This is a genomic window from Azospirillum sp. Marseille-Q6669, assembly GCF_965111635.1.
Genome location: NZ_CBCOOP010000001.1, coordinates 2,297,898 through 2,354,540, shown reverse-complemented (window position 1 = coordinate 2,354,540; position 56,643 = coordinate 2,297,898). Strand labels below are relative to the sequence as shown.

At 68.7% G+C, this 56,643-nt stretch carries 49 protein-coding genes and 2 tRNA genes (1 of these 51 cut by a window edge); 25 read left to right on the top strand and 26 right to left on the bottom strand.

Annotation, left to right across the window (positions count from 1 at the left end):
• Positions 1–533, top strand: the final stretch of a protein-coding gene (locus ACWPXE_RS10480; protein ID WP_454017769.1) for a hypothetical protein. It extends 739 nt beyond the left edge of the window; 533 of the gene's 1,272 nt are visible here — the last part of the coding sequence; its start codon lies beyond the left edge, outside the window; its stop codon occupies positions 531–533.
• A 165-nt stretch (positions 534–698) separates the two neighbouring features.
• Here ACWPXE_RS10480 and ACWPXE_RS10475 read toward each other — a convergent pair whose 3' ends face one another.
• Genes ACWPXE_RS10475 through ACWPXE_RS10465 form a run of 3 tightly spaced genes read right to left on the bottom strand, consistent with a single transcriptional unit; the run spans position 699 to position 3,597 of the window.
• The gene (locus tag ACWPXE_RS10475) at positions 699–1,712 is read right to left on the bottom strand and encodes a TRAP transporter substrate-binding protein (protein WP_145672624.1); all 1,014 of its coding nucleotides are present in this window, start codon (positions 1,710–1,712) and stop codon (positions 699–701) included.
• A gap of 30 nt (positions 1,713–1,742) precedes the next feature.
• Positions 1,743–3,023 carry a TRAP transporter large permease gene (locus tag ACWPXE_RS10470; RefSeq protein ID WP_145623786.1) on the bottom strand — a complete coding sequence of 427 codons (1,281 nt, stop codon included), beginning with the start codon at positions 3,021–3,023 and terminating at the stop codon, positions 1,743–1,745.
• A gap of 34 nt (positions 3,024–3,057) precedes the next feature.
• Positions 3,058–3,597, bottom strand: a complete 540-nt coding sequence (locus tag ACWPXE_RS10465; protein WP_454017768.1) for a TRAP transporter small permease — start codon at positions 3,595–3,597, stop codon at positions 3,058–3,060.
• 459 nt (positions 3,598–4,056) lie between these two features.
• Here ACWPXE_RS10465 and hexR point away from each other — a divergent pair, with 459 nt between their 5' ends.
• Both hexR and dusA read left to right on the top strand, forming a co-directional pair.
• Positions 4,057–4,941: a transcriptional regulator HexR gene (gene hexR / locus ACWPXE_RS10460; RefSeq protein WP_454017767.1), complete on the top strand. Its 885-nt coding sequence runs from the start codon at positions 4,057–4,059 to the stop codon at positions 4,939–4,941.
• 289 nt (positions 4,942–5,230) lie between these two features.
• Entirely contained in the window at positions 5,231–6,220 is a 990-nt protein-coding gene (gene dusA, locus ACWPXE_RS10455) for a tRNA dihydrouridine(20/20a) synthase DusA (protein ID WP_454017766.1), read from the top strand.
• Here dusA and ACWPXE_RS10450 read toward each other — a convergent pair.
• Positions 6,201–6,659, bottom strand: coding sequence for a DUF3429 domain-containing protein (locus ACWPXE_RS10450; RefSeq protein ID WP_454017765.1), 459 nt, complete (start codon positions 6,657–6,659; stop codon positions 6,201–6,203). The two genes, dusA and ACWPXE_RS10450, sit on opposite strands and share 20 nt — an antisense overlap.
• Before the next feature lie 4 nt (positions 6,660–6,663).
• Positions 6,664–7,278 (bottom strand): glutathione peroxidase, encoded by a 615-nt coding sequence (locus ACWPXE_RS10445; RefSeq protein ID WP_454017764.1) that lies wholly within the window; start codon positions 7,276–7,278, stop codon positions 6,664–6,666.
• Positions 7,279–7,456: 178 nt separating this feature from the next.
• On the opposite strand from ACWPXE_RS10445, the gene ACWPXE_RS10440 reads away from it, so the two are divergent.
• Positions 7,457–8,608 (top strand): MFS transporter, encoded by a 1,152-nt coding sequence (locus ACWPXE_RS10440; protein ID WP_454017763.1) that lies wholly within the window; start codon positions 7,457–7,459, stop codon positions 8,606–8,608.
• Between the two features lie 362 nt (positions 8,609–8,970).
• Entirely contained in the window at positions 8,971–9,204 is a 234-nt protein-coding gene (locus tag ACWPXE_RS10435) for a hypothetical protein (RefSeq protein ID WP_237905945.1), read from the top strand.
• Between the two features lies 1 nt (position 9,205).
• Here ACWPXE_RS10435 and ACWPXE_RS10430 read toward each other — a convergent pair whose 3' ends face one another.
• Entirely contained in the window at positions 9,206–11,851 is a 2,646-nt protein-coding gene (locus ACWPXE_RS10430) for a DUF3772 domain-containing protein (protein WP_454017762.1), read from the bottom strand.
• A gap of 277 nt (positions 11,852–12,128) precedes the next feature.
• Here ACWPXE_RS10430 and ACWPXE_RS10425 point away from each other — a divergent pair, with 277 nt between their 5' ends.
• The gene (locus ACWPXE_RS10425) at positions 12,129–12,311 is read left to right on the top strand and encodes a hypothetical protein (RefSeq protein ID WP_237905943.1); all 183 of its coding nucleotides are present in this window, start codon (positions 12,129–12,131) and stop codon (positions 12,309–12,311) included.
• A gap of 428 nt (positions 12,312–12,739) precedes the next feature.
• Here ACWPXE_RS10425 and ACWPXE_RS10420 read toward each other — a convergent pair whose 3' ends face one another.
• On the bottom strand, positions 12,740–12,931 hold the full coding sequence (locus ACWPXE_RS10420; RefSeq protein WP_454017761.1) for a hypothetical protein: 192 nt from the start codon (positions 12,929–12,931) through the stop codon (positions 12,740–12,742).
• A 212-nt stretch (positions 12,932–13,143) separates the two neighbouring features.
• Between ACWPXE_RS10420 and ACWPXE_RS10415 the strand changes: the two genes are divergently transcribed.
• The 4 genes from ACWPXE_RS10415 to ACWPXE_RS10400 all read left to right on the top strand — a co-directional run bounded on the left by ACWPXE_RS10415 (position 13,144) and on the right by ACWPXE_RS10400 (position 15,898).
• Positions 13,144–13,350: a hypothetical protein gene (locus tag ACWPXE_RS10415; RefSeq protein ID WP_454017760.1), complete on the top strand. Its 207-nt coding sequence runs from the start codon at positions 13,144–13,146 to the stop codon at positions 13,348–13,350.
• On the top strand, positions 13,347–13,658 hold the full coding sequence (locus ACWPXE_RS10410) for a hypothetical protein (RefSeq protein ID WP_454017759.1): 312 nt from the start codon (positions 13,347–13,349) through the stop codon (positions 13,656–13,658). Before ACWPXE_RS10415 ends, ACWPXE_RS10410 begins: the two co-directional genes overlap by 4 nt.
• Before the next feature lie 66 nt (positions 13,659–13,724).
• Complete coding sequence (locus ACWPXE_RS10405; RefSeq protein ID WP_454017758.1) at positions 13,725–14,630, top strand: hypothetical protein; 906 nt, start codon at positions 13,725–13,727, stop codon at positions 14,628–14,630.
• Positions 14,519–15,898: a peptidoglycan-binding domain-containing protein gene (locus tag ACWPXE_RS10400; RefSeq protein WP_454017757.1), complete on the top strand. Its 1,380-nt coding sequence runs from the start codon at positions 14,519–14,521 to the stop codon at positions 15,896–15,898. Before ACWPXE_RS10405 ends, ACWPXE_RS10400 begins: the two co-directional genes overlap by 112 nt.
• 116 nt (positions 15,899–16,014) lie before the next feature.
• On the opposite strand, the gene ACWPXE_RS10395 is transcribed toward ACWPXE_RS10400, so the two are convergent.
• The 3 genes from ACWPXE_RS10395 to ACWPXE_RS10385 all read right to left on the bottom strand — a co-directional run bounded on the left by ACWPXE_RS10395 (position 16,015) and on the right by ACWPXE_RS10385 (position 18,954).
• Positions 16,015–16,101 (bottom strand) — tRNA-Leu (locus tag ACWPXE_RS10395).
• A gap of 257 nt (positions 16,102–16,358) precedes the next feature.
• Entirely contained in the window at positions 16,359–17,351 is a 993-nt protein-coding gene (locus tag ACWPXE_RS10390) for an alpha/beta hydrolase (protein WP_454017756.1), read from the bottom strand.
• A gap of 178 nt (positions 17,352–17,529) precedes the next feature.
• A complete protein-coding gene (locus tag ACWPXE_RS10385; protein WP_454017755.1) occupies positions 17,530–18,954 on the bottom strand; it encodes an FAD/NAD(P)-binding protein in 1,425 nt (474 codons plus the stop codon).
• Between the two features lie 188 nt (positions 18,955–19,142).
• On the opposite strand from ACWPXE_RS10385, the gene ACWPXE_RS10380 reads away from it, so the two are divergent.
• Positions 19,143–20,153, top strand: coding sequence for a C-terminal binding protein (locus tag ACWPXE_RS10380; protein WP_454017754.1), 1,011 nt, complete (start codon positions 19,143–19,145; stop codon positions 20,151–20,153).
• A gap of 10 nt (positions 20,154–20,163) precedes the next feature.
• Here ACWPXE_RS10380 and ACWPXE_RS10375 read toward each other — a convergent pair whose 3' ends face one another.
• The 10 genes from ACWPXE_RS10375 to ACWPXE_RS10330 all read right to left on the bottom strand — a co-directional run bounded on the left by ACWPXE_RS10375 (position 20,164) and on the right by ACWPXE_RS10330 (position 31,131).
• Complete coding sequence (locus ACWPXE_RS10375; RefSeq protein ID WP_454017753.1) at positions 20,164–21,234, bottom strand: malate/lactate/ureidoglycolate dehydrogenase; 1,071 nt, start codon at positions 21,232–21,234, stop codon at positions 20,164–20,166.
• Between the two features lie 2 nt (positions 21,235–21,236).
• Positions 21,237–22,478 (bottom strand): threonine synthase, encoded by a 1,242-nt coding sequence (locus ACWPXE_RS10370; RefSeq protein WP_454017752.1) that lies wholly within the window; start codon positions 22,476–22,478, stop codon positions 21,237–21,239.
• Positions 22,479–22,536: 58 nt separating this feature from the next.
• A complete protein-coding gene (locus tag ACWPXE_RS10365; protein ID WP_454017751.1) occupies positions 22,537–23,433 on the bottom strand; it encodes an ABC transporter permease in 897 nt (298 codons plus the stop codon).
• A complete protein-coding gene (locus tag ACWPXE_RS10360) occupies positions 23,430–24,278 on the bottom strand; it encodes an ABC transporter ATP-binding protein (protein WP_454017750.1) in 849 nt (282 codons plus the stop codon). Before ACWPXE_RS10360 ends, ACWPXE_RS10365 begins: the two co-directional genes overlap by 4 nt.
• 4 nt (positions 24,279–24,282) lie before the next feature.
• Entirely contained in the window at positions 24,283–25,305 is a 1,023-nt protein-coding gene (locus ACWPXE_RS10355) for an ABC transporter substrate-binding protein (protein WP_454017749.1), read from the bottom strand.
• Positions 25,306–25,518: 213 nt separating this feature from the next.
• The gene (locus ACWPXE_RS10350) at positions 25,519–26,421 is read right to left on the bottom strand and encodes a TauD/TfdA dioxygenase family protein (protein WP_454017748.1); all 903 of its coding nucleotides are present in this window, start codon (positions 26,419–26,421) and stop codon (positions 25,519–25,521) included.
• Between the two features lie 90 nt (positions 26,422–26,511).
• Complete coding sequence (locus ACWPXE_RS10345) at positions 26,512–27,477, bottom strand: ABC transporter substrate-binding protein (RefSeq protein ID WP_454017747.1); 966 nt, start codon at positions 27,475–27,477, stop codon at positions 26,512–26,514.
• Positions 27,478–27,843: 366 nt separating this feature from the next.
• Positions 27,844–29,394 carry a glutamine-hydrolyzing GMP synthase gene (guaA, locus tag ACWPXE_RS10340; RefSeq protein ID WP_454017746.1) on the bottom strand — a complete coding sequence of 517 codons (1,551 nt, stop codon included), beginning with the start codon at positions 29,392–29,394 and terminating at the stop codon, positions 27,844–27,846.
• A 35-nt stretch (positions 29,395–29,429) separates the two neighbouring features.
• Positions 29,430–29,987: an N-acetyltransferase family protein gene (locus ACWPXE_RS10335; protein WP_454017745.1), complete on the bottom strand. Its 558-nt coding sequence runs from the start codon at positions 29,985–29,987 to the stop codon at positions 29,430–29,432.
• 124 nt (positions 29,988–30,111) lie between these two features.
• On the bottom strand, positions 30,112–31,131 hold the full coding sequence (locus ACWPXE_RS10330) for a purine-nucleoside phosphorylase (protein WP_454017744.1): 1,020 nt from the start codon (positions 31,129–31,131) through the stop codon (positions 30,112–30,114).
• A 539-nt stretch (positions 31,132–31,670) separates the two neighbouring features.
• Between ACWPXE_RS10330 and ACWPXE_RS10325 the strand changes: the two genes are divergently transcribed.
• Positions 31,671–32,177: a hypothetical protein gene (locus ACWPXE_RS10325; RefSeq protein WP_454017743.1), complete on the top strand. Its 507-nt coding sequence runs from the start codon at positions 31,671–31,673 to the stop codon at positions 32,175–32,177.
• Between the two features lie 48 nt (positions 32,178–32,225).
• Here ACWPXE_RS10325 and ACWPXE_RS10320 read toward each other — a convergent pair whose 3' ends face one another.
• Positions 32,226–33,587, bottom strand: coding sequence for an RsmB/NOP family class I SAM-dependent RNA methyltransferase (locus tag ACWPXE_RS10320; RefSeq protein ID WP_454017742.1), 1,362 nt, complete (start codon positions 33,585–33,587; stop codon positions 32,226–32,228).
• Between the two features lie 277 nt (positions 33,588–33,864).
• Between ACWPXE_RS10320 and mltA the strand changes: the two genes are divergently transcribed.
• Complete coding sequence (mltA, locus tag ACWPXE_RS10315) at positions 33,865–35,031, top strand: murein transglycosylase A (RefSeq protein WP_454017741.1); 1,167 nt, start codon at positions 33,865–33,867, stop codon at positions 35,029–35,031.
• Between the two features lie 13 nt (positions 35,032–35,044).
• Positions 35,045–35,563 (top strand): N-acetyltransferase family protein, encoded by a 519-nt coding sequence (locus tag ACWPXE_RS10310; protein ID WP_454017740.1) that lies wholly within the window; start codon positions 35,045–35,047, stop codon positions 35,561–35,563.
• 7 nt (positions 35,564–35,570) lie between these two features.
• Here ACWPXE_RS10310 and ACWPXE_RS10305 read toward each other — a convergent pair whose 3' ends face one another.
• Complete coding sequence (locus tag ACWPXE_RS10305) at positions 35,571–35,828, bottom strand: DUF1272 domain-containing protein (RefSeq protein WP_454017739.1); 258 nt, start codon at positions 35,826–35,828, stop codon at positions 35,571–35,573.
• Between the two features lie 141 nt (positions 35,829–35,969).
• Here ACWPXE_RS10305 and ACWPXE_RS10300 point away from each other — a divergent pair, with 141 nt between their 5' ends.
• Positions 35,970–36,731, top strand: a complete 762-nt coding sequence (locus ACWPXE_RS10300) for a TrmH family RNA methyltransferase (protein ID WP_454017738.1) — start codon at positions 35,970–35,972, stop codon at positions 36,729–36,731.
• Between the two features lie 70 nt (positions 36,732–36,801).
• On the opposite strand, the gene guaB is transcribed toward ACWPXE_RS10300, so the two are convergent.
• The 3 genes from guaB to ACWPXE_RS10285 form a co-directional block, all read right to left on the bottom strand.
• Positions 36,802–38,280, bottom strand: coding sequence for an IMP dehydrogenase (gene guaB / locus ACWPXE_RS10295; protein WP_454017737.1), 1,479 nt, complete (start codon positions 38,278–38,280; stop codon positions 36,802–36,804).
• Positions 38,281–38,444: 164 nt separating this feature from the next.
• Positions 38,445–39,155, bottom strand: a complete 711-nt coding sequence (locus ACWPXE_RS10290; RefSeq protein WP_237905811.1) for an RlmE family RNA methyltransferase — start codon at positions 39,153–39,155, stop codon at positions 38,445–38,447.
• A 14-nt stretch (positions 39,156–39,169) separates the two neighbouring features.
• On the bottom strand, positions 39,170–40,198 hold the full coding sequence (locus ACWPXE_RS10285; RefSeq protein WP_454017736.1) for a Ppx/GppA phosphatase family protein: 1,029 nt from the start codon (positions 40,196–40,198) through the stop codon (positions 39,170–39,172).
• A 200-nt stretch (positions 40,199–40,398) separates the two neighbouring features.
• Here ACWPXE_RS10285 and ACWPXE_RS10280 point away from each other — a divergent pair.
• Positions 40,399–40,472, top strand: a tRNA-Gln gene (locus ACWPXE_RS10280).
• A gap of 335 nt (positions 40,473–40,807) precedes the next feature.
• On the opposite strand, the gene ACWPXE_RS10275 is transcribed toward ACWPXE_RS10280, so the two are convergent.
• Positions 40,808–40,930 carry a hypothetical protein gene (locus ACWPXE_RS10275; protein ID WP_454017735.1) on the bottom strand — a complete coding sequence of 41 codons (123 nt, stop codon included), beginning with the start codon at positions 40,928–40,930 and terminating at the stop codon, positions 40,808–40,810.
• Between the two features lie 433 nt (positions 40,931–41,363).
• On the opposite strand from ACWPXE_RS10275, the gene ACWPXE_RS10270 reads away from it, so the two are divergent.
• The 9 genes from ACWPXE_RS10270 (at position 41,364) to ACWPXE_RS10230 (ending at position 56,086) form a co-directional block, all read left to right on the top strand.
• Positions 41,364–42,308, top strand: coding sequence for an ArdC family protein (locus tag ACWPXE_RS10270; protein WP_454017734.1), 945 nt, complete (start codon positions 41,364–41,366; stop codon positions 42,306–42,308).
• Entirely contained in the window at positions 42,308–43,234 is a 927-nt protein-coding gene (locus ACWPXE_RS10265; protein ID WP_454017733.1) for a hypothetical protein, read from the top strand. The genes ACWPXE_RS10270 and ACWPXE_RS10265 overlap by 1 nt, the downstream gene beginning before the upstream one ends.
• Positions 43,235–43,342: 108 nt before the next feature.
• Complete coding sequence (locus tag ACWPXE_RS10260; protein ID WP_454017732.1) at positions 43,343–45,499, top strand: ParB/RepB/Spo0J family partition protein; 2,157 nt, start codon at positions 43,343–43,345, stop codon at positions 45,497–45,499.
• Positions 45,500–45,565: 66 nt separating this feature from the next.
• Positions 45,566–49,939 carry a strawberry notch-like NTP hydrolase domain-containing protein gene (locus tag ACWPXE_RS10255; RefSeq protein ID WP_454017731.1) on the top strand — a complete coding sequence of 1,458 codons (4,374 nt, stop codon included), beginning with the start codon at positions 45,566–45,568 and terminating at the stop codon, positions 49,937–49,939.
• 12 nt (positions 49,940–49,951) lie between these two features.
• Positions 49,952–50,950, top strand: coding sequence for a DUF7146 domain-containing protein (locus tag ACWPXE_RS10250; RefSeq protein ID WP_454017730.1), 999 nt, complete (start codon positions 49,952–49,954; stop codon positions 50,948–50,950).
• 340 nt (positions 50,951–51,290) lie between these two features.
• The gene (locus ACWPXE_RS10245; protein WP_454017729.1) at positions 51,291–52,229 is read left to right on the top strand and encodes a DUF2493 domain-containing protein; all 939 of its coding nucleotides are present in this window, start codon (positions 51,291–51,293) and stop codon (positions 52,227–52,229) included.
• Between the two features lie 213 nt (positions 52,230–52,442).
• Positions 52,443–53,309 carry a tyrosine-type recombinase/integrase gene (locus ACWPXE_RS10240; RefSeq protein WP_454017728.1) on the top strand — a complete coding sequence of 289 codons (867 nt, stop codon included), beginning with the start codon at positions 52,443–52,445 and terminating at the stop codon, positions 53,307–53,309.
• A 9-nt stretch (positions 53,310–53,318) separates the two neighbouring features.
• A complete protein-coding gene (locus ACWPXE_RS10235; RefSeq protein ID WP_454017727.1) occupies positions 53,319–54,524 on the top strand; it encodes an IS91 family transposase in 1,206 nt (401 codons plus the stop codon).
• Between the two features lie 557 nt (positions 54,525–55,081).
• On the top strand, positions 55,082–56,086 hold the full coding sequence (locus ACWPXE_RS10230; protein WP_454017726.1) for a hypothetical protein: 1,005 nt from the start codon (positions 55,082–55,084) through the stop codon (positions 56,084–56,086).
• Positions 56,087–56,643 lie beyond the last annotated feature (557 nt).

Genomic DNA, 56,643 nt, shown 5'->3' with positions numbered 1-56,643 from the left:
CGGGGGACTGGGCCGGGCCGGAGAAGGCGGCGCGTGGTTTCCTCGACCGCATGTGGGCGGACGGCGGCGGGCATTTCCCCACCGGGACGGCGCCGGACGGGGTGACGGTCAACCGGGCCACCTCCGGCCTCGACGCCCAGCTCTGGCCGCTGCTGCTGCGCGGCGCTCCGGAGGCGTGGCGCGCGGCGCTGGATTATGCGGAGAAGGCCCACGGCGTCGACGGCGGTTTCGACTTCAACGACGACCGCGACGGGATGTGGGTGGAGGGCACGGCGCAGGCCGCGCTGGTCTACCGCCTGCTGGGACGGTCGGACGACGCGCATCGGCTTCTGGCCGAGGTCGGCAAGGAGGTCAGCCGCGGCGGCCATGTCTGGGCGACGCGCGAGGACAGCATCACCACCGGCCTCGCCATCGGGCCGGACAGCACCACGGACGATTTCCGCTACTACCGCCGCCCCCATCTGGCGGTGACGGCCTGGACGGTGATGGCCGCCGTGGGCTGGAACCCGTTCACGGGTGAACGGGTGAAGTGAAGGAAGAAAAGTCCCTCTCCCGCCCCGGGAGAGGGTGTCCGCGAAAGCGGGCGGGTGAGGGTCGTTCGAGAATCGAAGTGCTGATCCGTTGCCGCACCCTCACCCTTCCCGCGCGCTGCGCGGGCCCCTTCCCTCTCCCGGGGCGGGAGAGGGAGGTTCAAAGCCTTACTTGCGGACCTTGGTGATCTCGCCCTGCAACTCGTTCAGCAGGTCGGCGCCGCCGTCGGCGGCGAACTTGTCCATGGCCGGCTTGACCATCTCACGCATGCGGCCCAGCTCGGCGTCGCTCAGCTCGTTGATCTGCATGCCCTTGTCCTTCAGGTAGGCGATGCTCTGCTTCGACGCCTCGCGGCTGTCCTTGCGCTCGAAATCCCGCGAGGCGGCGGCGGCCTCGTTGATGATCTTGCGCTCATCGGCGGACAGGCCGTCGTACCAGCGCTTGGAGGCCAGGACGATCCACGGGCTGTAGACGTGCTTGGAAATGGTCAGGTACTTCTGGACCTCGTAGAACTTCGAGGACTGGATGGTGGTGACCGGGTTCTCCTGGCCGTCGACCGTGCCCGTCTCCATGGCGGTGAACAGCTCGGAGAAGGACAGCGGCACGGCGTTGGCGCCGAAGCCGTTGAACATGTCGATGTAGACTGGGTTCTGCATGACGCGCAGCTTGATGCCCTTCAGGTCCTCGACCTTGGTGACCGGGCGCTTGCTGTTGGTCAGATTGCGGAAGCCGTTCTCCCAGTAGACGAGGCCGACGAGGCCCTTGTCGTTCAGCTTGGCCGCCAGCTTCTGGCCGAACGGGCCGTCGAACACGGCGTCGGCCTCCTGCTCGTTGTTGAACAGGAAGGGCAGGTCGAAGACGGCGAAGTCCTTGACGATGCCGACCAGCGTGGCGGTCGAGCCGACCATCATCTCCTGCGCGCCACCGATCAGGGCGTTCTGCATCTGGATGTCGCTGCCCAGGCTGGCGTCGGCGAAGCCCTTGACCTTCAGCTTGCCGCCGGAGCGCTTGGACATCTCCTCGACGAAGAACTTCACGGCGCGGCCCTGGTTGCTGCTCTCCGACAGGCCGTAGCCGAAGCGGATCAGCCGCGGCTTGATGTCCTGGGCGGAGGCGGCGACGGGGGCGAGGATGGCGGCGGCGAGGCCGGTCGCCAGAAGAACGGAACGGAGCAGCTTCATGGGTCGGTTCTTCCCTGTAGCGTGTTGTGATTAATGGCGGAACAGAGTCAGCGGGGCCGTGACGATCTCCGGGACGGCGATCAGCAGGCTCAGCAGAATCAGGTAGGTCAGCAGGAACGGCCAGATGCCGCGCGTGGCGCTTTCCAGCGAGATGCGGGCGACGCCGCACACCACGTTCAGCACCGTGCAGACCGGCGGATGGATCAGGCCCAGCGTGCCGGTCAGGACGAACATCACGCCGAAATAGGTCGGATCGATGCCCGCCGCCGCGGCCAGCGGGGTCAGCACGGGGCCGAGCACCAGGATCGTCGGCGTCAGGTCCATCACCGTGCCCACGGCCAGCAGCAGCAGCGTGATGGCGACCATCAGCAGCTTCGGATGCTCCAGCAGCGGCGACAGCATCTCGTTCATCTGCTGCGGCAGGTCGGCCAGCGTCACCATGTAGGACGACACCAGCGCCGCCGCGCACAGGAACATCACCGTGCTGGTGGTGCGCGCGGCCTGGACCAGCAGCGGCACCAGATCCTTCAGCGTCACCTGCCGGTAGACGAACAGCGCCACGACCAGCGAGTAGACGGCGGCGACCACCGCGGCCTCGGTCGGGGTGAAGATGCCGCCGCGCAGGCCGCCGATGATGATGACCGGCAGGGCCAGCGCCCAGACGCCCTCGACCAGCGCGGTGCGGCGCTCGCCCCAGCTCGCCTTGGGCTGCAGCTTCACGGTCATGCCGCGCACCACGAACATCCAGGTGATGACCAGACCGGCGCCCATCAGCAGGCCGGGCACGATGCCGGCCATGAACAGGCCGCTGATCGAGGTGTTGGTGGTCACGCCGAAGATAATGAAGGGCATGCTGGGCGGGATGATCGGGGCGATGATGCCGCCCGACGCGATCAGGCCGGCGGAGCGCGGCACCGGATAGCCGTTGTCGCGCATCATCGGGATCAGCAGCGTGGCGAGCGCCGCCGTGTCGGCGATGGCCGAGCCGGACAGGCTGGCCAGCATCACCGAGGCGCCGATGGTCACATAGCCCAGGCCACCGCGGATGTGCCCGACGAGGCTGACCGCGAGGTTGATGATCCGCTGCGAGATGCCGCCGGCGTTCATCAGCTCGCCGGCCAGGATGAAGAAGGGCACCGCCATCAGCGGATAGTTGTCGGCGCCGCTCAGCATGTTCTGGGCGACGAGCTGGGCGTCGAAGAAGTCGAGATGCACCATCAGCGCCACGCCCGTCAGCATCAGGGCAAAGGCGATGGGCATGCCGAGCAGCATCAGGCCGAACAGCGAGGAGAGGAAGACCGCAAGGGCCATGGAACGGGCTCCGCTTTCAGAAGGCCGGACGGTGTCAATGCTCGGCGATGGCGCCGCCCTGCGGGGCGGTGGCGCCGTGGGGGTCGCCGTTGCCGGGGATGTGCGCCGTCGCGTCGCCCGACAGGATTCGCCAGAGGTTGGCGAGGATCGTCAGCGCCATGGCGATCGCCGGGAAGAAACCCGCGGCGGCGTAGAAGGCCATGGGGAAGCTGAGCACCGTGGAGCGCGTCTCCATCCCGATCAGAAGCTGGAACCAGCTTCCCTCGATGAACAGCCACAGCGCGTAGATCATCAGCAGATGGCTGATCACCGCGCAGGCCCGGCGGACGCGGACCGGCAGGCGCGACTGGAGGATGTCCAGCCCGAGATGCTGGTGACGGCGCAACGCCAAGGTGGCGCCCAGGAAGACCAGCCAGACGAACATCAGGCGGGCCAGTTCCTCAGCGGCGACGATGCCGCTGTTGAAACCGTACCGCAGAACCACGTTGCCGAAGACCAGCGCCACCATCACGGCGAGCATCAGCGCCATGATCCATTCGGTGACCATCTCCAGCGCTTCCACCATGCGCTTCATGCACACTCCTCGGCCCGCCTCGCGGCGGGGCTCACCTGATCGGAAGGGGCGGCGGCAGGGAACGACGCGGGAAGGCACGGGCGGCGCGACGCACCGGCAGCGGGGCCGGGCGGCGGGTCGGAGCTCCTCCCACTTGGTCTCTTGCCGGGGTCTCTTGCCGGGACCTTGAATTTTCTGTGTCGGAAAATAGAGGAGTCCCGCAACCGAGTGAAGAAGATTTTCTTCATAACGGCGTCAAAACCGCCAAACAATAGGCATAGCGACGAAAATTATCTTCACAAGCCGCCCTGCCCCGCATAGCTTGTGGGCCAAGGACTGCGGCGCGACGACGACGCGCCGACAGGTTCTGGTGCGCTATGCCGTTCGCGCCGGCGGTGGTACGGTCCGCCGCCCAAAGACGCCCCGGGACCAAGAATGCCGGGGACCAGAAACGCTTTTAGGGATGGACGGTCCGTTTCGATGCTCCAGCCGGTGAACATCCTCGATCACATCCGCGGCCGCCTGCCGGAGCTGAAGCGTTCCGAAGCCCAGGTCGCCGAGATGGTGCTGGTCGAGCCGCAAAAGGTCCTGGGGCAGAGCATCACCGTGCTGGCCCAGGCCGCTGGGGTCAGCGAGGCGACCGTCGTCCGCTTCTGCCGCAGCATCGGCTGCGCCGGCTTCCCGGATTTCAAGCTGCGGCTGGCCGAGGGGCAGGCCCGCGGCACCCCCTTCGTAAGCCAGGACGTGGCGCCGGACGACGAGACTCCGACCGTCGCACGAAAAATCTTTTCATCCGCCGCCGCCGCCCTGAACGACGCGGCCGGCGCGCTCGACATGGCGGCCGTCTCTCGCGCCGTGGAGCTGCTGGCCGACGCCTCCAGCATCCTGTGCATCGGCACCGGCGCCTCGGCGGTGGTGGCGGAGGACGCGGCGCACAAGTTCATGCGCTTCGGCATGGCGGCGCAGGCCAGCGCCGACCCGATGATGGTCCGCATGCTGGCGGTCAATCTGGGAGCGCGCGGCGTCCTGCTGGCGATCTCCAACACCGGGCGCACCGTGATGGTGACGGAACTGGCGCAGATGGCCCGCGACCTTGGCATCCCGGTCATCGCGATCACCGCGCCGGACTCGCCGCTGGCCGCGGTGTCGTCGGTCGCCATCGGCCACACCCCGGTCGAAGACGCGGAAATCTACACGCCGATGGCCTCCCGCCTCGTCCATCTGGCGATCATCGACGTGCTGTCCACCGGCGTGGCGCTGAAGCTCGGCGCCGAGGCGCGGCACCATCTGGCCAAGGTGAAAGCCGTGCTGTCCGGCACCCGCTCCTCCCACGGCAAGCCCGCCCGGGGTCGCCAGCGGGCGTAGCTTTTTCCCTCTCCCCTCTGGGGAGAGGGTTAGGGTGAGGGGGTTGTGCGTGTACCGGACCTCCCGCCACGCACACCCCCCTCACCGGCTCTCAGCGGATGCCAGAGGCATCCGCCTGCCACCGTCAGCGCTAGGCCTCTGGCCAGCGCGAGAGGCCCTGCGGGCCGCCCTCTCCCCGGAGGGGAGAGGCTATTTATCCAAGACGACGAAACAGCCTCCCCCTTGCCATCCGGCCCGGCTTGGTCCAATTGGTGCGCCGCCGCTCCCGATTCACAGACAGTTCTTGCCCATGCCCGCCATTGCCCTCAGCGTTGCCCCGATGATGGACTGGACGGACCGCCATTGCCGGACCTTCCATCGCCTGCTGTCCAAGAACACGCTGCTCTACACCGAGATGGTCACCACCGGCGCCGTGCTGCACGGCGACCGCGAGCGGCTGCTCGGCTACGACGCGGCGGAGCATCCGGTGGCGCTCCAGCTCGGTGGGTCGGACCTGGCGGACTTGGCCGCCTGCGCCCGCATCGCGGAGGAGTGGGGCTATGACGAGGTCAACCTGAACGTCGGCTGCCCGAGCGACCGCGTGCAGTCGGGCCGCTTCGGCGCCTGCCTGATGGCGGAGCCCGATCTGGTCGCCCGGCTGGTCGGCGCCATGCGCGAGGCGGTGTCGATCCCCGTCACCGTCAAGTCGCGGATCGCCATCGACGAGATGGAGGAATGGCCGACGCTGGAGCATTTCGTGCGCACCGTGTCCGCCGCCGGCTGCACCCACTTCATCGTGCACGCCCGCAAAGCGTGGCTGAAGGGTCTCAGCCCCAAGGAAAACCGGGACATCCCGCCGCTGCGCTACGACCTCGTGCACCGGCTGAAGCAGGAGAACCCGCAGCTCACCATCGCCATCAACGGCGGCATCCGCACCCTGGACGAGGCGGAAGGACACCTCGCCACGCTGGACAGCGTGATGATCGGGCGCGCCGCTTACGAGACGCCCTACATCCTGGCCGACGCCGACCGCCGCCTGTTCGGCGGGGAACCCGGCCCCGACCGCTACGCGGTGGTCGAGGCCATGGCGGCCTATGCCGAGGAGCGGATGCGCCAGGGGGCGCCGCTGTCGGCGATTACCCGGCACATGCTGGGGCTGTTCCAGGGCCTTCCCGGCGCCCGCGCGTGGCGGCGCCACATCAGCGAGAACGCCCATCTCCCCGGTGCCGGACCGGAGGTTCTGCTGAAGGCCGCGGCGCTGGTGCCCCGCCGGGAAACGGTCACGCAGCCAGCGGGATGAGCGCGGCAAGCGTCAGGCAGACGACGATGGTCAGGCGGGTCCGCAGCGCGCCGAACCAGCGGGGGTAGCGTCCATCCGCCGCCGCGCTGCGGTCCACCGCCCAGGCGAGGAGGAAGGACAGGATCAGCGCCGGCACCGTCAGGCCGGACGGCAGCAGGGTCGCGCTCCACCCCAGCAGCGACGGCGCGACTCCCCAGGCCAGCCACGCCGGCCCGCTCGTCTCGCCATCCCTCCCCGCGAGGATGCGGCCCCAGTGGATGGCGCCGATGAAGGACAGGATCGACACCGCGTAGACGACCACCGCCCGAACCACGGCAGCCTGCCCTTCGCCCTCCGTCATCCAGGCCAGCGCGGTGCCACCGACGAAGGGAAGCAACCCGCCGTAGGACAGCAGCCGGACGATCGAGGCCCGGCGATCATCGATGGGCAGCGCGTCCATGCGCTTACGGCGTCGGAGAGGAGGAGGCCAGCGCCTTGTCCACCGCCGCGGCCAGCGTGGCGGACTCCGGCGTGACCGAGCTGCCGAACCATTCCAGCAGCCGTCCGTCGCGGCCGATCAGGATCTTGTGGAAGTTCCAGCGCGGCACACCCTGCGGCCCGGTGACCGCCGCCGCCCAGCGGTAGAGCGGATGGGCCTGCGGTCCGGTGACGGACTGCTTCTCCATCAGGGGAAAGTCCACGCCGTAGTTGAGTTCGCAGAAGGATGCGACCTGGGCGTTGCTGCCGGGCTCCTGCCCGCCGAAATCGTTGCTCGGCACCCCCAGCACGACCAGCCCGCGCTCCCGCCGTCCGGCCCAGAGCTTCTGCAGCCCCTCGTACTGGCCGGTGTAGCCGCATTGCGACGCCGTGTTGACCACCAGCACCGCCTTGCCCCGGAAGGCATCGGGCGCGAGCTTGCCGCCGTCGATGGCCGGCAGAGGCAGCGCAGCCCAGTCGAGCGCGTCGGGCTCCGCCCGGCTGCCGTCCGCCGCGTCCGCGCCGGGGACGGCCGCGGACAGCATCAGGACGGCGGACAGCATCACGGCGGCGGATTGGGCGGTATCGCGGATCGTCGGCATGGCGGTCTCCCGTTCGGCGGCGCTGGTCTGTACGGCCACGTTCTATACGACGGCCGAAGCGCATCGGATCATGCACGCGCATGGGTGCCATGGCCATCTTGCCGTGCGTCGGATGGGCGCCTCTGCTTTAGGGTTGTGCCCCCGCACGCCCCAGACCATAGACCGGCCGACGTCCCCCATGCGCCTTCTCATCCTGATGCTCGGCCTCGCCGGTTTCGCGAGCGCCTTTTCGCTGCGCACCACCGACCCGATGCTGACCGTCATCGCGTCGGACCTCGGCATCGGCGTGGCCGAGGCGGCCCTGCTCTCCTCCGCCTACACCCTGCCCTACGCGGCGATGCAGCTCATCCTGGGGCCGGTCGGCGACGCCATCGGCAAGACGCGGCTGATCCGCCTGTCGCTGGTCGTCCTGACCATCGGCGTGGCGCTGTCGGCGGTGGCGCCCGGCTATTACACGGTGCTGGCCTCGCGGATGCTGGCCGGCGCCTTCGCCGGAGGGATCATCCCGGCCTCCATGGCGCTGATCGGCGACCGGGTGGTCTACACGGAGCGGCAGTTCGCCATCAGCCGCTTCCTGCTGGCGGTGATCCTCGGCCAGATGTCCGGCTCCGCCGTGGCCGGCGCCCTGTCGGAGGTGGCGGGCTGGCGCACCGTCTTCGCCCTGGCGGCGGTGGTGACCGGCCTGATCGCGCTGACCGCCTTCCTGGTCCTGCGGGGCGAGCGGGAGGAGCGGCATCCCCTGTCCGTGGCCGACGCACGGGCGCGCTACGCCTCCGTCCTGGCGAATCCGGTGTCGGTCTGGGTCTTTGCGACGGTGGCGGCGGAAGGGCTGCTGATCTTCGGCGTCTTCCCCTTCGTCGCCCCCATGCTATCCCGCCACGGGGCGGAGGGCGCGTTCGAGGCCGGGGTGACGCTCGCTGCCTTCGCCATCGGCGGAGTCGTCTACAGTTTCGTGGTGCGGCGCTTGCTCGGTACGCTCGGCCAATGGGGGATGATGGGGGCCGGCGGCCTCGTGGCCGGCGGGGCCTATCTGGCGATGCTCGCCCCGGTGCCCTGGCCGGTGGTGTCCCTGCTGTTCCTGGTCGCCGGCTTCGGCTTCTACATGCTGCACAACACCATGCAGACTCAGGCGACCGAACTGGCAGCGACGGCGCGCGGGTCGGCGCTCGCCCTCTTCGCCTCTTCCTTCTTCCTGGGGCAGGGGATCGGGCCGGTGGTCTATGGGGCGGTCGCCCATCAGGTCGGCCTGCCCGCCCTGTTCCTGTTCGGCGGCGTGCTGACCATGCTGCTGGGCGTCGGGGCGGTGCGGGTGATCCGCCGGCCAGCGTGACGGGTGGGCGTGACGGTTCGGCCCGACTGATATTTCAATATTTCGGATATCCCCAGATTCTGTGGATAACTCTGTTGGCGAATCGAGGGGTAACCGAAGGGACAGGCGGCCCCTCAAGGGGTCCGGCAGAAATGCCCGATTTTTAGGCACATTAGAAAACCGCGCCGATCAAGGATTTTCCACGCGCTGGCCTTGCTTTCACCCCCGGGCCGGCGGCTGCCCCGCCCGGCAACGGGAGTCAAGCGAAGGATGCGCGGCCCTGTGAACAACTTTTCTTGACAGGTCTTGCGGGCCACGGCAAAGGGCTGCTCCAGGCGCCGAGACGGCTTGCGCGCCACCGGTCCGCGGAGCACTCTGGCGTTATGTTCACCGTCAGCGAGAGCGAAGCCGAAACGATCCGCCGGGCCTTCCACGACCGCGGCGAATGGTCCGCCGTGGTGGAGCTGCGCCGGCTGTTCCCGGTCTTCGCCAACAACCCGGAGGCGCTGCGCTGCGTGCGCGCCATTGCCGGCTGGCAACCCCTCCCCGACCCAGCCACGGCTCCACCCAAGGTAACCCCGCTGCGGCGCCGCAAGCCGGCGGAGCCGCAGCCCTAAGTCAGGTGGCGGTGCGCGGCCCACGTTCGGTGAGGGTGTCGGCCAGCGGCACGACCTTGCCGCCGTCGGCCACCACCTGAAGCTCCGGAACGCCGGCGTGGGCGCGGCGCTCGGCCAGGAGAACCTCCAGCATCGCCTCGACCTTCGGCATGTGGACGGTTTGCTGGTCGAAGGGCATCTGGATGCCCTGTTCGCGGAACTGCTCCAGGATGCGCATGCGCAGCTCGTTGCGCACCGGGATGATGTGCTCGGTGTTGGCGACGAAGCAGCGCAGCTCGAACTCCGGCCCGCTCGGCCCGAAATCGCGGAACATCACCACCGGCTCCGGGTTGCGCAGCACCTGGGCGTGACCGTAGCCGATCCGCAGCAGCAGCGCGTAGACCTGCCGGGCGTCGGTGTCGTAGGTGATGCGGACCTTGATCTCGATGCGGGTGGTCTTGTCCTTCAGCGTCCAGTTGACCACCGACTTGGAGATGAACTCCGAGTTCGGGATGATCACCGAGGCGCGCTGGAAGGTCTGGATCTCCGTCGCGCGCACACTGATGCGGCGCACGGTGCCCTCAAGCCCGTTGACGACCACCCAGTCGCCCACCTTCACCGGCCGCTCCACCAGCATGATCAGGCCGGAGATGAAGTTGCTGACGACGTTCTGCAGGCCGAAACCGATACCGACCGACAGGGCTGACGCGATCATGGCGAGGCTGGACAGGTCGAGCCCCAGCGTGCCGACCGACATCAGCACCGCCATGGTGGTGCCGAGATAGCCCACACCCATGCGGATGGAGTTGCGCACGCCGTCGTCCATGTTGACGCGGCCGAGGATGCGCTCGTCGAGCTGGCGCTGGATGAAGCGGGTCAGCGCGACGACGACGCCCAGCACCATCAGCGCCGACATGATGTCGCCCGGCGCGATGCGCACGCCGCCCACCGTGACGCCGCTGAGGAAGCCGTCGGCCAGCCCCTTCATCTCCGACAGGGTCATGCCGGTCAGCGGCAGCAGGAAGAAGGCCGCCACGGTCAGCAACAGCCCGTCGATCATCGTCCGCCCGGCCTGCCCAAGCATCCGCCGGCCGCGGTCGGTGGCGATCACGATGTCGCGGACCTCGGCCACCTGCCCGCTGCCGCGCTCCAGCAGGACGCACAGCAGCTCGCGCAGGACGCCGCGCGCTACCAGAAGGACGCCGCCGATGATGAGCGTGGTCAGCATCAGCTTCGAGGCGTAGATCGCGCCGACCAGATAACCGGCCCCCGAGGCGACCAGCGAGGCGAGCGCCACCGCGCCGATCAGCAGGCGCAGCCGCAGCCCGACGACCCGCGGACGGACGGGCGGCGCCTCCTCGGCCTCCGCCGCGGCAGGGGTTGCGGCCGGCGGCGGCAGGGTGACGTCCAGTCCGGCCCCGGGCGTCGGCTCGGGGCATCCGCAATCGTCGGTCGCCTCGGCCTCCGGCTGCGGGGCGGCGAGCCAGAGGTGATCGGGGTAGAGGAACAGCAGCGACATGGCGATCAGCGCCATGGTCCCGAAGCCGGTGATCGAACGCAGTTCCGGCGGGGTGAACATCCCCTCCGACAGGGCGATGCCGGTGCCGGCCAGGGCCAGCCCGATCATGACGAGCGGGACGCGGCGGACCAAGCGCCGCGCGCTGTCCGGGTCGAGGTTGGCGAGCTGCCAGGAGGGATGGTCAGGCGCCAGGGTGGCGCGGGCGACGCCGGTCACCAGGAAATAGGCGGTCAGCCCCCCCGACACCCCGACCACCAGAGCGGTCAGCGGACCGGCGTCGGCTGCGTCGCGCAGCAGCCCGACCAGGGCGCCGCTCAGCACCAGCGTCGGCACCAGCGGCACCAGGCAGCGGGCCAGCGCCTCCACCGCCATCGCCACCACCCGCTGGCGGTAGCTGGGCCGCTCCTCCAGATCGCGGTGGCCGTAGCGGCGCAGCAGCACCCGGCGCACCGGCCAAGCGACCAGGAACAGCACGGCGGCGAGCGCGCCCAGACCGTACAGGCGGCCGCGCCATTCGTCGTCGCCCATCACGATGCCGAAGGCGCGTCCGATGCGCTCCTGCACATAGGCCGTCTGCTCAGGCAGCGCGGCCCAGGTGGCGGGCAGCAGCGGCACCGGACCGCGCCGGACGATCTGCTCGGTGAGCTGGGTCATGCGCTGGTCGGCGGCGGTGCGCAGCAGGATGTCGGCGCGCGTGACGATCAGTTCGGTCTGCTTGGTCCGCCCTTCCGCCTCGCCGATGGTCTGGGTCAGGCGCTTGCGCTCCGCGGCGATCCCCGCCTCCTCCGGCGGAGCGCCCTGGGCCGGCGGCGGACCCAGCGCGTCCAGCATGCGCTGGGCTGTGTCGCGGGCCGCCGCCGCCGCCGCGCCGGCTTCCCGGACCTCGTGCTGGATCTTGGCCAGATCGGCCCGCAGGGTCTCGTATTCCGTGTTCGCCAGATCACCCCCGGCGATGCGGTTGGCCGCCCTCTCCAACGCGTTCTGCCATTGCGGCAGCTTGGTCTTGAAGTCCGCCGCCGCTTCCGCCGCCGGAGCGGCGGACTGGGCCAGGGCTGATGGAACCACGGCACCCACCGCAAGCGCACCGCACAGCATCAGGACTGCCAGAAGCCGGCCAATCCGGCAGCGGAAGGCGGAGGAAATCTGCATCACCGTTCGAAGTCTCTTGTTGGCGAAAGGCTGCGGCCCCGGCGAACCGGGAAAAGGGATACCTATACTCTTCGGCGTCGCGGCAAAAGTATGGCACGCCGTGTCACCAGGATGTGACAGAGAGGTTCGGAAGCGCGCATCCGTTCGAGGGAGACGGGGCGAGGCGCCTGTCCCGGGGTCCGCTGTTTCATGCACCTGCCTGCCGATTGAGCATGGCGTGGTTGCGTGTCTTGATGATACAGGTTGCGCATCGTCGCTTCATACGCACGTCATCATCATGGCCGGCCTGACCGACATCGACCGCACCCTCCTCCGCACCGCGCTGAAGGCCGCAAAGCGCAACGACGTCCCCTCTGTCGGGATGCCGACCGAGACGCTGGAACGGCTTCTGGAGTATCTGGCGGTCCTTGAAGGGGCGCAGCCCAGCACCCAGTCCGAAGGCGCCCCAGGGTCGAACTGACCCTTCAACCATTGCTTGGCCGGCAATGGCAGGACGTCTCACCCTGACACTGCATACTATCGTATGCCTACCAGCCGGCGCTGGACCTATGCAGCCACTGAACGGCACGTTGTGACATTGAATTCGAGTCGCAACCGATGCTCGACTAACCCTATCGAACGGAGTAAGACTTTGGGACCCACTCCTTCAGGCGGACGATCCCATTGTGCCAGTTTGCCACACCGGAATGCGGTCACGCCTGTCGCGCGATCAGGCTCGTCCGCGAACACAGCCGCGGACCCGTGGGCTTGGACGCGCGCGCCTATCTGATCCGGGTCGAGCGTCGGCTCATGCAGTTCCATTGCGGCGCTCCGCTGGGCATTCCAACGGAAGCGGCGCCGCCCCGCGAGGCCGCCGAGTAATCGGCCGTCACCCCCGCATACCGTCACTCAATCCCGCCCGCTGGGGGCATCGGAACGGCCCCGGTCCGGTTCGCGGCCCCGGTCCTCCTCCCCCTGACGGCCCTTATCCGTTGCCTCGTCGCGTTCACGCTGACGCTGCCATTGATCGAACTTCTCGGGGTCGGTCACCAGATCGATAACGGACGGCTTCCGGTTGCCGTCGTCGCGCTGTGCGGGCATGAACACCTCCATCGCTGCGCCACACCTGTCCTTTTGCACATCAACAGCGCAAAGGGCCCGGCGCACCAAGCCCCGCAAGGGGAGAACCCCACAAGCACAGCCTTGCTCCTTTGGCGTCCGGTTTTTGACACAGCACACCCCCGCCCGAATCCTTAGCCTGCGACAACGATCAAGACACAGTCGGGGGCGGAATGCTGCGGTTGGGAACACGGGTGAGGTTTGCGGGCCAGGAGGCCCTCGTCGTCGCACGGACCCTTGCCGGTGAGCCGACCTACGACATCCGTCTGGCCGACGGCCGTCTCATCAAATACGCCGCCGAAAGCGACCTGGAACCGATCGAGGGGGATGGGTCCGCACCCCCGCCCGCCTCGGCGCGGCCATCCGGCGACAGCGGCTCCAACCAGGGGGGCATGCAGTGACCCGCGACGACTTCCCCTATTCGCTCCAGCCCTACGCGATGCCGGAGAACGGCGGCGACGGCGCGCAGCCGTCCGACGCCTGGACCCTGGTGCTGTTCCGCGCCGCCGACGAGGCGGAACGCCTGTGGTTTCGCGACCACGGATTCGTCATGGAGGGCCGCCGCTGGGTCCGCCATGCCCCTGTCCCGGACAGCCGTGCCGAGACGCCGGCCTCCGGCGATGCGTCCGAGGACGAGGACTTCGGCGATCGTGAGTCCGACGACAAGGCGCCGGGCACCGGCGGCCCCACTCCGGACGTCGCCGCCTGATCTTCCGTTCCGGCGTCCGCGGCCTTTTCCAGTGCCGGCGCCCCTGTTCGCGGACACGCACGCCCCATGCCCGACAGCCTCGACTTCGACCGGAACGACCTTGGTCCAAACGCACCCGGGCAGAACCATCTGAGCCCCGGCGATCTGAACCGGCCCGCTCCCTCCCCATCCGCGCCCCCTTCCGTATCGCCGTCCACCGTTCCGCAGACCGCCCTGATCCGGCGGCTGCGCCGGGCGGCCTCCGGCAACGTCCCGGCGCCGGAAGGGGTGACGCTTCGTCAGGCCCAGCAGCGCGATGTCATGGTCGGCGCCCATCTGACCCTGAGCATCGATTGGGCGACGGAGGTCGAGGTCCGGCTGGGCGCCGAGATGGTGCGCTTCGCCATCTACTGCCGCAACGCCGCCGAACTGAACGCGACGCTGGCCCGCGACCTGGACGCCGAGGCGGCCTCGTTGGAGACGGCCCATCGCTTCGCCACGCTGCTCGGCCCGCTGGACGAGCGGGTGGAGGCGATGTCCGCGGCGGAGGAGCCGTTGCCGCCCCTGCCGTCGCTGCGCGGTCCCTACTATCTGCATGAGGTCTGCACCGGTTGCGACGGCGGCGGGGTGCGGGCCTGCGGCGGCGACGGCTGCCGCGGCGGCAAGATCCGCTGCACCCACAGCGCGACCGCCGAGACGCCGGATTGCCCGGACTGCGGCGGGCGCGGCCAGCACCGCTGCCCGGTCTGCACGGGCGAGGGTGTGGTCGCCTGCGAGACTTGCAGCGGGGTCGGGCAGTTCACCCACATCCATCACCCCCGCCTGACCGCCCACCCCTCCTACAGCCTCACCGCCCGCCGGACGCCCCGGCGGCCGTGCGGATGGCGCTGGAGGAGGCCGGCTTCGCCGGTTTCGCGGCGCTCGCCAACCCCGCGCCCGCCACGGTGCGCCATTCCGGCACGCAGCTTCTCTACCAGCGCAGCGGCACGCTGACGGTGGTCGCCCTGTCCTGGGACTGCGACGGCGTGCCGTTCGAGGTGGAAACCGTCGGGCCGGACGCCGACTCCGCGCCCCTTCCCCCCTTTTTGGACACGGTGCTGGCCCCGGTGCTGGCGCGCATCGCGGCGCTGCCACCCGCCGACGCCTTCGCCCTGGCCGGCGCCTACCGCCTGACCCGCTCCATCGCCGAGGCGGTGCTGGACGGCCGGGAACCGGACAACGCGGCGATCGTGGCTGACCATGAGGGCTGCGTCAGCCCCGCCTTCGTGAAGGAAACCGCCGCCGTGCTGGCGGAGCGGTTCGCCGAGACCAGCCGCACCGCCGTGTCACGGAGCTGGATCGCCGCGGCGGGGCTGCTCGCCCTGGTCCTGCTTCTCGTGGCGAGCGTGGACGGTCCGGCTCTGCTGACCGGCGCGACGCCCGAGCAGCCGGCCCCGGCGGCGCTGCGGCTGGGCTGGGACATCGGGCTTCCCATCGCCGCCGGGCTGGGCCTGTGGGCGCTGGTGCGCGGGGTGGTGCGTGGGGCGCTGGCCGCCGCCTTCGGCGGGCCGGTCCGGGCGCCGGACCAGGGGTCCTGGCCGCTCGTCCTGCTGTCCGCCGCGGCGGCGATCCATCTCGGCCTGCTGACGCTGTGGAACGGCGGGCCGGGATTCAGCCGGCTGAACCATCGGCTGGATGTGGAGGCGATCACCCAGGGCCGCGCGCCGATGCCCACCCCGCGCGTGCTGACTCCGGAGGAGCGGATCATGGCCGCCCAGCGGGCGCTGGCCCGGCTGGGTCGCTACGACGGGGCGATTGACGGCAAGATGGGCGAAGGCACCCGGACGGGTCTTGCCAGCCTGACCGGACTGGTCGACACGCCACCGGGCGTGGCGCCCGAAGATCCGCTGGAGTTGGCGGTGGCCATCGCCGCCGACCGCATGGCGGTCAACGTACGGACTCCGGAGCTTCTGGTCGGGCCGGGCTGGAGCAACGCCACCCGCCTGCGCATGAAGCACGACGACCAGCCGATCGTCGCCGGGGCATTCCTTGGGGCGCTGGCCGCATCGGGCACGGAGCGGGCGGCGGCGGGCCAGGAGTGGGTTTCGGGAGATGGCCTGCGATCCGGGTTGATCACCGTGACCGGCCGCATCGCCGACCCGAAGGACCGCGGTCGCCTGTGCTTCGCGCTGACCCACGTCGTGACCACGCCGGCCGGCCGGGATGCCGGCGCGCCGCTGCGCACCTGCCGGACCGCCGGAAACTGGACCCTGGAGGAATGAGGCCTGGAGGAATGGGGAGGGAGATGAGGGGAAGGACCCGCTGCAGGCGGGCATGAAAAAGGGGCCTGAGAAGGCCCCGATTTTCGTATCCATCCGGCGATCCGCCGAAGGAAAGATGGTGCGGTCGAGAAGACTCGAACTTCCACAGCATTTCTGCCACAGCGACCTCAACGCTGCGCGTCTACCAATTCCGCCACGACCGCGACTTCATCATTCGAATGGACTGCGCACAATGGCTCAACCCATTGAATTTCTTTACTTTCCTAAGCCGGACGTTACGCGGCGCCGCGTCGGAATGCAACAACTTTCTCATGTTGAGAGCAACCCGACGACAGGCCGCATCGGCCCGCACGCGCACCCTTCCGAGCGCGCCGCGCCCTGTTATCGCATTCCCAGTGGATAAGCAAGCGGCTTGCGTTCACAGCCCGCTCACGGTGCCGCCGGGAGACGAGCAACGGGGTCAGGCGTCCAGATGACGGCGCACCGCATCGGCGGCCTGCAGAACGGCACGGTGGGCCTGATCGACCAGACGGGTCATGGTGGCGAAGGAGTGGGGAAGCCCGTCATGGACGGCGAGGCGATGGGAAACGCCCGCCTCGGCCAGCCGCTCCGCCAGACGGAGGGAGTCGTCGCGCAGGCAGTCGAGATCCGCCGCCAGCAGAAGCAGAGGCGGCAGCCCACGGAGGTCGGCCAGCAAGGGCGCGGCGCGGGGATCGTCGGGGGTGGCCGCGCCGCCGAGATACTGACGCCAGTACCAGCGCATCCGCGCCGTCGTCAGGCCGTACCGCCCATCGCCGAACCGACGGTGCGACACGGTGTCGAAGTCATGCGCGAACATGCCGTAGAACAGCAGCCCGAACGACACCCGCGGCTCCCCCGGCGCACGGGCGGCGAGGGCGAGGCCAAGCGCGAGGTTGGCTCCGGCGGAGTCGCCGCCAACCGCGATCCGGGCCGCGTCGATCCCATGCTCCGCCCCAACGGCGGCAACCCAACGCAGGGCCGCCAGCGCCTCCTCATGCTGGTGCGGGAAACAGCGCTCCGGCGCCAGACTGTAGCGCACCGCGCAGACCACGGCGCCGCTGTGCAGGGCGAGCAGCCTCAGCAGCCGGTCATGGGTGTCCACGCTGTTCACGACGAAGCCACCGCCGTGGAAATAGACCAGGACGGGCAACCTCGCGGCCCCACGAGCCGCCGGGCGATAGAGGCGCAACGCCAAAGGGCCGGCGGGACCGGCCGCGGCCACCTCCGTCACATCGACGGCAAGCGGCGCGGGACCGTTCAGAAAGGCGTGATAACGCTCCGCCGCCGCACGGGCTTCGGCGAGAGGAAGACTCAAGGGATCGGCGGGAGCGGCGCCGAGACGGGCGGCCGCCTCGTTCATCGCGATGACCTGAGGGTCCAGGCGTGCCGTCGTGGGCTGCACGGTTGTGGGCCGCAAGATGGTGTCCGGCATGACATCCTCCTTCTCAACCGAAGCGACGGCGGACAGCCGCGCGGACCGGGAGCGGTGCCGGCAATCGGGAAAGCCTCCGACTGCCGGGCGGAAATCAACACTGGGCGCCATGATAAACACTTTAAATCTACTTCTCAAATAGGTTTATTTGATCTTTAATCACATTTTTTGACTGTTTTTATGCGGAAAGGCGTTTCCTCACATTCCGACGGACGAGGGCCAACGCAGCGTCGGCGCATTGGCTGCGCAGTTCCGGCACCGCGGTCATCTCCCAGAATGGTGCACGGCTGACCGGGCCGAGCGCGAAGAGGCGGTCGGACACCGCCCCACCCTCGCCGATCAATGCCCCCTCCCCGGTGACGTCGAGGCCGAGGCGCAAGGGGTCGGGGCGGGCCAGCCCCTGCTGAAGCAAGGCGCGCATCAGCGGATGGCGGATGCGCCCGAAGTCGCACTCGGTGCCGGTCGCGTTGACGATGGTGCCCACCGTGCGTGTCCAGAGCGCGTCTTCGGCGCCCCGCGCGCGGACCGTCGCCTCCACCCCCTCGGGGGTCAAGGCCAGAGCCTGAAGGCGCCCGGCGCGGACGGTCAGTTGCCCGCTCTCGCGCAGGCCATCAATGCGTGCGGCCACCTCCGGCGCCATGCGGTGGCGGTGCACCTCCCAGTATGGCCGGGCGTGGCGCAGGAAGCGCTGCCGCTCCTCCAGCGGCAGGTGCTTCCAGATCAGCGGGTGGAAGGGCCGCAGGGAGTCGAAGGCGGCACGCCAGTCCAGCCCCTCCTCCCGCGCGCGGCGTACGTCGGCCTTCAGGGCGATCAGCACATCCAGCACCGTGCCGGGCATCGTCTGGGGATGGACGAAGCTCTTGAAGGGACGCGTCTCCAGATGGGTGGTGGGCAGCAGCCCGCGGCGAGACAGCGCCAGGATCGGACCGCGGTGGCCCTGGTTCTCCAGGGACAGCACGACGTCGACCATCGTCAGCCCGGTGCCGAGGATCAGCACCGGCGCGTCCGGATCGATGGCGGCGACGGCCTCGCGGTTCCAGGGATCGCCGATGAAGCGCTCCGACGCGAAGACCTCCGGTGCCGCGATGCGCGGCGGCGAAGGGGGAAAATGCCCGACGCAGAGCACCGCCCGGTCCACCGCGAGGCTGTCCCCGTTGGCGAGCCGCAGACGCACGCCGCTGCCGGCGACGCCGTCCAGCGCCGCATCCACCGCTTCCGCCTGCACCGTGTCGAGCGTCACATGGGCGGGGGCCTCCGTCTGGGCCTCGCGCAGCACGTCCTGGATGTACGCGCCGTAGAGCCGGCGCGACACAAAGGCATGGCCGCTCGGCGGCACGTCGCCACCGAGGTCCTTCGTCCACAGCCAGCGTAGGAAGTGGCGCGGGTCGTCGGGATAGGCGCTCATGTTGTAGGCGCGCACGTTCAACAGATGCGCCGCGCTGTCGGTGGAATAGGCCAGCCCGGTGCCCAGCGTGCCGGCACGCTCGATCAGATGGATGCGCGTCGGCTCCTCCGCCTTGCGCAGAAGGTGGGCCGCCAGGATACTGCCGGTGAAGCCGGCGCCGACGATGGCGATGCTGTGCGCGGTGTCGTGGGACGGCATGCTCGTCGTTCCTCTCCCTGTGTCCAGCACCCCGCGGGGCGCCCCCGAATTGACATCATTAGAGCACCATGAATCCCTATTTAACAAGTTGGCTTTTGCCGTATCGCATGTGCTTTCATATGCCGCACATCGAAAACAACTCGTAAAATTTGTTGATTCCCCTTGACCAACAGGACCCGGACCGCAGAATGACCCTGGGCAAGCGTGCACCCTTCGTCGTCGGAATCACCGACCACATGATCCCTCCGCCGGACCTGGAGGCGGCGGTTCTCGACGGCTGTGCCGAGGTGGATTTCCTCGACACCCGCCGCGAGGAGGATCTGGACCCGGAGCGTCTGGCCCGGCTGGACGCGCTGCTGGTGTGGAGCACCCGGATCGGCCCGGCGACGGTGGCGAAGCTGCCGCGCTGCCGCGTCGTCGTGCGGTTCGGTGTCGGCTACGACAAGGTCGACGTGGCGGCGCTGGAGGCCGCGGGCATTCCCTTCTGCAACAACCCGGACTATGGGACGGAGGAGGTGGCCGACCACGCCGTCTCCCTGCTGCTCTCCCTGCAGCGCCGCCTGTGGGAGCATGACGCCCGCGCCCGCGGCTACAGCACGACGTGGCAGGCCAACACCCTAACCCCGCTGCGGCGGTCCAGCGCGGCGACGGTCGGCGTCGTTGGCGTGGGGCGGATCGGCACGGCGGTGGTGAACCGGCTGAAGCCCTTCGGCTACCGCATCCTCGGCTACGATCCGCAGCAGCCGGCCGGGCACGAGAAGGCGGTCGGCTACCGCCGCGTCCGCCGGCTCGACGAGTTGCTGGCCGAATCCGACATCGTGACCTTCCACTGCCCGCTGACGCCGGAGACCCGCGGCCTGATCGACGCGGACTTCCTGGCGAAGCTGAAGCCCGGCGCCCTGCTGGTGAACACGGCGCGCGGCGAGATGTTCGCCGGGCTGGACCCGCTGGAGGCGGCGCTGCGCAGCGGCCAGGTCGCCGCGGTGGGGACCGACGTGCTGCCGACCGAACCGCCCGCCCCTCACCCGCTGCTGGACGCGTGGCGCCACCGGGACTCCTGGCTGGAGGGCCGGCTCGTGGTCACGCCTCACAACGCCTTCCATTCCGACGAGGCGGCGATCGAGATGCGCCGCAACGCCGCCGAGACCGCCCGCCTGTTCCTGGAGGACGGGGTTCTGCGCAACCGCATCCTGCCCTGATCCCTCCCGATCAGGCCCCCAGGAAGGCCGGAACGTCGATGCCGAGCGCGCCCCCTATGCCGTGCAGGGCGCGCACGGTGTCGGGGTCGAGCGTGATGCCGCGCTCCGCGGCCAGCGCCCGGCTCCGCCGCTCCGGCTCGCCGGGCACCAGCACGCCGTCACCGCCGGGCACCGGCGGGGTGCCTTGGATGTGGTCCAGCACCGCGTCGGTCAGCGCCTGCCAGCCGCCGTTCCCCGCGTCGGACACCCGCGCCGGATCGATCAGGAACGCCAGCGCGTTGTTCACCACCCGGCCCGGACGCAGGTTCTCCGGCAGGGCCGGCAGCCCGCCGGCCAAGGCCCCGGCGAGGATCTCGCAGGCGAGCGCCAGCCCGTAACCCTTATGCCCGCCAAAGGGCAGGATGGCGCCGGTCGGATCGCGGAACATCACGCCGGGGTCGCGCGTCGGCGCGCCCCGTTCGTCGATCAGCAGGCCGTCGGCGACCTCCTTCCCGGAGGCCGCAGCGACACGGCATTTGTTGGCCGCCACCGCGCTGGTCGCGAAATCCAGCAGGAAGGGTGAATGGCCCGGCGTGGCGGGAACGGCGATGCAGATCGGGTTGGTGCCCAGCCGCGGCCGCCCGCCGCCATGGGGTGCGGCCAGAGGCCGGCTGACCACGTTGACGAAGAAGACGCCGATCAAGCCGGCCGCGATGCACTGCTCACCGTAGGAGCCGACCCGCCCGATGTGGTGGGCGTTGCGCAGGGCGAGCACGCAGGCCCCACCGGCCTTGGCCCGCGCGATGGCGAGGTCCGTCGCCTCCCGCGCGATCACCTGCCCATAGCCGACCTCCCCGTCCACCACCAGGAACGGCGCCTCGTCGCGGACGACGCGGGCGTGCCGGTTGGGTTGCAGGTGGCCCAGCCCCAGGCTCTTCGCGTAAACGGCGATCTGGCACACGCCGTGGCTGGCGTGACCGGTGGCGTCGGAGTCCACGAGGTTGGCGGCGACGATGGCCGCCTCCTCCGGGCTGCTGCCGGACCGTTGCAGGATGGCATCCAGAAGGGCCACCAGACGGTCCGCGGCGTAGGGTCCGCCCATCCTCAGAACACCGAATAGTCGATGGGCTGGTGGCGGTCGAGCGTCCGGTGGACGGGCGGCAGCGGGTACTTCAGCCCGGTCGCGCAGTTGAACAGCACGGCGCGCTCGTCGCGGCCCACCCGCCCATCGGCCAGCGCCTGCTTGTAGGCGGCGTAGGTGGCGGCGCCCTCCGGGCACAGCAGGAATCCCTCCTCCCGCGCCGCCTCGTCAAGGGCCGCCTGGATGGCCTCGTCCGGCACGGCGACGGCGAAGCCGCCGCTCTCCCGCACGGCGCGCAGAATCAGAAAGTCGCCGACCGCCTGCGGCACGCGGATGCCGGACGCGATGGTGTGCGCGTCCGGCCAGCGCGGGGCGTGCTCCTCCCCGGCCTCGTAGGCGCGGACCATCGGGGCGCAGCCGGCGGCCTGCACCGCGACCATGCGCGGGCGCTTGGACCCGATGAAGCCGATGGCCTCCAGCTCGGCGAAGGCCTTCCACATGCCAATCAGCCCGGTGCCGCCGCCGGTCGGGTAGAAGATGACGTCCGGCACCTCCCAGCCGAGCTGCTCGGCCAGTTCCAGCCCCATGGTCTTCTTGCCTTCGATCCGGTAGGGCTCCTTCAGGGTGGAGACGTCGAACCAGCCGGCCTTGGCCTTGCCCTCCCCGACGATCTTGCCGCAGTCGTCGATCAGTCCGTTGACGCGGTAGACCGTGGCGCCCTGGAGTTCGATCTCCGAGACGTTGACCTCCGGTGTGTCCTCTGGGCAGAAGATCGTCGTCTTGATGCCCGCCCGCGTCGCGTAAGCGGCCAGCGCCGCGCCGGCGTTGCCGTTGGTCGGCATGGCCATGTGCTTGATTCCGAAAGCCTTCGCCATGGACACCGCCATGACCAGCCCGCGCGCCTTGAAGGAGCCGGTGGGCAGCCGCCCTTCGTCCTTCACCAGCAGCTCGGCAGCGCCCAGCTTGGCGGCGAGCTTGGGCAGCGCGACCAGCGGGGTCACCGCCTCGCCCAGGCTGACGATGTCCTGCACCCGGCGCACCGGCAGCAGTTCGCGATAGCGCCACAAATCCTGCGGGCGTTCGGCCAACGCGTCCTTGGTCAGCGCGCCGCGCACCCCCTCCAGGTCGTAGCGGACGAGCAGCGGCTTTCCGGCCTTGGACAGGTTGTGGACGGTGTCGGCCTCGTACCGCTCGCCGGTGTAGGCGCATTCCAGATGCGTGACGAAGGTCGGGCGCTCGGTGGTCAGGTTGCTGTCGAAAGGCACGGATGGATTTCCTTGCTGAAGGCTCACGTCAATCCCCTCTTCCCAGAGGAGCGAGGGCTTATCGGACCATTCCCCACTTGCGGACGGTGTGGGTCTCGATCCAGCGGAAGACGACGTTCTCGACGACGAGGCCGATCAGGATGACGGTGACGAGGCCGGCGAACACCTTGTCGATGTACAGCTCGTTGCGGTTCTGGAAGATGAACCAGCCCAGCCCGCCCTTGCCCGACGAGACGCCGAACACCAACTCCGCCGCGATCAGCGTGCGCCAGGCGAAGGCCCAGCCGACCTTCAGCCCGGTCAGGATGGCCGGAAAGGCCGCCGGAATCAGCATGGTGACGACGTAGCGGATGCCGCTCAGCCCGTAATTCCGTCCGGCCATGCGCAGCGTTTCCGACACCGAGGTGAAGCCGGCGTGCGTGTTCAGCGCCAGAGGCCACAGAACGGCGTGGACCAGAACGAAGGTCAGGCTGACCGCCCCCAGCCCGAACCACAGCATGGCGATGGGCAGCAGCGCGATGGCCGGCAAGGGGTTGAACATGGAGGTCAGCGTGGACAGCACGTCGTTGCCGATGCGCGTGGACACCGCGAAGCTGGTCAGCAGAATGGCCAGCACCACGGCGATGGCGTAGCCCTTCAGAAGAACCGACAGCGACACCCAGGCCATCGACAGCAGGTTCTCCCGCCAGATCGCCTCCCACAGCGCCGCGACGGTGGCGGTGAAGGTGGGAAACATCAGCGGGTTGTTCTGCCACGTCGCGGCGATCTGCCAGAGCAGCGCCACCGCGGCCAGAACGGCGAAGCGGCGGAGCGCGGTGATGTTGCCGATCCGCTCCCACAGGGACAACGGGCGGGCCACGTCGCCGATCGGGCCAGTGGTGGCGACCGTCCGTTCATACTCCGGGCGGACGGGCGGCACACGGCGGCCTTGCGGCGCCAGGGACAGGCCGGTCATGACGGCAGCCCCTTCACCGTTTCCACCTCGTCGGCGAACAGCATGGTGTGGATGCGCTGGGCGGTGTCCTGGAACGCCGGGCTGCCGACCGCGAAGTGATCGTAGCCGTCGCAGTTCAGCTCCGCCTTCACCTGCCCGGGATGCGGCGACAGCACCAGGATGCGCGAGCCGACGACCAGCGCCTCCTCGATGGAATGGGTGACGAACAGCACGGTGAAGCGCAGATCGTCCCAGAGCTGGAGCAGTTCCTCCTGCATCTTGCGGCGGGTCAGCGCGTCCAGCGCCGCGAAGGGCTCGTCCATCAGCAGGATGTCCGGCTCCATCGCCATGGCGCGGGCGATGGCGACGCGCTGTTTCATCCCGCCCGACAGCATGTGCGGATGCACGTCGGCGAACTTGGACAGGTTCACCCGTGCGATGCAGTCCAGCGCCTTCTCCTCGGCCTCCCGGCGCGACGCCTTGCCGCTGGCGAGCAGCGGGAACATGACGTTCTGCTTCACCGTCTTCCAGGGCGGAAGCTGATCGAACTCCTGGAACACCATCATGCGGTCCGGCCCCGGCCCGGTCACCGCGCGCCCGTTCAGACGAATGGCCCCCTCCACCGGCGCCAGGAAGCCGCCCACCGCCTTCAGCAGCGAGGACTTGCCACAACCGGACGGCCCCAGCAGGACATAGCGTTCCGCCTGGAACACCTGGAAATCGACGCGGTAGGTCGCGGTCACCAGATGGCGGCGCGTCTTGTACTGGAGCGTCACACCGGACACGTCCAGCAGCGGGCGTTCGGACACGCCGGCGTTGCCCACGCTGTCGGTGTCCACGCTGGCGGGATAGGTGAAGGCGTTCATCGGCTCAGCTCCCGGTTTCGCCGTGCAGGTCTTCGAAGAACAGGTCCTTCCAAGAGGCCGGCTTGTTCTTCATGGCGCCGACCTTGTGCATGAAGTCGGCGAAAGCCCCGACGCGGGCGGGGGAGACGGTGAACTGGTTGTCCGGGTCGTCGAGGATGCTGACGACGAAGGCCTTGTCGAGGTCGCCCCGGTTTTGCGCCAGATAGATGTCCGCCGCCGCGGAATGGTCGGCGTTGATGACGTCCATCGCCTCCTTCAGCGCGCCGAGGAAGGCCTGATAGGTCTTGGGATTCTTGGCGCGGAAGGCTTCCTTCGCCCAGATCAGGTTGAAGGTGTGCGGCCCGCCCAGCACGTCGTAGGAGCTGAAGACCTTGTGGATCTTCGGGTCGCGGAGCTGCTGGTACTGGAACGGCGGGCCGGAGATGTGGCCGGTGATCTCCGACGAGCCGGACAGCAGGGCGGCGGTGGCGTCGGGGTGCGGCAGCGAGACGGTCAGCTTGTCGAGCGCGTCGAACTTGCCTTCTCCGAACTCCTTCTCCACGGCCATCTGGAGGACGCGGGCCTGGACGCCGACCTTCACCGCCGGCAGGGCGATCTTGTCCTTGTCGGTGAAGTCCTTGAGCGTCTTGACGGTCTGGTTGGTGGTGGTCAGGAACAGCGGCATGCTGTTCAGGGCGGCGATGGCCTTGACGTTGGCGTTGCCCTTGGTGCGGTCCCAGATGGTCAGCAGCGGCCCGACGCCCGCCGACCCCAGATCGATGGAATCCGACAGCAGCGCGTCGTTCATCGCGGCCCCGCCGGAGAGCTGCACCCACTCCACATTGATGTCGAGACCCAGCTCCTTGCCGTGCTTTTCGATCAGCTTCTGATGGCGCAGCACATGCAGCGGCAGATAGCCCAGCCCATACTGTTCGGCGATCCGTATCCGGCCTTCCGCCGCCGCCGGACCGGCCAGCGCTGCGGCGGCAAGCCCCAGCCCGGCCAAGGCGCAGAGCGCGTGGCGGATGACACGTCCAGGGTTGACCATACGAACCTCCGATAAATTTTACCTAATCTCTAGTAGGAAAATGACATCATGATTCAACGAATGATTCAACAGGGAAAATCGCATTTAAATACAGATGCAATATGTTATTTATGCACAAAAGAAGATCGCGGAGCCGGCACGCCAGCCTGCCGGCTCCGCGACGCTTCGGACCGGCACGAGGGACGTGGACCCCCGCGCCGCATCCGGAGGACGTCAGGCGGCGAGGCTTGGCTTGCGGCCAAGCACGCGGGTCACGCTGGGACGGCCATCGACGCCGACCACCACATCGCCGGCCACCGTCGTGCGGCGGACGACGCGGGGACGGTCGCCGTAATCGTCGACGGCGCGGTGGATGGTGGCGCGGTTGTCCCAGATCGCCACGTCGCCCGGCGACCAGTGCCAGCGCACCGTGTTTTCCGGACGGGTGGCGTGGTCCGTGAAGATACCGATCAGCCGGTTGGAATCGGAGGTGCCGAAGCCGACCAGCCGTTGCAGGAAATGCCCGACCAGCAGCGTGCGCTCACCGGTGACCGGATGCACGGAGACCAGCGGATGCTCCGTCTCGTAGACGGTGGAGGTGAAGACCTCGTTGAAGCGCTTCAGCCCGTCCTCGCGGACGTTTCCGCGGTCGCCCACGTAATCGTACTGGTTGGTGTGGATCGCCCGCAGCTTGTCGGCCAACTCACGCAGCGGCTCCGGCAGTTCGGCGTAGGCCGCCACCGTGTTGCCCCACAGCGTGTCGCCGCCGCGGTCCGGCAGTTCATGCGGGCGCAGGATGGTGATGCTGGGATAATCGCCGAGGAAGGTGATGTCGGCGTGCCAGGAACTGGCGCGCTCCCCGCGAGAGCCGTCCACGTCCAGGATGCCTTCGGTCCCGCCGAGCGACGGGACAGTCGGATGGCCGACCAGGCTGCCCCACAGCCGCCCAAACGCCTCCTGCTGGGCATCGTCAATGTGGTGCTGGTCGCGGACGAAGATCACCTTGTACTCGTGGACGACGTCCTGGATCGCCTTCAGCACCGCCGGGTGCAGATCGCCGGACAGGGTGACGCCGCGCAGTTCGGCGCCGATGTTGCCGTTGATGGGCTTGATGTCAAACGCGTTGGGAAGGCTCATCGGAATGTCTCCATTATCAAGTAAGGAATGACGGGAAAACGGTGAACGGGAAAACGGTGAGCGATCGGCAAGTGAAAGACCGGCGTCAGATCAGCTCCCTGCTTCGCCATGCAGGATCGGGAAGGTATAGTCCTTCCATGAGGTCGGCCTGGTCTTGATCGAACCGACGCGGTGCATGAAATCGGCGATCACGCCGGTGTTGTGCGGAACCTGGGAATAGCTGATGTCCGGGTTGTCGAGCAGCGCCACCACCTCGTCCTGGGTCAGCTTGCTGCGCTCCTCCGCCAGATAGATGCGGGCAGCCTCGGCCTTGTCGTGCTTGATCAGGGCGAAGCCGTCACCCAGCGCCTTCACCACGGCGGCGGTGAGCTTCGGGTTCTCGTCGTAGAATTTCTGCGTGGCGTAGGACAGCACCAGCGTCGCTTCGCCGATCACGTCGCGCGAGTTCAGGATGCGGTGGACGTTCGGGTAAGCGAGTTGCTGCGACCCGTAGGTCGGGGTGGTGATGTGGCCGGTGATTTCCGTCTTGCCGGAAACCAGCGCCGCGGTGGCGTCCGGCGGGCTCAGCGTCGTGGTCAGCGGCTCGAAGTCATACTGGTGACCCGGCCCGAACTCCTTCTCCGCGGCGATCTGGAGAATGACCGAATTGATGGAGACCTTCACCGCCGGCACCGCGATGCGGTCCTTGTCGGTCAGGTTGCGGATGCTGCGGACGTTCGGGTTGTTGCTGTTGAGCCAGTAGGCCGAGGAGTCCAGCCCCGAGATGGCCTTCACGCCGATACCGCCGCGCGTCTTGTCCCAGACGGTCAGCAGCGGCGCGATGCCGGCGGAGACGATATGGGCGTTGCCGCTCAGCAGCGCGTCGTTGGCGGCGACCCCGCCGTTCAACACCATCCAGTTGACCTTGAGCGGCCCGATCCCCTGCTCCTCGGCGTGTTTTTCGATCAGCCCCTGATTCTTGGCGATCATCAGCGGCAGGTAGCCCAGCCCGTACTGGATGGCGATGGTCAGGTCCGTCGCCTCGGCCCGCGCGCCACCGGAGGCAAGGAGGGCCACGCCCGCCGCCAGGGTTATGCCGAGAAAAGCCCGTCTTGCGGTGGACCCGACCCGTTTCACACCCGCTGTCATCGAAGCCTCCCGAGATGGCGTTACCAAGGTTGATTTGTGCCTCGATCACACCAATCCAGCGTCGTCCTGTCAAATAAAATCTACTAGATAAATAGATTTATAAAGCCTGAAATTACATATTTATATTGTTTTTTGTCGCCGGAGTTTGTCACGGCATCGCTCTCACAAGGGCGCGCGAACCGCCTTCCACCGGACCATTCCAGGCGCCGATTGCGCATAAAAAAAGCCGCCAGGAGCTTCGCTGCTCCTGACGGCCTTCCGTGTTCAATCCTTATCGACGGCAACCGCCGCGGATCATTCCCACTCGATCGTGCCGGGTGGCTTCGACGTGATGTCGTAGACCACCCGGTTCACGCCACGCACCTCGTTGACGATGCGGTTCGACACGCGGGCCAGGAAGTCGTGCGGGAACGGGTACCAGTCGGCGGTCATGCCGTCGGTGGAGGTCACCGCGCGCAGGGCCAGCACATGGTCGTAGGTCCGCCCGTCGCCCATCACGCCCACGGTGCGCACCGGCAGCAGCACCGCGAAGGCCTGCCAGATCGCGTCGTAGAGGCCGGCGTTGCGGATCTCCTCCAAATAGACCGTGTCGGCCTTGCGCAGGATGTCCAGCTTCTCCGGAGTGATTTCGCCAGGAACGCGGATGGCGAGGCCCGGGCCGGGGAAGGGATGGCGACCGATGAAGGCCGCCGGCAGGCCGAGTTCGCGGCCGAGCGCGCGGACCTCGTCCTTGAACAGCTCGCGCAGCGGCTCGACCAGCTTCAGCTTCATGCGCTCCGGCAGGCCGCCGACGTTGTGGTGCGACTTGATGGTGACCGACGGGCCGCCGGTGAAGGACACGCTCTCGATCACGTCGGGGTACAGCGTGCCCTGGGCCAGGAACTGCGCGCCGCCAACCTTGGCGCTCTCTTCGTCGAACACCTCGATGAACAGGCCGCCGATGATCTTGCGCTTCTGCTCCGGGTCGGTGACGCCGGCCAGCTTGCCCAGGAACAGATCGGACGCGCTCCGGTGGACCAGCGGGATGTTGTAGTGGTCGCGGAACAGCGTCACCACCTCCTCCGCCTCGCCGGCGCGCATCAGGCCGGTGTCGACGAAGATGCAGGTGAGCTGGTCGCCGATGGCCTCGTGGATCAGCACGGCGGCCACCGAGGAATCGACGCCGCCCGACAGGCCGCAGATCACCTTGCCTGTGCCGACCTGGGCGCGGATCTTCTCGATGGCCTGCTGCTTGAAGGCGGCCATGGTCCAGTCGCCCTTCAGCCCGGCGACGCGGTGCACGAAGTTCGCCAGGAGCTGCGCGCCGTGCGGGGTGTGCACGACCTCCGGGTGGAACTGCACGCCGTAGAACTGGCGGGCGTCGTCGGCGATGGCGGCGAAGGGCGCACCGTCGCTGACCGCCACGGCCTGGAAGCCGTCCGGCAGGGCGGTGACGCGGTCGCCGTGGCTCATCCACACCTGCTCGCGCGAACCCACATCCCAGAGGCCGTCGAACAGCGCGCAGGTCTGCTTCACCTCGATGAAGGCGCGCCCGAACTCGCGGTGATCGGAGCCCGACACGGCGCCGCCGAGCTGGTGGCACATCGTCTGTTGGCCGTAGCAGATGCCCAGGACCGGAACGCCCAGCGTGAAGACCACCTCCGGCGCGCGCGGACCGTTCTCTTCGGTAACGGAGGCCGGGCTGCCCGACAGGATGATCGCCTTCGGCGCGTAGTCGCGAATCCGCTCCTCGCTCATGCTGAACGGATGGATTTCGCAATAGACGCCGGCTTCACGGACGCGGCGGGCGATGAGCTGGGTCACCTGCGACCCGAAATCGAGGATGAGAACGCGCTCGGCGGACATGGACGACAACCTGATGCGGGGGGACAAGCCCCTGACTACCGCATTTCAGGCCCCGCGGACAAGCGTGCAAGCGGGGCGAGGTCGCGCCAGCCATAGGCGATCTCCACCAGCTCCGCCCCGGCGAAGCGGATGGGCCGTTCCGCCACCCGCACACCGCCCAGCCGCTCGTAGAACCAGCGGGCCGGGTTATCGCGCAGGCACCAGACCACGGCGGTGCGCTTGCCGCCCTCCTGGAGACGCTCCGCCATGGTCGCCATCAGGCGGCGGCCCAACCCCTGCCCCTGAGCCTCGTCCAGCAGATAGAGGGCGTAGAATTCCCCCTCGTACCCTTCCACGGGAATGCGGCGCCCGCCGTAGGTGGCGAATCCCACCACCGAGTCCGCACCGTCCACCACGACCAGGGCGCCCTGCCCCGGCCCGTGCGCCTGGACGGCGTTGTGCCAGCGCATCGCCGCGGCGGCTTCCGACAGGTTGACGAGATAGGCATCGGGGACGAGGCCCGGATAGGTGGATTGCCACGTGGCGACATGGACCTTGGCGATGCCCACCGCGTCCGACGGGCGCGCGTCGCGAATCACCAGCGCTTCATCCATGGGACATCTCCGGACCCGTTGCCCACCCCAATGGAAACTGGGAGCCGGGCCGGAGGATGTCCAGTCAGCCAAAAGGGCCGGGACGGGGCGACGGTGGAAGGCCGCCGCGCCACCGGCCTTCGGGTTACTGGGCCGGAAGGGCCGGAACCCCCGCCTGCCACTGGTCCCAGTGGGAAACGATGTGGTCGGTCATGCGCGAGCCGACCAGCGCCACGTTCCCCACCGTCTCGGCAAACCCGCCGGCGGTCTCGCCCGGCTTCGGGTCGAGATGCTCCAGCGTGGTCTCCTTGGGGTTGCCCTGGTCGAAGTTGACCGCGCCACGCAGGCTCATCACCCGGTCCGAGCCGAGGGTGCGCTTGATGACCAGAGTGATCGCCGCGGCCTCCATCTCGGTGATGACGTAATCGTCGGCGCCGTAGAGCTTGGCGATGTACTGCGCCTGCTCGGACATGCCGGGGCCGTGGAAGAAGGTGTCGCCGGTCATGTGCGTGCCGGTGCCGACGAAGGGCGCGCGCCGGGCGGCGTCCTGCGGGTAGCGCTGGCGGTAGGCGCGGGCGCTGTCGGAGTCCTTCAGCGGCGTGTCGCCGGTCAGCTTCATCGCCCAGGATACCAGAGTCGGGTTCAGCTGGAACAGGCGGACGGACTCGTAGCCCTTGCGCGGCATGAAGGTCGGCTCACCCGGTTTGCCCTCCTCCGGCGCCCAGCGGTGGCCCAGATCGTAATCCACCAGCCACGTCGCCCAGTTAACCTCGGCGATTGTGCCGCGCGACGGCGGAGTGCCGGCCACGCCGGAGATGATGAAATAGGCCTGCGACAGGTCGAGCTGCGGGTTCAGCAGGATGGCCTGCATGGATGCGGAGGAGCTGACCTTGCCCATGCCGAGAACCGCGCCGCAGACGCCGTCGGCGTTGCAGTAGACGGGGTTCAACGCGCCCTTCACGGTGATCGGCTCGGCGGACTGCCAGTAGCGCTCGTACCAGTTCTGGAACTCGCCGGCGCGGTCGCCGGTGTTCTTGCCGATCTCGAACATGGCGCCGACAAACACCTTGACCTTGACCGGCTCAGCCGCTTCGGCGGAGGTGCCCAGCCCCAACAGAAAAAGGGCGGACAGGGCGGCGCTCCGCCAGCGGGACGTGTTCCACATCATTGCGCTCCAACATGCGGGGAAAGGTCGCACCCTAACCGCAAACCTCGCGTTAGGACCCGCACGAAATCAGCAGGCCGGTCCGTGTGTCACTGCATGAGCGGCGGCGCTCGTCCTTTCTCGGGCCGGCGTGAATCCGTCGCCTTTTCGGCCCGCCGCCAATCTCCCCCACCATGTTGGTTTCGCCAAATCCTTAGCGGGGCACCAACTGTCACCTTCCAGCGTGAGTATGGCCGCCAGCCACCGTATACTCCAGTATTCGCATGGTCCATTGTCACACAAATACTTAGGATTCTAACTTTAATATTCCGCTATCAATCTCCGCTCAAATTATCAGGTCAACAAATCAAGAGTATCTATTTCCTGCCAAGATGGCCTCGACCATCGATCAATGGAGTTTTGCAATGGCTCCGACAAACGTCACATCGCCCGCCGATGTTTCCGCATATTTCCGAACTGGCTCAGAGTCGCGCTCAACGAATACTTCGACACCTTCCGTCGCCACGACGACCGTCCGGAAGGGCGGAGCCAGCGACAGCGTGGATCTCAGCGCTCTGGCAACCGCCCTGAAGGGCAACGCCCTCACCATGTTCAACGAGGCGCTGGGCGACGAGGACCGCCGGAAACTGGATGACGCCGTGCGCGCCGGCACCCTGACCGGCGACGATGTGGCAAAAGCTTTGACGACACGCCTGAAACGTATTGGTTTCGCACAGTCCGGGGTTGATGTTGCCGCCGTTGATCTCGATTCGGAAGCCGCCAGCCGCGCACTCGGCGGAACGCCCCTCCTTCAACGCGGCCAGCGTCGAGCCGCTCCCCAGACACAGCCGGACAACTCCCTGATTCGCGTCGACAAACCTTCGGCATCGCCCTCCCCGGCGACCGGCCGGGATGCTCAGGCCAACGCCTATTTCCTTGCCATTGAGGATGGCGGCGACGATGCGTTAAAGAAGATCGCCGACCTTGGCATCAGTCTGAGTCCGTTCGCCGCATTCGGCGACGCCGTTCGTCGCCTGATCGACAAGGGCGCCTTCAATTACCGATAGGCACACGGGCGCCGTACCACATCATGGCCGGCGCCTCGTGGTGTCCTGTCACTCGGGCTTTTCCTCGTCTGCCTTTTCCTCGTCTGCCGCTTCCGCCGGCTCCTCTTCCGCCTTGCGCACCATCACGGCGGCGAAGAAGCCGTCGGTGTCGTGGCGGGCCGGGGTCAGGCGCAGGTACGGCCCCTCGGCGGGCGGGGTGCCTGCCTCTTCCTCCGCCCAGACATCGGCGACCGGCAGCACGGTGAAGTCGGGGTGGGTCTCCAGGAAGGAGGCCACCTGTTTCTCGTTCTCCTCCGGCAGCAGGGAGCAGGTGGCGTAGATCAGCCGCCCGCCGGGCTTCACCAGCCGGGCCGCGCTGTCCAGGATGTTCGCCTGGAGCGGCACCAGCTCCGCCAAGCCGGGCCCGAGCTGGCGCCAGCGGCTGTCGGGGTTGCGGCGCCAGGTGCCGGTGCCGCTGCACGGTGCGTCAACCAGCACGCGGTCGAACTTGCGCTTGTGCCGCTTCACCCAGGGATCGCGCTCGCTGGACAGCGGGTGCGCCTCGATGTTGTGCAGCCCGGCGCGGCGGAACCGCTCGGCGGCGCGCTTCAGGCGCCCGGCCAGCACGTCGCAGGCGACGACGCGGCCCTTGTTCTTCATCAGCGCGGCGATGGCCAGCGTCTTGCCGCCGGCCCCGGCGCAGAAATCGACCACCTGCTGCCCCGGTTTCGGCGCCACCGCGATCGCCACGAGCTGCGATCCCTCGTCCTGGATCTCGACCAGACCATCCTTGAAGGCGTCCACGGTGCCCAGCGGCGGACGGCCCTGGACGCGCAGGCCCAGCGGCGACCACTGCGTCGGCTCCGCGGTGATGTGGGCGCGGGCCAGCGCCTTGATCGCGCTCTCGCGGTTGGCCTTCACCGGGTTGATGCGCAGGTCGAGCGGCGCGGAGTCCAGCAAAGTCCGCATCTCCACCGCGAACCGGTCGCCCATGGCGGCGCGCATCGGCTCCTCGGCCCAGGGCGGGCACTCCACGGCCACGCTTTCCGGCATCTGCGGATGCTCCAGCGTGTGAGTGTCCAGCTCGTTGGCGAGCTTCGCCTCCTCCGGTGCCAGCGGGTCCGGGGCGAATTTGGTGGCGCCGAACAGCGCCTTGACCGTCGCCGCGGCCTTGCCCTCGGCCAGGATCTCGTTGGCGAGCGCACGGGCGCGCGGGGTCGGCGGATGGCCCTGACGCTCCAGCCACCAGCACAGCCGGGCGTGCCGCCGCAGGATCGCGTAGGCCGTCTGCGCCACCGCGGTGCGGTCTTTCGACCCGATGTAGCGGCGGGCGCGGAAATAAGCGCTCATCACCGCGTCGGCGGGGCGCGGGGTTTCGTCGATCTCGGTCAGCAGGTCGATGACCGCCTGAAGGCGGGCGGCGGGGGTCATGGGATGGTCCTCGGATAGATTCCCTGCTCGATAACCCGAGCGGGGTGCGCTTGTCATCCCCCGCGCACGCGCGGCAGCCTTTCGAGTCGCCGATCCAGGCGCACGCCCTGTGACAAGACGACCGGCTTGAAACCATCCGCGCGAAGAGCGGTTGACCGCAATCCTGCGAATGAGGCAAAAAAGGGGTAGTTGTTCTTGTTCGAGCCATCTTGGCCGCGGCAAGTCCAGCCATCCCTCGTCTTTATCGTCTTCATTGAATCTTGGTGCGGGGTCCGCGATGGCGGCTGCGGTCGGCAGTGTCATGGCGCGTGCGGTGGCGCGCGTCTCCACCCTTCTTGCGTTCGGCCTGCTGGCGGGCTGTGCCGGCGACGCGGCGACCGGTTCGGGACCGGGCGGCGGCGTCACCGCGGCGTCCTGGCGGCCGGGGATGGAGAAGGTCTCCGCGGACTTCCGCGGCCTGCCGGGCTGGATCGACGACGACCACGCGCAGGCATTGCCGGCCCTTCAACGCACCTGCCGCTGGGTGGCGGCTCAGCCCGCCGGCAAGCCGCTCGGTCCCAACCCCGCCGCCGGCACCACCTCGGACTGGCGCCCGATCTGCGAGGCGTTGCGCGACCTGCCCGACGCCCAGCCGGAAACCGCCCGCCGCTTCTTCGAGGATCACTTCACCCCCGTCGGCCTGTCCGAGGGGCAGGAGGGGCTGTTCACGGGCTATTACGAGGTCGAGCTGCGCGGCAGCTGGACCCGGACCGAGCGCTACAACGTTCCCCTCTACAAGGCGCCCAAGCGGACCAAGCGTGGCCTGCCCAGCCGCGCCCGCATCACCGACGGCGCGCTGAAGGGCAAGGGGCTGGAGATCCTGTGGGTGGACGACCCCATCGACGCCTTCTTCCTGGAAATCCAGGGGTCGGGCCGGGTGCGGATGACCGACGGATCGGTGGTGGCTCTGGGCTACGGCGGGCAGAACGGCCACCGCTACGTCCCTATCGGGCGGCACCTGATCGACATCGGCTACGCCACGCCGGAGCAGGTGACCATGCCGCTGATCCGCCGCTGGCTGACCGAGCATCCCGGCGAGGCCCGGCGGGTGATGAACATGAACCCATCCTACGTCTTCTTCCAGCTCCGCCAGGATGTCGGCGCCCGCGGCGCGCGCAACATGGAACTGACGGCGGGCCGCAGCCTCGCCGTGGACCCCGGCTACGTCCCGCTGGGCGTGCCGCTGTGGCTGGACGTGCGCGAGGCCCCGGTGCCGCAGGGCGAGATCAAGCGCATCGTCGTCGCCCAGGACACCGGTGGTGCCATCAAGGGGGCGGTGCGCGGCGACCTGTTCTGGGGTCATGGGGCGGAGGCCGCCGAGGGCGCCGGCGTGATGAAGGCCAAGGGCCGCTACACAATGCTGGCGCCGCGCACCACCTCCTTCACGCTGGCGCAACGCCGCTGAGGTCTGGTTGTCGATGCTGGTTCGTCTGTCCGCCCTGCCCGACCGCGGGGCCGCCCTCGCCGCGCTGGAGGAGATCTTCTTCCTGTCCACGCTGCGCAAGGACTTCGCCTCGGCGGAGGAGCGCGCGGCCTTTTTCCGCACCTGGACGGGCTGGTATGTGGAGCGGGCGCCGGACGACGTGTGGTTCGCCTTCGCCGATGACGGTACCGTCATCGGCTATCTGACCGGCTGCAAGGACAGCGCCGGAGCGGTGGACCTCGCCCGCATCATCCCGAGATACGAAGTCTTCTCCGACCGCTTCGCCGCCTTTCCCGCCCATCTTCACGTCAACGTCCGGCCCGGCTTCCGGGATCGTGGGGTCGGGCGGGCGCTGGTGGACGGCTTCGCGGAGGAGTGCCGCGCCGATGGCCTGCCCGGCCTGCATCTGGTGACCGGGGTCTTCGCGCGGAACGTCGCTTTCTACCAGCGTGCCGGCTTCACCACGGCGACCCAGCGGGGGCCGCTGCTGTTCCTGGGCCGGCGCCTGGAGTGAGCGCCTTTCAAAAGGCGGAGGCGCAGCCGCCGGCCTTGAGCACCCGTTGCGTGGACGCCGGGTTGTTGGCCAGCTTCGCCGCCGGGCGGACGGGCCGCCGCACCAGTTCGCCCCCGCAGTTCGGACAATGTCCCTTCAGCATCTCATCCCGGCAATCGCCGCAGAAGGTGCATTCGAAGGAGCAGATGTAGGCATCGCGGGAGTCCGGGGGCAGATCCCGGTCGCAGCATTCGCAGTTTGGCCGCAGCGCAAGCATGATGGGCATCGCCTTTCCGTGGTTCCGCGATGATAGCAGCCGCGCGACGGCGGGAGAATGGGAGGCGACGGATCGGCCTTCCCATCGCGGCGCCCCGCGCCGTAAGGTCCGCGATCACGACGAACGCCCGCCCTGGAAAGCCTGCCCCGCATGACCCGCCCGCCGCGACTTATCGAAAGCCCGCAGAATCCGCAGTTCAAGCTGTGGGAGTCGCTGCTGGAAAGCCGCGGCCTGAAAAAACAGGGCAAGTTCCTGCTGGCCGGGCTGAAGACGGTGCCGGAGGCGCTGGCCCGCTGGCCGGACCGCTTTTCCACCCTGCTCGTCACCGATCCGGCGCAGGCCGAGGGCTGGCGCCTTCCCGCTGAGCTGGAGATCGTCCAACTCGCTCCCGCCCTGTTCCGCACGCTGGACGCCTCCGGCACCGGCTTCCCCTTGCTCGTCGGCACGGTGCCGGACACGCCGTCGATCGACCTGTCGCAACCGCCGCATGGGCTGGAGCTGATCTGCGCGCTCGGCGATCCCAACAACCTCGGCGCCCTGCTGCGCAGCGCCGCCGCCTTCGGCGCCCGGCGGGTGATCCTGCTCGATGGAGCGGCGCACCCCTACCACCCCAAATGTCTGCGCGCCGCGTCGAACGCCCAGTTCGAGCTGACCCTGCTGCGCGGCGGCCGATGGGAGGATGTGAAAAGGGCCGTCGGGCCGCTGGTTGCCCTGGACGCGGGAGGTGCCGACATGGCGGCCTTCCGCTGGCCGCACGACGTCCGTCTCGTCCTGGGCGAGGAAGGCCAGGGCGTGCCCGCTACCCTGCCCGTCCAGCGCCTGTCGATCCCGACCACGGGCGCCGTGGAATCCCTCAACGCCACCGTCGCGGCGAGCGTGGCGCTGTTCAGCCACTTCGCCGCCAACCGCTGAAACACGGACATAAAAAAGGCGAGGGGAACGCCCCCTCGCCTTCTCGAACCTCACTCCAAGGAACGGCTGATCAGCCCTGGCGGTAGTTCGGGGACTCGTTGGTGATGGTGATGTCGTGGACGTGGCTCTCGCGCAGGCCCGCATTGGTGATGCGGACGAACTCGCACTTCGTCTGCATCTCGACGATGGACTGGCTGCCGGTGTAGCCCATGGCCGCGCGCAGGCCGCCGACGAGCTGGTGGATCACAGCCGACACCGGACCCTTGTAGGGCACGCGGCCTTCGACGCCTTCCGGCACCAGCTTCATGGTTGACACTTCCTGCTGGAAGTAGCGGTCGGCCGAACCACGGGCCATGGCGCCCACCGAGCCCATGCCGCGGTAGCTCTTGTAGGAGCGGCCCTGGTAGAGGATGACTTCGCCGGGGCTCTCGTCGGTGCCGGCGAACAGGCTCCCCAGCATCGCCACGCTGGCGCCCGCCGCGATGGCCTTGGCGAGATCGCCCGAGAACTTGATGCCGCCGTCGGCGATCACCGGGATGCCCATCTTCTCGCAGGCCTCGACCACATCCATGATCGCGGTGAGCTGCGGCACGCCGACGCCCGCGACGATGCGGGTGGTGCAGATGGAACCGGGGCCGATGCCGACCTTCACCGCGTCCGCGCCGGCATCGACCAGCGCCTTCGCCGCCTCGGCGGTTGCCACGTTGCCGGCGATCACCTGGGTGTAGTTGGACATGTTGCGCGCGGCGCGCACCTGATCCAGCACCTTCAGCGAGTGGCCGTGCGCGGTGTCGACCACCAGAACGTCCACGCCCGCGTCGAACAGCGCCTCGGCACGGCGCAGCCCGTCCGAGCCGGTGCCGGTGGCGGCGGCGACGCGCAGGCGGCCCTGGGCGTCCTTGCAGGCGTTGGGATAGGCCTGGGCCTTCTCCATGTCCTTGACCGTGACGAGGCCGATGCAGCGATGGGCCTCGTCCACCACCAGCAGCTTCTCGATGCGGTGCTGGTGGAGCAGGCGCTTGGCCTCGTCCTGGCTGACGCCCTCGCGCACCGACACCACGTCCTTGGTCATCAGTTCGCTGACCGGCTGGTTCGGGTTGGTGGCGAAGCGCACGTCGCGGTTGGTCAGGATGCCGACCAGCTTGCCGCTGCCGCGGGAGTCGTGGCTTTCCACCACCGGAATGCCGGAGATGCGGTAGTCGGCCATGAGCTGGAGCGCGTCGGCCAGCGTCTGGCCCGGCGTGATGGTGATCGGATTGACCACCATGCCGGACTCGTACCGCTTGACCTTGCGGACCTCTTCGGCCTGTTGCTCGATGGTCAGGTTGCGGTGGACCACGCCGATGCCGCCGGCCTGGGCCATGGCGATGGCGAGGCTGCTTTCGGTCACCGTGTCCATCGCCGAGGACATCAGGGGGATGCCCAGTTCGATGGTCTTGGTCAGGCGCGTCCGGGTGTCCACCTCGTTCGGCAGGACCGAACTTTCGGCCGGAACCAAGAGGACGTCGTCGAAGGTCAGAGCTTCGCGAATCGTGGACGAGCGGGCCATCGGCGGTCTCCCGGGAGATAAAAAGGGGCCGGAAAAAAATTTGGCGCACTATACACAAGACCGTGGGCTTGTGAAGGCGCCTGAACCACAAACTGTCGTGTGCCGGGCCTCATCCGCGCAAGCCAGCCATGACCTGCGCGAACGGGCCGCAGCCGGAGGTCGACCTAATCGTTCGCGTTGGCACCACGGAAACCGGTGGCGACCACATAGGTTTCGGAGGATTCCGCGCGGCTGGCCGGCGGCTTGGCGTGGCGCACCGTGGCGAAGTCGCGCTTCAGCCGCTCCAGCAGCGACTTCTCCGCCCCGCCTTGGAACAGCTTGGCGACGAACGCCCCGCCGGGTGCCAGCACCTCCTCCGCGAAGTCGTAGGCGGCCTCGGCCAGCGCCATGATGCGCAGATGGTCGGTGGACTGATGCCCGATGGTCGGCGCGGCCATGTCGCTCAGCACCACGTCGGCAGGGCCGCCCAGCGCCTCTTTCAGCCGCTCGGCGGCGCCCTCCTCCAGGAAGTCGGCCTGCATGGTGGTGGCGCCGGGCACCGGGTCCATGGGCAGGATGTCCAGCCCAACGACCTTCCAGCCCTCGCGCGCGGTCTGCACCTTGTCCACCGCCACCTGGGTCCAGCCGCCGGGCGCGGCACCGAGGTCGACCACGCGCTTGCCCGGCCCCAGCAGATGGAACTTCTCGTCCAGTTGAAGCAGCTTGAAGGCGGCGCGGGAGCGGAAGCCGCGCTTCGTCGCCTCGTGCACGTAAGGGTCGTTCAGATGCCGCTCCAGCCAGCGGGCCGAGGAGGTGGTGCGCTTGGCCGCGGACTTCACGCGGACGGTGGCGCGGCGCCCACCCGGCGTCGAGGAGGACGGAGGCTTTCCAACCATGGTCTCACATTTCCTTAATAGATTTGCCGCGTCGACCCGATCAGCTCCACGAGGATGCCCTCGCGCAGGCCGCGGTCGGCGATGCGCAGGCGCTTCACCGGCCAACAGTCGCACAGCGCGTCCAGCACCGCGCATCCGGCGATCACCAGATCCGCGCGGTCCTGTCCGATGCAGGGATGCCGCGCCCGCCCGTCGAAGTCCAGCGCGACGAGACGTTCGATGACCGCGCGGGCGTGGTCGATGCGCAGAAAGCTGCCGTCCACGGCCCGCCGGTCGTAGCGGCAGAGGCCGAGATGCACCCCGGCCAGCGTTGTCACCGTGCCGGAGGTGCCGAGCATCTGCACCTGCCCGGCGAGCACCCGCTCGCGGATGCCGTTGCGCGCCTCGAAGGAGGCGATGGCCGACGCCACCTCCTCCACCATGCGCCGGTACATGCCGCGGTCGGCGTCCGCGCCGCCGAACTGCTCGGTCAGGCCGATGACGCCGCACTGGATGGACGTCTGGTCGAGGATGCGCGGAGGCCGCCCGCGCTCCACCGCCAGCCACATCAGCTCGGTCGAGCCGCCGCCGATGTCGAACACCACGGCATAGGGGACGTTCGGATCGAGCAGGGACGCGCAGCCGGCGAGCGCAAGGCGCCCTTCCTCCTGGCTGGAGATGATCTCGATGGCGATGCCGGTCTCCCGCTCCACCGCATCGACGAACTCGCTGCAGTTCCGGGCGCGGCGGCACGCTTCGGTCGCCACCGCACGCGCCGCGGTGACGCCGCGACGCTCGATCTTGGACCCGCAGATCCTCAGGGCGGCAAGGGTGCGCTCCATCGCCGAGTCGGACAGCCGGTCGTTGCGGGTCAACCCCTCGCCCAGCCGGACGATCCGCGAGAAGGCATCGATGACGCGAAAGCCGCCGGGAATCGGGCGTGCGATCAGCAGGCGGCAATTGTTGGTTCCGAGATCGAGGGCCGCGAAGACCGGGCGCGCAGGGGCCGTCGAACGCAACCGTCCGGTGTCGTTCTGCCGTTCACTGTGCACCTGAAGGTCCACGTCTCCTCCCCGCCATGCTTAAGGGAGTCATCTTAACCCGGTTTCACGTCCCAGCGAAAGCCCACGAATGGCATTGATTTGTGTCCACGCGCTCACACCAAGGTACCGGAGGCGAAAAAAGGTCTATACAAGCCCTGCCCGCTTTGCTAAAAGGGCGGCCCACGACGGGACGCGGCGCAGCGCCACTCCCGGTGACGGTCTGGGGGATCGTCTAGCGGTAGGACAGCGGACTCTGACTCCGCCAGCCTAGGTTCGAATCCTAGTCCCCCAACCAACCTTTTCAAGCACTTAGCTTTGTAGCTCGGCCGGCCTAGGCGCTCCAGTAAGCACCTAGTAAGCACGGCACGCCTCGTGGGGATCGGGCCTGTGAGCCGATCTTCGTGGTTGGGATTGGTGCACTGCTGTCTTCGGACGCTGACAGACGGTTTGCGCAACCCTATGCACGCCATCATACCATTTCCAGAAAGTTCCGACCTGTGGTCGGAACTTTCCAGCTCTCAGACGCCGGGCGGCCCGCGTCCGCGGGCCTTGGCTTCGCGGGCATGAGCCCGCGCGGCCGCCGTCGCGGCCGATACCAGGGTCAGACGTCAAAACTTTCTGACCCTGGTATCAGACGCCAAACTTGTTGCAGTTGATCTTATGGCTGTGCCAGCGCCGGAGTATCGGCTGGCTGCCGTGCCACAGCATTTCCAGGAACTGCTCGTCGGGCAACGGCATGAACTCCAGGTTCACGGTCCACTCGTTCTTTGCCGCCCCATGGTAGCTGGACCGGCAGATCAAGACTGGATCACATTGCCGGGCGATCGGCAAGCGCAGATACCAAGCTCAATCAGCCCCTGCGTTCAGTACCACCTTCACCTTGAACTTCGGCGAACACCGCTTCCATCTCCCCGTTATCGAGTCCGCCCTCCCTCGTGGACAAGTTGATCTTATTCGACTGTTCGGAAAACAAGAATCAGCTCGACGCCTCCCTTTTTGATTATCTCGTTCGCGTCCTTGGGGGGATGGCGCCACCGAAGGCTTGAACGAAAGCGAAGTTTGGTTGCCCAGCGGTACAGCGCTACCAGTGGCGCTAAGGGGAAAAGGGAGAGGACCGAGGGGAAGACCGCGACGGGCTGAAGGGTTGGAGGAAAGGCCTCCGGCCGGTCCGTCGCGGAGACCTGCCATGCCCGATGCCTCGCGCTCTGTCCGCTCCAGTGGCGACCGGACCAGCCTGTACGCCGAGATCACCACCCGCATCATCGCCGAACTTGAAGCCGGCCGGCTGCCCTGGGTGCAGCCGTGGGGCGGGACGGGCACCGCCTCCCTCGGCCTGCCGCGCAATGCCTCCTCCGGGAGGGCCTACTCGGGGATCAATGTTCTGATCCTGTGGGGCGCCGTCTTCGCCGGCGGCTTTTCCGGCCAGACGTGGCTCACCTACCGGCAGGCCCAGGCGCTCGGCGGCAACGTCCGCAAGGGCGAACGCGGCACTACCGTCGTCTACGCCGACCGCTTCATTCCTGATCGCGAGCGCCTTCGGGCGCGCGAGGAGGGCGACACCGCCCAGCCCATTCCTTTTCTGAAGCGCTTCAGCGTCTTCAACGTCGATCAATGCCAGGGCCTGCCCGAGGACATCGCCCCGGTGCCGCCGCCGATCCCGGACGGGCTGATCCTGCCGCGGGCCGAGGCGCTGATCCGCGCCAGCGGTGTCGATGTCCGTATCGGCGGTGCCCAGGCCTTCTATCACCTCCAGCACGACTACGTGCAGGTGCCGTCTCCGCAGAGCTTCTTCGAGCCGGTCAACTGGCACCGCACCGCGCTCCACGAACTGGGGCACAGCACCGGACACCCCAGCCGCCTCGGCCGGGACCTGTCCGGGGCTTTCGGCTCGCGCAAGTATGCCGTGGAGGAGCTGGTGGCGGAGATCGCCTCGGCCTTCCTCTGCGCCGCACTCGGCATCGTCCCCACCGTCCGGCACGCCGACTACATCGGCGCTTGGCTGGACGTCCTTCGCAACGACGACCACGCCATCGTCCGCGCCGCCAGCCAGGCGAGCAAGGCCGCCGACTATCTCCTCGGCCTCCTGCCCGACGATGCCCCTGTGGCCGGCGCCGCGCGGGAGGCGGCGTGATGCTGGCCCTCGTTGCGTCCCGTGCCATGCTGGAGCTGGCGGATGCGCCGGTCCGGCTGCGCGTGCTCAGCCTCGGGGCCGGCGTCCAGTCCACCACGCTTGCCCTGATGGCCACCCATGAGGAGGTGGGGCCGATGCCGGACTGCGCCATCTTCGCCGACACCGGCTGGGAGCCGCCGGCCGTCTACCGGCACCTCGCCTGGCTGATGGCGCCCGGCGTCCTGGCCTTCCCGGTCCATGTCGTCTCGGCCGGCAACCTCCGCGACGATCTGCTTGCCGGTGCCCAGGGCCGGCGCTCAGCCTCGATCCCCGCCTACACCCGCACCGCCGTTCCGGCCGGGGATGAACGCTTCACGGTCGACGACCGCATCGTCGGCCTGCGGCGGTCGGCCGACGGCCAGGACTCGATCGGCATGATCCGCCGACACTGCACGTCGGATTACAAGGTGGTGCCGATCCGGCGCAAGGTGCGCGCCTTGGCCGGTCTCGCCGGCCAGCGCTCGCCGTCCTGGCCGGTGGTCGAGCAGTGGATCGGCATCTCGCGGGACGAACTGGTCCGCATGAAGCCGTCGGCCGAGGACTGGCAGGTCAACCGCTGGCCGCTGGTCGAGCGGGGGATGACGCGCCGGGACTGCCTGCGCTGGCTGGAGCGGCACGGCTACCCCGAGCCGCCGAAGAGCGCCTGCATCGGCTGTCCCTTTCACTCCGACGTGGCGTGGCGTCAGTTGCGCGACGACGAGCCGGACGCCTGGGCCGACGCCGTCGCGGTGGACCGTGCGATCCGCACCGGCTTCCCGGGGCTCCGCGGCGCGGTCTACCTGCACCGGTCGGCGGTGCCGCTCGACGTGGCGGACCTGTCGGACGGAGCCGATCCGGGACAGCTCGACCTCTGGCCCAACGAGTGTGAGGGGCTGTGCGGGGTCTGACCATCGTCCGTCCCAGGGCACATAGAGGGAAAGGAGGGAGGGGATCGGGGTGACGGGTGAGAAGGTCGAGAGACAGGCTCCCGGCCGCCCGTCGCGGAGATCACCACCATGGCGACGTCCAAGATCGTTCTCAGCCCGTCGCGCGACATCCCCTTCAACAAGCTGGTGCTGTCCCAGGCCAACGTCCGCAAGGTCAAGGCCGGCGTCTCCATCGAGGACCTCGCCGAGGACATCGCGCGGCGCACCCTGCTGCACGGCCTCGCCGTCCGCCCGGTGCTCGACGCCGAGGGCACCGAGACCGGCGTCTTCGAGGTGCCAGTCGGCGGCCGCCGCTTCCGGGCGCTGGAACTGCTGGTCAGGCAGAAGCGCATGAGCAAGACCCAGCCGGTGCCCTGCGTCGTCCGGGACGCTGGTTTGGCCGCGGAGGACTCGCTGGCCGAGAATGTGCAGCGCGCCCCGCTGCACCCGCTCGACCAGTTCCGCGCCTTCCAGACCCTGCGCGAGGCGGGCCTGGGCGAGGAGGAGATCGCCGCCCGCTTCTTCGTCACCCCCGCCGTGGTGAAGCAGCGCCTCAAGCTGGCCGCCGTCGCCCCGGCCCTTCTCGACGTCTACGCCGAGGAGCAGATGACGCTGGAGCAGTTGATGGCCTTCACCGTCACCGACGACCGGGCGCGCCAGGAGCAGGTGTGGGAGACGCTGTCGCGCGCCTACAGCCGCGAACCCTACCAGATCCGTCGTCTGCTCACCGAGGGGGCGGTGCGGGCCTCGGACAAGCGGGCGCTGTTCGTCGGGCTGGAGACCTATGCGGCGGCCGGCGGCATGGTGATGCGCGACCTGTTCCAGCACGACGACGGCGGGTGGTTGCAGGACCCGGCGCTGCTCGACCGGCTGGTTGCTGAGAAATTGGAGGCCGAGGCCGCCACCATCCGCGCCGAGGGCTGGAAGTGGGTGGAGGTGGCGCTGGGCTTCCCCTACGGCCACAGCCGGAGCCTGCGCCGTCTGGCTGGCGAGCCGGTGCCGCTGACCGAGGCCGAACAGGTGACCTACGACGCGCTGCACGCCGAGTACGAGCAACTGGAGAACACCGATCCGGCCGACCTGGAGGCGCTGGAAGCCTCGGCGCAGCGGCTCAACGCCATCGACGTCGCGTTGCGGGAACTGGAGGAGCGGCCGCTGGTCTTCGAGTCGGCCGAGGTGGGGCGGGCGGGGGTGTTCGTCAGCGTCGATGCCGAGGGCCGGCTCCAGATCGACCGCGGCTACGTAAGGCCGGAGGACGAGGCGCCGGTCGAACCGGTGCCGGTGGCCGGCAGCAACGACGCCCCGGCAGCCGAACCGGCGGGCGGCGCCGGCGGCCCCGTTGCGGCCCAGCCCGCCGCCATCAGCAGCGGCAGCCGGGTGTCGGCGCTGGTCCCGATCCCCGCCACCGGATCGGAGGGCGCAGACGAGGAGGAGAGCATCCGCCCGCTGCCCGACCGTCTGCTGACCGAGCTGAGCGTCCACCGCACCCTGGCGCTGCGCGACGCGCTCGCCCGGGAGCCGGACACCGCCTTCCTGGCGGCGCTCCACGCGCTGTGCCTGCGCCTGTTCTATCACCGGGGCAGCGGCACCTGCCTCGACCTGGAGGTGAAGAGCGCGACCTTCAGCGTCCAGCCGCCGGACCTCGCCACCAGCGCCGCGGCGAAGGCGATCGACGCCCGCCAGCGCCTGTGGGCCGAGCAGTTGCCGCGGGAGCCGGACGAGCTGTGGGCGGTGCTGCTGGGGTTCGACGGCGACAGCCGGGCGGCGCTGTTTGCCCACTGCGTCTCGCTGGGCGTCAATGCCGTGTATGAATCCTGGAACCGGGCGCCGCAGCGTGCGGCCCACGCCGACGTGCTGGCTGGGGCGGTCGGGCTGGATATGGTGGCGGCGGGCTGGACGGCAACGGTGGACGGCTACCTCGGCCGGGTGCCGAAGGTGCGCATCCTCGAAGCGGTGCGGGAGGCGCGGGGCGTCGAGGCGGCCCGGCTGATCGACCATCTGCGCAAAGGCGACATGGCGAAGGAAGCCGAGCGGCTGCTCGCCGGCAGCGGCTGGCTGCCGGAACCGTTGCGCGCCCGGCCGGAGGAAACGCCGACGGCCGGGGATGGAGACGTGGCCGGTCATGGGGACGCGGTGGACGGCGCCGACACCGTTGACGGTGCGGGCACCGATGCTCTGCCCGCCTTCCTGACCAGCGTCGGTGCTCAGGAGGATGAGGGAGAGGAGGCGTCGGCGGAGGCGGCCTGATCGCGACGTGGCGGAGAGGCGCCCGGCCGCTCCGCTTTCTCCCCTTCCTTCATCCAGAGGTTCGCCATGACCATGATCGCCGATGCCCGCGGCTTCTCCACGCACACCCTTGCCTCCGAACGCGGCACCACGGGCTCCGCCCTGTTCGCCGTCGCCGAGCGGCTGCTGCCCGACCTCGAACGTGGGCGCGCCATCGACACCACCGCGTTGCGCACCGCGATGACGGCGACATTCGGCGGCACCGACGCCGAGGGTGCCTGGACCTGGAAGCTGGCCTACGATGCCGGCGAGGCCGCGCAGCTTCTGTTCCTTCGTCGCTTCGGTACCGCCATGCGCCTTCGGGCCGGTGACCCGGCGGCCTTCGCGGCGCTGCTGGTGCGGGTGGCGGCGCTGCTGCCGTCCCAGACCCGCCGCTCCGAGGAGAGCCAAGCCCGCCAGCAGTTCTCGACGCCGCTGCCGCTGGGCGCGGCGGTCGCCGCGGCCGCGGCGCTGACCCCAGCCGACCGTGTGCTGGAACCCTCCGCCGGCACCGGCCTGCTCGCCATCTTCGCCGAGCTGGCCGGGGCCGCGCTCATCCTCAACGAACTGGCGGACGGCAGAGCCGCTCTGCTGGAACGGCTGTTTCCCGGCGTGCCGGTGACCCGGTTCGACGCCGCCAGCCTGCACGATCACCTCGACCCGGCGGCGGTGCCAACGGTGGTGCTGATGAACCCGCCCTTCTCGGCCCTGGCCGCGGTGGACGGCCGGGTGGCCGACGCCGCGCTCCGGCACATCGCCGCAGCCCTGGCCCGGCTGGCCGAGGGCGGGCGTCTCGTCGCCGTCACCGGTGCCGGGCTGTCCCCGGATCATCCAGCGTGGCGGGACGCCTTCGTCCGCTTGCAGGAGCGCGGCCGGGTCGTTTTCTCCGCTGCCGTTGACGGTCGGGTCTACGCCCGCCACGGAACCACCGTCGACACCCGCCTCACCGTCATCGACCGCGTCCCGGCCGATGACCCGACCGTCTTTCCGTCCTCCTTGGGCACCGCCCCCGACGTCGCGACGCTGCTCGGCTGGGTCCAACAGGCCGTTCCGTGCCGTGCACCGATGGCCGCGTCCACAGCGCCGCTCCGGCCGATGATGGCCCGGCCTGCGGTAGAAGGGAGGACGCACCGGGCGATGCCCGGCCCCAGGGCCGTGGCGCCGATGGAGCCGACGGCGGTGGAGCTGGTCTACGAGACGCGCGACTGGACGCCGCCCGCCGACGCCCGGTTCACCGCCGGCCTCTATGAGCCCTACGCGCTGCAATCCATCGTCCTCCCCGGTGCCCGGCCACACCCGACGCCGCTGGTGCAGTCCGCCGCCATGGCGTCGGTTGCGCCGCCCAAACCGCGCTACCGCCCGCACCTGCCGGCCGCCCTGGTCACCGGCGGCACCCTCTCCGACGCCCAGTTGGAGAGCGTCATCCTCGCCGGCGAGGCGCACGCCGGCTACCTCGCCGGCTCCTGGATCGTGGACGAGACCTTCGACACCGTCTCGGCCGCGCCGGAGGGGGCCGAGGGGACGGTGCGCTTCCGCCGCGGCTGGTTCCTCGGCGATGGCACCGGCGCTGGCAAGGGCCGGCAGGTCGCCGGCATCCTTCTCGACAACTGGCTCAAGGGCCGCCAGCGCGCGCTCTGGGTCTCCAAGTCCGACACCCTGATCGAGGACGCCCAGCGCGATTGGTCGGCCCTCGGCCAGGAGCGGCTGCTGGTGACGCCGCTGTCGCGCTTTCGGCCCGGCGTGCCGATCGCCCTGGAACGCGGCATCCTCTTCACCACCTACGCCACCCTGCGCGGCGACGGCGGCGAGGACGCCGTGCCGCGCGTCCAGCAGATCGTCGACTGGCTCGGCCGCGCCTTCGACGGCGTCATCGTCTTCGACGAGTCGCACGCCCTGCGCAACGCCGGCGGCACCACCGGCTTCGGCCGCGAGGGCAGTGCTGCCGTCCCTTCCCAACAGGGCCGCGCCGGGCTGCGCCTCCAGCACGCTCTGCCGAACGCCCGCGTGCTCTACGTCTCGGCCACCGGCGCCACCACCGTGCACAATCTGGCCTACGCCCAGCGCCTCGGCCTGTGGGGCGGGGCCGACTTCCCCTTCGCCACCCGCGCCGAGTTCGTCCAGGCCATCGAGGCCGGCGGGGTCGCCGCCATGGAGGTGCTCGCCCGCGACCTCAAGGCGCTCGGTCTCTACAGCGCCCGCTCGCTCTCCTTCGACGGCGTCGCCTACGAGATGGTCGAGCACCGGCTGACGCCGGGACAGATCACCATCTACGACGCCTACGCCGCCGCCTTCCAGATCATCCACACCAACCTGGACGCTGCGCTGGAGGCCGCCAACGTCACCGGAAGCGGCGGTATCCTGAACCGCGCCGCCAAGGCCGCCGCCCGCTCCGCCTTCGAGAGCGCCAAGCAGCGCTTCTTCAACCACCTGATCACCGCGATGAAGACGCCGACCCTGCTGCGCGCCATCGAGCGCGACCTCGCCGCCGGCCACGCGGTGGTGGTGCAGCTTGTCTCCACCGGCGAGGCGCTGATGGAGCGCCGGCTGGCCGATCTGCCCACCGAGGAATGGGGCGACATCCGCATTGATGTCACGCCGCGCGAGTACGTGCTCGACTATCTGGCCCACTCCTTCCCAGTCCAGTTGCACGAGCCCTTCACCGACGGCGACGGCACCCTGTCGTCGCGGCCGGTGTGGCGGGATGGCCAGCCGGTGCTGTGCCGGGAAGCGGTGGAGCGGCGCGACCACATGATCGAGCGGCTGGCCGCGCTCGACCCGGTGCCGGGGGCGCTCGACCAGATCGTCCAGCGCTTCGGCGCCGACATGGTCGCCGAGGTCACCGGCCGGAGCCGGCGCATCGTGCGCAAGACCGATCCCGGTGGGGACGATCGGCTGGCGGTGGAGAGCCGCTCCGGCTCGGCCAACCTCGCCGAGACCCGGGCCTTCCTGGATGACGAGAAACGCATCCTGGTCTTCTCCGACGCCGGCGGCACCGGCCGCAGCTACCACGCCGACCTCGGGGCGAAGAACCAACGGCTGCGGGTGCACTATCTGCTGGAGGCGGGCTGGAAGGCCGACGCCGCCATCCAGGGGCTGGGCCGCTCCAACCGCACCAATCAGGCGCAGCCGCCGCTGTTCCGCCCGATCGCCACCAACGTGCGGGCAGAGAAGCGCTTCCTCTCCACCATCGCCCGCCGGCTCGACACTCTGGGTGCCATCACCCGCGGCCAGCGCCAGACCGGCGGTCAGGGCCTGTTCCGCGCCGATGACAACCTTGAATCCGTCTACGCCCGCGCCGCCCTGCGACAGCTCTACGGCCTGCTGCACGCCGGCAAGGTCGATGGCTGCTCTCTGGGGGATTTCGAGGCGGCGACCGGGTTGGCGCTCTGTGACCGCGACGGCGGCCTGCGCGAGGAGTTGCCGCCGATCACCACCTTCCTCAACCGGCTGCTGGCGCTGACCATCGGCTTGCAGAACACGCTGTTCACCGTGTTCGAACAGTTGCTCACTGCCAGGATCGAGGGGGCCATCGCGTCGGGCACCTACGATCGCGGCGTCGAGACGCTGGTGGCCGACAGCTTCACCGTTACCGCGCGGCGGACGCTCCTCACCCACGCGGCGACCGGGGCGGAGACCCGGCTGTTCACCCTGGCGCGGCGCGACCGCAACCAGCCGATGGCTGCGGAGGAGGCGCTGGAACGCGGCGCCGGGCCGCAGGCCCAGTTGCTGGTGAACACGCGCTCGGGGCGGGCGGCGGTGGCGGTGGCGGCGGCGAGCCTGATGCTGGACGACGGCACGGTGGAGCGCCGGGTGCGGCTGCTGCGGCCGATGGAGCGCATGACCGTGACAGTGGCCGAGCTGGCCCAGAGCCACTGGCGCCCGACCGAACCACTGGCCTTCTCGGCTGCCTGGGAGGCGGAGGTCGCCACGGTGCCGGAATTTTCCACCAGCACGCTCCACCTCGTGACCGGGCTGCTGCTGCCGGTGTGGCGGCGCCTGCCGGACACGAACCTGCGGGTGGTGCGGTTGCAGACCGACGCGGGCGAGCGGATCATCGGCCGCGTGGTGGCGCCGGACGTTCTGCCCGAAGTCGAGCGGAACTTCGGTGTTGGGGCCGGGGCAGCGGTTCCCGTGCCATCGGTCGATGAGGCCTGGGTGCTGCTGCAAGGTCAGCGGGTGGCCCTGCATCTGGCCGACGGGCTGTGGCTGCGCCGGGTGACGGTGGCGGGCGCGCATCGCGTCGAGCTGTTCGGCTTCACCGGCGGGATGGTGGACCGGCTGAAGGCGCTGGGGCTGACGGGGGAGATCATCGCCTGGAGCCTGCGGCTGTTCGTGCCGGTGGGCGAGCGGGGAGCGGCGGTGTTCGCGGCGCTGCTCGCGCGGCACCCGCTCCTGCGCGTCGTCGATCGGACGGTGGCGTGAGCGGCGGGCACCATGTCCGTGGCATCGGAAATGGCGCAGCGCCTCGCGCGGGAGGCCGAGGCGGTGTGCCGGCGCTACCTGCCGATTGGCCGGCGGGAGGGGCGCTACTGGCGGATCGGCGACGTTCAGGGCACACCGGGGAGCAGTCTTTACGTCCACCTGCACGGCACCGCCGCCGGCAAATGGGCCGATGCCGCCACCGGCGAGCACGGCGACCTGCTCGATCTCATCGGGGCGAACCGGGGGCTCGACCGCCTGCGCGACGTTCTGGCCGAGGCCCGGGCGTTTCTCGGCCAACCGAGGATCGGCCCTGGTCCCGGCGATCGTGAGGCGCCGGCGTCGGCGGGATCGCCGGAGGCCGCCCACCGGCTGTTCGCCCGGTCCTTGCCGATCGCCGGCACGTTGGCCGAGGCGTATTTGCGCAACCGCGGACTTCCGGACATCCGGACTTCCGGCCCCCTGCGCTTCCAGCCGCGCTGCTGGTACCGGGATGCCGGGGACCGGTTTGCCGCCGGTCCGGCGCTGGTGGCGGCGGTCACCGACCTGGACGGCCGGATCACCGGGGTGCAGCGGCTCTGGCTCGACCCGGTCGGCGGGGGCAAGGCGGCCATGCCATCACCGCGCCGAGCGTTGGGGCACCTGCTCGGCAACGGCGTCCGCTTCGGCGTGGCGCGCGACGCGCTGGCGGCGGGGGAAGGCATCGAGACCATGCTGGCGCTGCGGCTCGCCCTGCCGGTCCTGCCCGCGGTGGCCGCGTTGTCGGCCGGGCACCTCGCCGCCCTGCGGCTGCCGTCGGCGCTGCGGCGTCTCTACATCGCCCGCGACAACGACGCGGCCGGGCAGCGGGCCGTTGACCGGTTGGGCGGCCGTGCCGACGCGGCCGGCATCGAGGTCCGGGTGCTGGTGCCGCAGGCCAAGGACCTCAACGACGACCTGCGGGACCACGGTCTGGCGCTGCTTCGGGCGCATCTGCGGGCGCAGCTCGCGCCGGAGGACGACGCGGGAGCCTAGGAACCCGGCGATCCGGGGGACTGACGGATCGGCGGCGGAAACAGGCGATGCCATCGAGGCGCTGGTTGGAGCTAGGCGGACTGTCGGTTCGGGAGAGGGCGCGGCCACGGCCTTCCAGCGGGCGATCGGGCGTCCGCCAGGGCGGGACCGCAACGGCGGCGGTCACCTTTCTTCCCCGGCCGGCGTTGCCGGCCTTCCTCGCGGGACAAGAAAGCCGCCCGCCGCCGTCCTCCGCTGCGCTGCGGCTCCAAGAGGGTGCGGTCCCGCCCCGGCGGGCGCGAAGGGATCGCCACGAAGGCCGCGATGGGCGCGGCCGATCCCACCCGAAGGACGATCCGCCATGGTCACCGCCCCCGACACCGACGACATCGAGCCCCGCCACGCCGCGTCTCCCACCGACCATGCGCTGGTGGAACTCCAGCTCTACGGCCACCGTCCCTTCCAGGACGACCCCGACCCCCGGCCGCTGCCCGACGAAACCGCGATCTGCGGTGCCCTGGCTGACGTCTTCGACGCCCTGGTGGTCACGCTGACGGACACCCGGCTGGAGCCCGACCTGGCCGACCTGCTGTGGTCCACCGTCAACCTGTTCCACCGCGCCGCCGATCGGGTGCAGCGTGAACTCGACGACAACGAGGACGCCCAGAAGCGCAGCCAGCGCGAGCAGGACGGTTCGGAGATCCGCTCGGTCGAGCTGGAGCGGCTGCTGGCCGAGGGGCTGACGCTGATCGAGCGCCGCACCGCCATGGAAATCTTCCGCGATCACGCCGCCGAGCTGTTCGAGCGGCACACCGGCTCCGGCTGGCGGCCGCGCGCCGGCTCGCTGGTCAGCCGCCGCACCCTGACCGCATCGCTGATCGACAGCCGCGACTTCCTCGCCGCCAAGCGGCGGGCCGAGACCGAGCCGCTGCTGCCGGCCGGTCCTCGCATCGCTTTCACCGGCGGTGTGGAGTGCAACGACCACCACCGCATCTGGGCGGTGCTGGACAAGGTGCATGCCAAGCACCCCGACATGGTGCTGCTGCACGGCGGCAGCCCGAAGGGAGCCGAGCGTATCGCCGCCTGCTGGGCCGAACACCGCAAGGTGGTGCAGGTGCTGTTCAGGCCCGACTGGGCGCGCCATGCCAAGGCCGCCCCCTTCAAGCGCAACGACCGGCTGCTGGAGGCGCTGCCGATCGGGGTCGTTGCCTTCCCTGGCTCGGGCATCGTGCAGAACCTGGCCGACAAGGCGCGGGCGATGGGCGTTCCGGTCTGGTGCTTCGGTGAAGGTAAGGCGTGAGCGTCCGTTCGTCCGGCGATCTGCAAAGGCGGATTGCCGGATTTCCGTAAGTCAGAGACCGCAGAAGGCGAGCTTCCGCTCTGTACCAGGGGACTAAACCGCTCACGCGGTAGAGGAGGCTGTTTTATGGATACCGTCCGGGCGACCGGATGAATCGGGTGTCGTGTTTTGAGATGGGGGGTTCGTTTCCTCATCCAGGACAGGAGCACCACCATGAGCGAGGAGATCATCAGTCCACTGCGCCGGCGCATGATCGAAGACATGACGATCCGCAACTTCGCGCCGAAGACGCAGCACGGCTATATCCGGGCCGTCAAGAATTTCTCCGAGTTTCTTGGACATTCACCGGCCAGAGCGACCTTCGAGGACATCCGCCGTTATCAGCTGAGCCTCGCCTCGAGCGGCCTCGGCGTTCCCAGCATCAACGCCACCATGACGGCGCTGCGCTTTTTCTTCAAGATCACCTTGCGCAAGGGCAGCGTCACGGAGGACATCGCCTTTGTCCGCGAACCGCGGCGGTTGCCGGTCGTGCTGAGCCCCGAGGAGGTGGCGCGGCTGCTGGCGGCGGCTCCCGGGATCAAGTACAAGGCGGCCTTGAGCATCGCCTATGGAGCCGGCCTGCGGGCCTCCGAGGTCATCTCGCTCAAGGTCGCCGACATCGACAGCGCCCGGATGGTCATCCGGGTCGATCAGGGCAAGGGCCGCAAGGACCGGTACGTGATGCTGTCACCGCACCTGCTCGACCTGCTGCGGCAATGGTGGCGGATCGCCCGGCCCACGGCCTGGCTGTTTCCCGGCGGCGTTCCCGGCGAACCGCTCACCACCCGGCAACTCAACCGCGCCGTCCATGTGGCGGCGCAGCGGGCGGGGATCGACAAGCGTGTCGGCCTGCACACCCTGCGGCACAGCTTCGCCACGCATCTGCTCGAGCGCAACACCGACATCCGCGTCATCCAGGTGCTGCTCGGCCACAAGAAGCTCGACACCACGGCGCTGTACACCCGCGTCGCCATCAAGGCGATCGGGGAGGTCACCAGTCCGCTCGACCGGCTGCTCACCGAAGGGGAGCCGCCGGCCTGAGCAGCCCCGGTGTCACGCCCGGCGATCGAGGTGGCGGACATCTTCCGCCGTCATGGACCGGCCTGGCGCAACGCCAACGCCGGACGGGTCAGCCTTGGCCAGTTGAAGGTGATGTCGGCCATCGAGATCTGCCGCACGGCGGCCCTGGGCGGGCATGTCGAACGTTGCGAGGACTGTTCGCACGTGCAGATCAGCTACAACTCCTGCCGCAACCGCCACTGCCCGAAATGTCAGGCCATCGCCGCCAAGGACTGGCTTGCCGAGCGGGAAGCCGAGTTGCTGCCCGTGCCCTACTTCCACGTCGTGTTCTCCCTGCCGTCGTCGGTGGCCGACATCGCCTACCAGAACAAGGCCGTCCTCTACGACCTGCTGTTCAAGGCCGCGGCCGAGACCCTCATCACCATCGCCGCCGATCCCAAGCACATGGGGGCCCGCATCGGGCTGACCGCCGTGCTCCACAGCTGGGGATCGGCGCTGACCCATCACCCGCACGTCCACATCATCGTGCCGGGCGGCGGCATCGCGCTGGACGGGCTGCGCTGGGTTTCCGCACGGGCCGGCTTCTTCCTTCCCGTGCGTGTGCTGTCGCGGCTGTTCCGCCGGCTGTTCCTGGACAAGCTCACGGCAGCCTACCACGCCGGGCGCTTGCAGTTCTTCGGCGACCACAGTGCCCTGACCGCTCCCAGGGCGTTCGAAGACTGGCTTGTTCCGTTGCGGCGGACCGAGTGGGTGGTCTACGCCAAGAGGCCGTTCGGCGGCCCCGAGGCGGTGCTCGCCTACCTGGCGCGCTACACCCACCGGGTCGCCATCGCCAACAGCCGTCTCCTCGCCTTCGACGACACCGGTGTCACCTTCACCTGGAAGGACTATCGCGCCAACGAGCGTGACCGGGCCAAGGTGATGACGCTGGCCGTCGACGAGTTCATCCGCCGCTTCCTGATCCATGTGCTGCCCAGCGGATTCCACCGCATCCGCCATTATGGCCTGTTCGCCAACGCTGGACGGGCCGGGAACATCGCCCGGGTTCGTGAATTGCTTCATGTGCCGGAGCCGTACCATCACCCCACCAAGGTCGAGGGCACGGACGCCGACGAGCCGCACACATCCCGAACCCCTTGCCCATGCTGCGGCGGACGTCTGATCGTCATCGAGACGTTCGAACGCGGCTGTCCGCCCCGCTACCGGCCGACGCCATCGCGGATCGACAGCTCATGACCACTGACCCCATCCCCAGCGCCCGCAGCCTGTTCAGACCCGCGGTCGGCGCCTTGGCCGATCACCGCCGCGCTTGGCCTGCGATCATCGACCGGCCATGCTGCCCACACGCGGTGCCGCCAAGATGGCGCCGATGTCCCTTCCAGACGCCGGCCTTGCCAACAGCGCCGTCACCATCCCAGCACCGGCGCTCTGCGAACAGCCGGTCTGCAGGCGACCGACAATGACCAAAACCCCATAGGGGTTCCCCTCCGGCAACAAGCCGAATGGCACGCGGTTTCCTCCCCTGAGGCTTGTCGGACGCCTGCCGTTCCGGCATCCGCGCAGCCCAGATATGCTGGCAGGCATCCGACAACCCTTAACAAGAGCTGACTGGCGGGCTCCAGGAGAGCGAAAAGCGATAGCCACCATTCACGATCACTCGCTCTCATTGGCAGCTCACGACCGAAGCCGCTCTTCGCTCAAGGGCAACGTTCTAATCCGTTCCGAAAGTGCTCTACGGACTTCGTCGCAGGCCCATCCGGTGTTAATCTCATCGGAGACGAGGAGACCACATAATGGCATTACCCGAGTCCGGTGAGGAGTTCCGTCGCGGTTCTCAGATAACGTTGACGTTCGAGGCCAGCGCTGAACTGAACGCACTCATGAGGCGATGGTCGGACGAGATCCCGACGCTTTATTTTGTGGACATCTGCGTAGCTAACATCACGAAACGCCCCAGAGTGGCGGTCGAAGGAAACGCAAGAAAGGCGGCACTGTTCGACCGCCTTAAAGAGCTCGACAAGCAGCAAAACTCGTTCTCTTACCTTTTAGCACTTGCTGAGAAGGTGAGCGACTCGCGAAGTAAATTGTCTGACGCGGAATTGGAAGAGCAAATCCTATTGGATGTAGCAGCGTTGAGGGCCTTCTTTGTAAATGCCCATGTTGTAGAACCGGACGAGTTCCTTGTCAGTTATGCCCGGGAGTTGCGTAGGACGCCGCATGAATTGTCACAACACGCCTATATCCAGTTTCTCCAGGTTGCAAATGACCGGTTTGCGCTCGGGAACCCCGTAGCGAGGCGGCTCCGGTTCCAGAAGGCCGAAGAAATCCTGAGGGAGGCAGACACGCTATCTATCGCGAGGCGTCATCCGGTGGTTCTAGTGACGCTTGGATGTCTGTACGGCAACCTTTTTGCAAGAAAACTGATGAAGTTCAAGGCGGACACAGCACTTTTCGATGCTGAAAACGCGCTAGCCGATATCATGATCATTTCAAGATTCCTTCCACGAAAACTAGAAATTGAGCAGTTAGGACGTGAAGGAAAAGTGAATTTTTTACGATCAGACTTTATTACGGATGATAGCGGGCTCGCTGACATCCTAAATTGCTTCGTAGGTGAAGCTGTGAGATCAGAGTCGAAGGGAGATGTGCATCAGACGCAGATTAGCGTCACGGTGAATTTTGAATTGCTATTCCCTGAATTGTTTTCTTCCACAGGAGAAAAAACGGATCAAACCGAAGGCACTACGCAGTCGAGGCTTAGTGAACCCGAAAAGCTACTCGAGCTGCTGGCCTTCTAAACGTCGGGCAATGACCTTCCGTTTACCATGGCGCTCAGGCGTATGTAGGTTCGTTACTGGTGTAAAGCGGTCACCAGAGTTTGCCTGCTTTGGGTCAGAAGCCGCTGTGGTTCCCCGACAGATCCTATCATTGCCATCGGGTACGTGGCCGATGTAGGCGGCTGCGCGGGCAAGCCCGCCCACCGGGCTCTCGTGAACCGAGCCACCTGAGGTGTCTCGGCCCTCCGGGCTTCGATCCCTGCCGCGGCCGCCGTTTCGGCCGGGAGGAGGGCGCGGGGCCGGTGCCTCCTTCGGCATCGGCGCGCGGGGGCAGCCAGTCAGGCAGGGAACGACCACACGGCCCTGCCGTCGGATCGCCGCCGAGGCCGGCCGCCTCGAAGGCCCGTTGAAGCTGCCCGGTGCGTCGCCGCGCGACGCTCTCCCGCCGCTCTCGAAACGGCGCACCACCAACACGGACAAGGTCCGCCTCCTCGACCAGGGTCTCCTGGGACCATCGATGCTGGCGCCGGAAGGTTCGGCACTGTACGGGGGCGCGTCCTATCTCCGCCGCTCTATCG

Coding starts and splice junctions, on each gene's coding strand:
- ACWPXE_RS10305 (WP_454017739.1), bottom strand. CDS start 35,828: ATGCCCATCATGCTTGCGCTGCGGCCAAACTGCGAATGCTGCGACCGG.
- ACWPXE_RS10290 (WP_237905811.1), bottom strand. CDS start 39,155: ATGGTTGGAAAGCCTCCGTCCTCCTCGACGCCGGGTGGGCGCCGCGCC.
- ACWPXE_RS10320 (WP_454017742.1), bottom strand. CDS start 33,587: ATGACCCCCGCCGCCCGCCTTCAGGCGGTCATCGACCTGCTGACCGAG.
- ACWPXE_RS10450 (WP_454017765.1), bottom strand. CDS start 6,659: ATGGACGCGCTGCCCATCGATGATCGCCGGGCCTCGATCGTCCGGCTG.
- ACWPXE_RS10265 (WP_454017733.1), top strand. CDS start 42,308: ATGCTGGCCCTCGTTGCGTCCCGTGCCATGCTGGAGCTGGCGGATGCG.
- ACWPXE_RS10405 (WP_454017758.1), top strand. CDS start 13,725: ATGCCCGACAGCCTCGACTTCGACCGGAACGACCTTGGTCCAAACGCA.
- ACWPXE_RS10350 (WP_454017748.1), bottom strand. CDS start 26,421: ATGAGCCTTCCCAACGCGTTTGACATCAAGCCCATCAACGGCAACATC.
- ACWPXE_RS10385 (WP_454017755.1), bottom strand. CDS start 18,954: ATGCCGTCCCACGACACCGCGCACAGCATCGCCATCGTCGGCGCCGGC.
- ACWPXE_RS10365 (WP_454017751.1), bottom strand. CDS start 23,433: ATGACCGGCCTGTCCCTGGCGCCGCAAGGCCGCCGTGTGCCGCCCGTC.
- ACWPXE_RS10445 (WP_454017764.1), bottom strand. CDS start 7,278: ATGCCGACGATCCGCGATACCGCCCAATCCGCCGCCGTGATGCTGTCC.
- ACWPXE_RS10355 (WP_454017749.1), bottom strand. CDS start 25,305: ATGGTCAACCCTGGACGTGTCATCCGCCACGCGCTCTGCGCCTTGGCC.
- ACWPXE_RS10380 (WP_454017754.1), top strand. CDS start 19,143: ATGACCCTGGGCAAGCGTGCACCCTTCGTCGTCGGAATCACCGACCAC.
- ACWPXE_RS10250 (WP_454017730.1), top strand. CDS start 49,952: ATGTCCGTGGCATCGGAAATGGCGCAGCGCCTCGCGCGGGAGGCCGAG.
- ACWPXE_RS10255 (WP_454017731.1), top strand. CDS start 45,566: ATGACCATGATCGCCGATGCCCGCGGCTTCTCCACGCACACCCTTGCC.
- ACWPXE_RS10260 (WP_454017732.1), top strand. CDS start 43,343: ATGGCGACGTCCAAGATCGTTCTCAGCCCGTCGCGCGACATCCCCTTC.
- ACWPXE_RS10470 (WP_145623786.1), bottom strand. CDS start 3,023: ATGGCCCTTGCGGTCTTCCTCTCCTCGCTGTTCGGCCTGATGCTGCTC.
- ACWPXE_RS10360 (WP_454017750.1), bottom strand. CDS start 24,278: ATGAACGCCTTCACCTATCCCGCCAGCGTGGACACCGACAGCGTGGGC.
- ACWPXE_RS10425 (WP_237905943.1), top strand. CDS start 12,129: ATGGCCGGCCTGACCGACATCGACCGCACCCTCCTCCGCACCGCGCTG.
- ACWPXE_RS10475 (WP_145672624.1), bottom strand. CDS start 1,712: ATGAAGCTGCTCCGTTCCGTTCTTCTGGCGACCGGCCTCGCCGCCGCC.
- ACWPXE_RS10435 (WP_237905945.1), top strand. CDS start 8,971: ATGTTCACCGTCAGCGAGAGCGAAGCCGAAACGATCCGCCGGGCCTTC.
- guaA (WP_454017746.1), bottom strand. CDS start 29,394: ATGTCCGCCGAGCGCGTTCTCATCCTCGATTTCGGGTCGCAGGTGACC.
- ACWPXE_RS10390 (WP_454017756.1), bottom strand. CDS start 17,351: ATGCCGGACACCATCTTGCGGCCCACAACCGTGCAGCCCACGACGGCA.
- hexR (WP_454017767.1), top strand. CDS start 4,057: ATGCTCCAGCCGGTGAACATCCTCGATCACATCCGCGGCCGCCTGCCG.
- guaB (WP_454017737.1), bottom strand. CDS start 38,280: ATGGCCCGCTCGTCCACGATTCGCGAAGCTCTGACCTTCGACGACGTC.
- ACWPXE_RS10335 (WP_454017745.1), bottom strand. CDS start 29,987: ATGGATGAAGCGCTGGTGATTCGCGACGCGCGCCCGTCGGACGCGGTG.
- ACWPXE_RS10440 (WP_454017763.1), top strand. CDS start 7,457: ATGCGCCTTCTCATCCTGATGCTCGGCCTCGCCGGTTTCGCGAGCGCC.
- ACWPXE_RS10400 (WP_454017757.1), top strand. CDS start 14,519: ATGGCGCTGGAGGAGGCCGGCTTCGCCGGTTTCGCGGCGCTCGCCAAC.
- ACWPXE_RS10300 (WP_454017738.1), top strand. CDS start 35,970: ATGACCCGCCCGCCGCGACTTATCGAAAGCCCGCAGAATCCGCAGTTC.
- mltA (WP_454017741.1), top strand. CDS start 33,865: ATGGCGGCTGCGGTCGGCAGTGTCATGGCGCGTGCGGTGGCGCGCGTC.
- ACWPXE_RS10465 (WP_454017768.1), bottom strand. CDS start 3,597: ATGAAGCGCATGGTGGAAGCGCTGGAGATGGTCACCGAATGGATCATG.
- dusA (WP_454017766.1), top strand. CDS start 5,231: ATGCCCGCCATTGCCCTCAGCGTTGCCCCGATGATGGACTGGACGGAC.
- ACWPXE_RS10375 (WP_454017753.1), bottom strand. CDS start 21,234: ATGGGCGGACCCTACGCCGCGGACCGTCTGGTGGCCCTTCTGGATGCC.
- ACWPXE_RS10230 (WP_454017726.1), top strand. CDS start 55,082: ATGGCATTACCCGAGTCCGGTGAGGAGTTCCGTCGCGGTTCTCAGATA.
- ACWPXE_RS10245 (WP_454017729.1), top strand. CDS start 51,291: ATGGTCACCGCCCCCGACACCGACGACATCGAGCCCCGCCACGCCGCG.
- ACWPXE_RS10270 (WP_454017734.1), top strand. CDS start 41,364: ATGCCCGATGCCTCGCGCTCTGTCCGCTCCAGTGGCGACCGGACCAGC.
- ACWPXE_RS10420 (WP_454017761.1), bottom strand. CDS start 12,931: ATGCCCGCACAGCGCGACGACGGCAACCGGAAGCCGTCCGTTATCGAT.
- ACWPXE_RS10430 (WP_454017762.1), bottom strand. CDS start 11,851: ATGCAGATTTCCTCCGCCTTCCGCTGCCGGATTGGCCGGCTTCTGGCA.
- ACWPXE_RS10330 (WP_454017744.1), bottom strand. CDS start 31,131: ATGTGGAACACGTCCCGCTGGCGGAGCGCCGCCCTGTCCGCCCTTTTT.
- ACWPXE_RS10240 (WP_454017728.1), top strand. CDS start 52,443: ATGAGCGAGGAGATCATCAGTCCACTGCGCCGGCGCATGATCGAAGAC.
- ACWPXE_RS10310 (WP_454017740.1), top strand. CDS start 35,045: ATGCTGGTTCGTCTGTCCGCCCTGCCCGACCGCGGGGCCGCCCTCGCC.